The organism is Candidatus Enterococcus leclercqii (assembly GCF_009933135.1).
GTDB classification, from domain to species: Bacteria; Bacillota; Bacilli; order Lactobacillales; family Enterococcaceae; genus Enterococcus_C; species Enterococcus_C leclercqii.
In genome coordinates, this window is the sequence record NZ_MAEH01000013.1 from 1 (window position 1) to 40,991 (window position 40,991).

Here is a 40,991-nt window from a genome sequence, read left to right on the forward strand (position 1 = left end):
TAAGCGCTGATCAAGTTCTTCAATAAGTTCAAAGAAAAGCGTTGCGTTTTTTCTGCGGTAATGACAAAGAAGCAGCTGACACGTCTCATATGCTAATTTCAAGGTTTCATCATAAGATAAGAGCTCATCAATAATGGCTTTTTCTGTCATCGGACGCTTGAAAGAGCGCTCATAGTGGTAGTTAGCGCTATTCACGTTGAAGTCATTTTTCAAAAGAAGCTTCCAATATCGTTTTAAGCGTCGATAGTTCACCTTGTCAGTCCCTTTAAACTGTTTCATCGTCTTTATCCGTAATTGATTGAAGGTACGATTAATCTGTTGGACGATATGAAAACGATCCGTTACGATTTGAGCATTTGGAAAGACATGCTTAATCAGTTGGGCATAAGGTGCATTCATGTCCATGACTAGATACTTGACCTTACATCGTATATGATGTGGATAGCGTAAAAAATGAGCCTTCAAATAGGTAAGCCGACGGCTTTCCAAGATACTGATAAGCCGTTTAGTATGACCATCCATGCAGATGAAGCTCATTGCATTACTACAAGAGTTCATTGAGCGAAACTCATCAATGCAAAGAACTGACGGTAAATAGTTAAAATTGGTCCTGAAGCTTTGCACGCAGTCTCGCATAATACGCATAACTGTCGTGTCAGAGACAAAATATTCTTGAGCAATCTCCTTCCGGCTAATATTCTTTTTCAGATCTAAGGTGATCTTGAGTTGTAATTCGGTTGAAATATGGCATTTTTCTCTAACAAGTGCTGTTTGAGCGTTGAAGGTCGCTCCGCAGTCTTTACATAAAAAGCGTGACCGTTTCAGTTCTAATAAAGTCTTCTTTCCCCTGAAGGGGACTAATTGGGTTTTTGTCTGGTGCGTCCCGTTTTTGATGATTTGCCCCTCATTCTTAACGCCACATTTTGTACAGGCCAAAGGTGTATAGGATAGTTGCCCTTTAATGACCAGAATAGGAAGATCATTTTCCTGACGCTCTTCCAGCCAATTTGTATCAAAAAATAGGTTTTCATCTGTTAAACCAGTCAAAATTCTTGTAGAATAGTCCATGGAGATATCCCTTTCTTGGTGAGTGTGTTTTAGTCGACTTCATTCTATCAATTTGGGTATCTCTTTTTCTATACTTCGCATACAAAAAAAGTGTTGGAAGAAAATCGGAGATTTTCCACCAACACTAAATATTGTAGAACCAAAAAAGCGCCAAAACCCTTTATCTAAAAGGATTTTAACGCTTAGTCAAAAGTGGTAAAAACTACCAATGGAGCTGGCGGGAGTCGAACCCGCGTCCAAACATCTCGCTACCCAAAAGTCTACGCTCATAGTCAGTTCTACTTTAAGTTTTCGCGAGATCAACCGCCGAATGACAGGCTGCTGATTTTGCTAGTCTGATGATCTCTTCTGAAGCTTACAGACGGAAAGTTTCAGCGTATCCCACTAAATTTGAGACCCTGACCCGAGCACATGGGCGATGCCGGGAGGATCACGCTAAACTGTTATTAGGCAGCTAAAGCGTAAGTGTTTTCGTTTTTAGCAGTTATATTTAACTGTAACGTTTTAACGCAGACGTAACCTGCGAAGCGCAATTCAGGCTCGACAATGCCTGTCGAATCCGTAACAGCCCCCTTTTATAAAAGGGAGGTTCCGTGGTATTAGTGTACCACAACTGGGCTTTTTTGAAAAGGATCGCAAGCGATGTCTTAAAATTCCAAGCGAGGGCATTTCATCAAATCAATTGGAAGTGCTCTAAGGCATAGAGAATTCCGCCCTCAGTATTTTTTTTCGTTACAAAATCCGCCATTTGTTTTAACTCTTCACCGGCATTACCCATGGCGATTTTGTGGTCACAAGCCCCCAGTAAAGCAACGTCGTTGGGTCCATCACCGAAACCGTATGTCGGCAAATTTGTCAGGCCGGTTTTTTCCTGAAGAATCTTGACAGCAGCACCTTTGGAAATCCCCTTTTTGACGGTATCCATGGAGTAAGGAGTATTGCGATAAAAATCGAAGGCAGGAAAGTTTTCTTCATAGAAATCTCGATGCTCGCGACCAAGAACCAGCAGCATATTCACGGGTTTATTTTGGAAGCCTTGCGGATCAATGGGCGGGATTTTGGAATGAATAAAGGTATACGCACCGATCAAATCTTCCGAATGTCCGGTACACCAAATGGCACCTTCGTTATAGTAGGCCAACTGGTCTCCGTGATCCAGTACGGCGTGATACATTTTCTCAATTTGTGCTTTAGGGATAAGATCTGAATAGACTTCTTGTCCATCAACACGGATATAAGCACCGTTCATTACGATGTTGGAATCGATATGGGCGGCTTTGCGAATGTCCAGGATTTCAATCTCGGTTCGGCCAGTAGCGATGACCGGCAAGACCCCGTTGGCTTTCAAGCGGAGCATTCCGTCTGCGACCTCTGGTGTGATTTGGGAATTTTGATCCAGCAGGGTACCGTCCAGATCGAAAAAGGCAATGGCTTTGTAATTCAATGAAGACACCTCAAATTGTTTTGATTGGGTCCATCTGAATCGATGCACCGTGAACATCATATCAGAAAATAGAATAAAGAGGAAAGCTTATGGGAAGGTTTTATGAAGATAATGGAGAAAACGGGGCTTTTCGAGTATACTGAAGGTGATTCTTTCTGCATTAAATAAGTGCAAAAAGAGAATAAGACTTGGGGATAGGACGTGAGACGATGAATATTTTAATGATTGAAGACAATGAATCTGTATCTGAAATGATGCAAATGTTTTTTTTGAACGAAGGCTGGGATGCCACATTTAAATATGACGGCAAGGAAGGGCTAGATGCCTTCTTGGCAGAACCGGATAAGTGGGACATGATTACGTTGGATCTGAACTTGCCGGGGATGGACGGAATGAGTGTGGCGCGTGAGATTCGCAAAATTTCTGACACAGTTCCCATCATCATGTTGACTGCCAGAGACTCTGAAAGTGATCAAGTGATTGGCTTGGAGATGGGGGCAGATGACTATGTGACCAAGCCTTTTAGTCCATTGACGCTAATTGCCCGGATCAAGGCGCTTCATCGTCGCAGCGAGTTGGTTGAAAAAACGCCACAAGAAGACGAGGATACGAGTTCCTTTGATGTGAAGACTGCCCATTTTAAAATGAATACGAAAACAAGAGAGGCTTACTTGGACGATAAATTGATTCCAGGGCTGACACCTAAAGAATTCGATCTCTTGTTCACATTAGCTAAAAAGCCGCGCCAAGTCTTTTCCCGTGAGCAATTATTGGAATTGGTTTGGGATTACCAATACTTTGGTGATGAACGAACGGTGGATGCTCACATCAAAAAGCTGCGGCAAAAGATTGAAAAAGTAGGCCCGCAGGTGATTCAGACGGTCTGGGGCGTAGGGTATAAATTTGACGATTCCGGGGTGGCGTGATGCGCTACCTCTATCAACAACTGATGGCCTTTTTCGTGGTAATCGCCGTGGTTCTCTTGATTGCCGGGATATCCTTTACCCAGATGACACGGCGGACAATCGAGGAAAATAATTATGATCAGTTGACCAGTTATGCCAATATTGCAGTGGATCTGGCGCAGATTTCAGCCAATGAACAAGGGGTGGTAGCAAATCCTGAGCAAGCGCTGCGGGTTTCGCTTTTAGGGACCGAGCGCTTCTTGAAATATCAGGATATCAAACTTGTTTATATCAATGATCACCAGGAAGTCGTTTACCCGGTGGCAGATGAGGAAAGCAGCAAGCGAGTGAATTTCAGCATCAGTTCCAAGCAGTGGGCGGCGTTGAAGGAAGGTCAGGCATTGCGTTTTACTTCTGGTCGCAATATTTTCAGTGATTCGGAAACAACGGCCTACGTCATGTTGCCGCTGAAATTGAATGATCGTTTTGGGGCGTTGGTTTTGACGCAACCGGCGACTAACTTGGAAGAAAGTGCCAAGTCGTTGAATATGAACTTGTTCAAAGGCTTTATTATTTCAAGTATCGTCGCTTTAATTATCAGTTTCTTTTATGCCAGCATCCAAGTACGGCGCATCAACCGGATGAAAAAAGCGACTCGCGAGGTTGCCAGCGGGAATTTCGATGTGCGAATCCCCGTGAACCACCGAGATGAGTTTGACGAGTTGGCCGAAGATTTCAACAAGATGACCGTTTCCCTCCAAGAGTCTAATGAAGAGATTCAACGACAAGAAGAGCGCCGCAAGCAGTTTATGGCGGATGCTTCTCATGAGATGCGCACCCCTCTCACCACCATCAACGGCCTGTTGGAAGGATTGCAGTACAATGCGATTCCAGAGAGCCAAAAAGAAAATGCGCTGCGGCTGATGAAAAATGAAACCGAACGTTTGATTCGTCTAGTAAATGAAAACCTAGACTATGAAAAGATCCGTACCAATCAAATCTCGATTGTAGTGAAAAAATTCGACGCTACCGAGACATTGCGCAATCTTTTGATCCAGTTAGAGGGCAAAGCAGAAGCTGCTGGGGACCAACTCGTTCTCACCGCAGAGGAGCCGGTTACAGTATTTGCTGACTATGACCGCTTTGTGCAGATCATGGTGAACATCATCCAAAATGCGATTCAATTTACTAATGATGGCACGATTACGGTTGCCGTTACCAAAGGCTATTTGGAAACCATCATCGAAATCACTGATACCGGTATTGGTATGACCGAAGAACAGTTGAACAATATTTGGGAACGCTACTATAAAGCAGATCCTTCTCGTAAAAATCGTAAGTTTGGCGAATCTGGACTAGGCTTGCCGATTGTGCAGCAGCTTGTGCGGTTGCACAAAGGAAAGATTGATGTGGAAAGTGAAGTTGATCATGGGACTACTTTCAGAATCACATTCCCAGATGTCGAAATGGCTGATGACGGGCGTATCATTGATCCGACGCCAAAGGGAACCGAGGATGAATCGCTCACAGAAGAATAACTAAAAAAACAGCTTGGCACCAGTGGTAACTGTCTGATGCCAAGCTATTTTTGATTAGAGAAGTTCTGACAATGATAATGGTCTAGCATTTGAGCGAGCATCCGTGCTACAGACTTATCTGCTTAATCAGCGATAGTTACGCTCTTTAAATAGCTATTTTGATGTCTCTATATAAACAAAAAAACGCAGACAGTCGGCCTCATTGGCAGTCGATTGCCTGTTTTTTTGTAGGTAAATGATTTTTTCAGGTGCTTTTCTGCAGAATCATTTAATTATTCATTTGGGAAACCGCTTTGGCAAAGGAGGCGTCACTGGTGACAAAAAGAATCTCCAACTCTAATTGCCGTTTTAATAGAATCGCCAGGTACAAGAGTTCTTGATTTTCTTTGATAGTCAGCTGCAAGGTAACATCATCAAAGACCAAGGTCTTTGGTTGTCGCAGGAGTTGCTGTAATGTCTGCAACCGGATTTTTTCAAAGGCGGTGAGCTCTGATAGCGGGTGTTGTAAAATTTCTTCGTTGAGATCCAAAAGTTTCAAATAGTCGTTTAGACGGCGGGGGTCACGTTTGGAGCGAGTCAGGCCTAAAAAGAGATTTTCTTTTAAACTCAAGTAAGGAATGGTGTCCCAAGCACTATAGACCACCGCGAGACTAGGAACAGTCTGCTTATCCCCACAGATTTCAGTGAGGGTTTCCCTGGGAGAGAGGGTGTACAAAGCATGGATAGCTGCTTGTGAAAGACGTTCGGCAATCATTTAAATGACCTCCTTTTTGTTACGATAAACATCGCAAGTGGCAATGCGGTAATAAAGATACCTAGCATAATACCGGCTGTCGCCAAAATAGCCTGTAAAGTTACCACAAACCAGCGATTGTTATCAAGTGGCAATGACTGAATCAACAGTAAACCGTTAGAGGGCAATTGGACAGCAATCGGGTAGTCAGCGCCTGCTTTATCGACTGAGGCAGTCGTCATAGATGAAGCGGTTGTGTATTTTTCCAAAAGTTGCGACTGGACGTTTTGAACGAGGGTCTCAATAGTTGCTTGAAAAATTACCAATAGCATAAATAACACCAAAAGTGCCAACGTTGCAGGGATTAAAAATTCTAATAGAAACTGCGCTGCTAACCGAAACTTACTAACGCCTAATCGTTTGTAGGTGCTGAGTTCTGAACGACGTTTTCCGCAATAATGACAGCCTAAGATAAACACAAGAACTCCAAAAAGACCACAGCAGATTAGTAAGGAGAAATCATAGAAGGGCACTAGATTGCGCATGTCTGACAGTAAACTTTGCAACCATTTCTGGTCGACTTGCGGCATAGTGTCTTGTTTGAAAATCAGCTGTAGGTTCTCGCTGGACTGTTGAATACCTGAGCGCAGGGTATTCATGAAAAGAATCGGGGGTAAAAAAATCGCCAATAATAGTAGATAGCGATGCAAGAAATGGCGATGATATTTTAAACTGGCCCACGCACGGCTCATGATTGTCATGGTTGCTCACCTCACTTTTTGACGGGAAAAGGGTTGATACGCTGCGTTATTCGAACATGAAGAGGAGCTGCAAAGATTGTGAAGTAGAATTAGCTCGCTGGTCAGAAAAAACGTCGAGAAAAATTATGTATACTGTCTTTGAGAAAATTCCTATCATAGAAAGTATAGAATAGCTTTTTGAACAAAGTATGAATAAGCTGGGGGAAAAAGCCGAAAAAAGACCCCGTAAAAGCTTAAGCCTTTACGAGGTCTTTCAAAAGCGGAACGAGATTTACTTTTCAGAAGTAGAACTTTCAGCAGTTTTTCCGGTCGTTGTTTCGCCGTGCAATTCTTTATAGGTTTGTGTCTGATAGAGGTCCTCGGTACTTTGACCATCATGCTTAGACAAAACGCTCGTGGAGTCTTTGCCAGCTTCTTGGGCCGCTTGCTGCAATTGTTCTAAACCAGTCTTATAGTTGAACTCACTGTAATCAATTTCCTTCAACCCACTCTTGGTGTAAAAGCGGAAGAGGTCGCCGTTATTAATCTGATCGGAAGCAGACAACTGTTTGTTGACTTTTTCCTTCAGTGCGTCGACTTCTTTGGTTTGCTCCGCTGTTGGTGAGATGATCTCCTCACCGGTTGCTGTGTTGTACAAACTACCCTTATGATAAACATACTTTTGAGAAACGAAATCGCCGTTACGGAAAGCCACCAGTTGTTCATGTTTCGGTGACAATAAATCTTGTCCTAGTTGAATATAATTCGTTGTATCCACACCCAACAGGTGCAACAGTGTAGGCAATGCGTCCACTTGGCCGCCGTAGGTATGATTGATACCACCGTCGTGTTGACCCGGAATATGAATCATATAAGGAACTTTCTGCATTTGCGCATTGTCATAGCTGTTCCATTCATCGGCAGATTTACCTACCAGTTCAGCCAATGACTTGTTGCGGCTTTCTGAAATCCCGAAGTGGTCACCATACAAAACGATGACGGAGTTGTCATAGAGACCGCTAGCTTTCAAATAGTTGAAGAATTCTTCGACTGCTGTATCTAGATAGTTAGCTGTTGCAAAGTAGCCATTGATTGTTTCGTCATCAGTTTGTGCCATTGGGAAGCCGGACTCGTCATTTGTAAACTGTGAATACGGGAAATGGTTAGAGACTGCAATGAATTTCGTGTAAAAGGGTTGCTGCAACTGTTCCAGATATTTGACCGACTGCTGGAAGAAAGGCTTGTCATGCAGTCCGTATTGGAAGGAGTTGTCCTCGTTCACATCATAGTATTCTTTGCTGAAGAAATAATCATAACCCCAATGTTTGTAAGTTTCGTTACGATTCCAGAAGGTACCATCGTTTCCGTGGAAGACCGCTGAAGTATACCCTTGGGTTTGTTTTAAAATATCTGGTGCGGATTGGAAAGTATTCTTGCCACCCAGCTGTGTCATGAGTGCACCTTGATTAAGACCAAACAGCGAATTATCCATCAAGGTTTCTGCATCACTAGTCTTACCACCTTTCACTTGATGATAGAAATTGTCAAAAGAGAAGGTTTGATTGTCATGATAAAGGCTGTTAATAAAAGGCATGACTTCATGTTCCACACCGTTTTCATCTTTGAGTTTGTAATCAATCAGAAATTGTTGTGTGCTTTCCAAGTGAATATAAATCACGTTTTTTCCTTTAGCAATCCCGAAAAGATCGTCATTAGGGGCAGCGTAGTGGTCTTTTACGTAATCAGCGACGTCATCCATATCTGTTGCGGACGCTTCTGCCCGCACTTGACTGGCTTGATAAGTTTGAACCCCGTCATACGCAGTAAAGGCGTTGATTCCCAAGTATTTTACCAAGTAATCACGGGAAAAGGTTCGAGTCAATAATTCGGGGCGATCAACTTCGGCCATAAAGAGATTGCCAGAAAAAATCATAATCGACAACGTGGTGACAGCCAATGCCATCCGGGCACGAACTGGTCGCTGATCCATTTTGATCTTTTTACGAGCCAATAGCGCTACTAAAGCGATAATATCCACCCAATAAAGTACGTCATAAGGTCGAAACAGACGCATGGCTGTTTCACCGAGGCCACTGGAAACTTTACCGGCACCTAGCATCGTGTTGATAGTAATAAAGTCGGTAAACTCGCGATAGTAGACGATGTTTGAAAACAGCAACAGTGTCATCACGGAATAAATCACCAACATTGTAATGTAGGAAGCTTTTGGTCGCTTTACATACAAGGCAATCGACAGTAAAAACAGCGTCGTTGCAATAGGGTTAATGAAGAGGATGAAATACTGCCGCATGCTTTCAATCCCTAAGTTGAACTCAGTTAAGTAAGCTGCAATGTTTTTAATCCATAATAAGACAGCTAAGAGAGCAAAAAAGCCCATTCGTGTATTGATTAATTTCATATTTTTTAGTTTATTCACTGGCGTATCCTTCCTTTGCTTCGAATCAGTAGATGTTTTGAAAAGGATTTTCATAAATTTCATCATCTTACATTTTACTAGTCCCAAAATACAGTGTCAATTGAAAGCGGAGCCTTTGTGCATTATTTAGCAATTCTTTAATTTCGGTAGGGCGAGGACAAAAACTGTTATTTTTGATATACTCAAAAGGAGAATTGCAGTCGAAAAACAGTGGTTTAAACAGCAATTAGACTTCTATTTCGACAGAAAAATGGAGATAAATCGAATGAAAATCAGAGTCAAAAAAGCTGCAGAAAAAAAATTGCGCAGCGGTTACCCCTTAGTTCAAAGAGAAGACTTGGAAGAAGTACCAGTATCCAAAGAATGGCTGACTTTTATCGACAGTCGAGGTGAGTATCTGGCTAGTGGGTATTTAGGAGAACAAAATAAAGGCATCGGTTGGTTGCTCGACTGGCAAAAACGTCCAATCAATCAGAACTTTTTCGTTGAAACCTTTGCGCGGGCAAAAGCACACCGTCAATCCTACTATAATGATTCGGCTACGACGGCTTTTCGGCTTTTCAATGGTGAAGGAGACGGTATTGGCGGCGTGACCGTTGATCTGTATGGGGAGTATGCTGTATTTTCCTGGTACAATGAAACACTATTTGCCAAAAAGGAGGTCGTAGTAGCTGCCTTTCGCGCTGTTTTTCCGGAAGTCAAAGGTGCTTACGAAAAAATCCGCTTTTCTGCAGAGGGACTACCGGAAAGTCGTCTGCTCTATGGAGAATCGGCGCCGGAACCACTGCTTGTTCAAGAAAATTTTGTCAATTATGCGGTCTATTTGAATGAAGGGCTGATGACAGGGATTTTTCTCGATCAAAAAGAAGTACGAGGACGTTTAGCAGAAGGTTTAGCTGCGGGTAAGCGGGTCTTGAATATGTTCAGTTATACCGGTGCTTTTTCCGTTGCTGCGGCAATGGGTGGCGCCTTAGAGACCACCAGTGTTGATCTGGCAAAACGCAGCTTGCCCAAAACGCGGGAACAATTCGAGGTCAATGGTCTAAAGCCAGCGGACCAAAAGATCCACGTTATGGATGTTTTCAGCTATTTTGCTTATGCTCGTAAAAAGGAATTGACCTTTGATATGATCATTTTGGATCCGCCGAGTTTTGCTCGTAACAAAAAACAAGTCTTCAGTGTTCAAAAAAATTATGGCGAGCTGGTGGCGGATAGCTTGTCCATCATGAGTAAGCGGGGCGTGCTGATTGCTTCGACGAATGCCGCGAATCTTTCAGTGGAAAAGTTCAAAAAGAGTATTGAAGAGCAATTCAAAGAAGCTGGCGTGCAATGGCAGTTGCTAGAGGCCTATCGATTACCGGAAGATTTTTGTGTCTTACCGGCATTTTCAGAGGGCAACTATTTGAAGGTTTTTATCTATGAAATAGAAAAATAAGCGGCTGAGGGGTCTTAAGCTCTTTGCAGTGGGAGGGAAATTATGGAGTTTCAGATGAAAAATACAGTATTTGGCAGTGGGCGTCCCAAAATTTGTGTGCCTTTGACTGGAGGCAGTACCGATAGTGTTGTGCATCAAGCAGGAATGGCAGCTGATAGCCAATGTGAAGTAGTCGAATGGCGGGTCGATCTTTTTAATCAGGTAGCAGATACAGAAGTCGTAGTAGAAACACTCTCTCATCTCAAGACGATTTTGCGGGATAAGCTGCTATTAGTGACATTTCGGACAGAAAAAGAAGGCGGCAAGCCACAAGAATTTTCGCTAAAGCAATATCGGGAACTCTATACCAAAATTGCTGAAACCGGGTTGGTAGATCTTTTAGATATCGAATTGGAAGTGGCGGAATATCTTGGACGCAGTTTCATCCAACAGTTTAAGGAGCAAAAAATTGGCGTGATCTTGAGCCACCACAATTTTTCCAAGACACCAGCTGACGGTGAATTGGTACTTAAAATCAGCATCATGAAACAGTTTGACGCAGATATGGGAAAACTGGCAGTTATGCCGAATTCTTTGAAAGACGTTTTGCGTCTGATGAATGTTTCGGCTAAACTAAAAGGCTTGGTAGAACTGCCGTTGATTCTAATTTCGATGGGGGATTTAGGCAAAACCAGCCGAGTCAGCGGGGAATTAATTGAATCAGTCATGACTTTTGGGTCTTTGGCTGAGGCTTCCGCACCTGGACAGATTCCAGTGAACAAATTGGTCGAAATTTTGGATTTAATGCAGATTGATACAACGATGAAAGAACGTGACAAGGATGTCTAAGAAAAAGCTCGCGAAAACCAATGCGATTCGCTTGGTAGAACAAAAGAAAATTTCCTATCAGGAATACACTTATGAATGGACCGAAGATCATCTAGGGGTCGAAAACGTTGCAGATGAACTACAAAAAGATCAAAGTGAACTGTTCAAAACGTTAGTGGCTGTTGGCAACAAGACAGGGCCAGTTGTTGCTGTAATTCCTGGGAATCAAGAATTGGACTTAAAAAAGATTGCCAAAGCCAGTGGCAATAAAAAAGTGGAAATGCTCCACTTGCGGGATTTAGAAGATACAACGGGCTACATTCGAGGCGGCTGTTCACCAGTGGGGATGAAGAAGTTATTGCCAACTTTTATTGATAGCAGTGCTGCATCCAAAAAAGCAATTATTGTCTCAGCCGGACGCCGCGGATTACAGATGGAGTTATCCCCACAAGATTTAGTTCAGTTAGTGAAGGGAAAGTTTGTCGAGTTAACTCAAAAGGAAGAATAAAATGAGAGGATGACAAGCACCTGGTCACCCGTGATCAAAGAAAATAGTACCGAACGCTAGACGTCAGGCACAATAAAAAGCCAAGTCACCTCCATAGAATTAGTGGGAGTGACTTGGCTTTTTACTGTTAAAAATTTCAGTTGGGGCTTGTTCTGCAGACCTAGACTCAGAAGTTAACGAAACTGTTTTCCTGCCTACACTTTCTTGACTCTATTAAGGAAAAGGTCTTATCAAAAGTTACCAAAAGCCTGCCAGTTGGGCTGCATGTTGGCCGGCAACATGGCCGGTGCACAAAGCTGAAGTGATATTAAAACCCCCGGTATACCCGTTGACATCCAAAACTTCACCAGCAAAAAAAAGTCCAGGACAAAGCTTAGACTCCAGCGTTTTAGGATTGACTTCTTTGAGATTAACGCCACCCGCAGTTACGAAAGCTTTCTCCAGGCCAATCGTCCGGTTGACGTGGATAGGAAAACCTTTGATCAAAGCGACCAACTGCTGCAATTGATCGTCGTTTAATTGCTGGGGGAAAAGGTCGGCCAGTTGTAGTCTATCTAAGAAAAACTGTAACAGCCTTTCTGGTAACAAACCACTCAATGCGTTTTTGACCGTCTTTTTTGAATCTAATTGCTTTTTCATCTGGTTGGTCAATTGTGGTTCTGTCATATCAGGACAACTGTCCAATACCAATAAGACGGACTTGTCTGGTTGTTCTCGCAGTTGTTTGTTGACAAAATAAGCACACCGCAGCGCCGCTGGACCGGACAATCCAAAATGTGTGAATAAAAGATCCATCTGCTGGGTGATGACCGGTTTACCTTTTTTTCCGATGACCGATAATGCGACATCTTGCAGCGACAGACCTTGTAATGTCCCGTGTTTAATAAAGTCTTCTTCAGAAACGAGAGGAGCTTCAGTGGCAAAAAGCGGGGTCACCGTGTGTCCCAAAGTTTTTGCAAACTTGAAACCGTCACCGGTCGAGCCTGTCCCGGGATAAGTTATGCCACCGGTCGTCACAATCACAGCAGAAGCGGCAAAATCGCCTTGATCTGTTCGAACCCCTGCGATTTCTCCCTCGTTGCCAGTGATCAATTTGGTAACTGATGTTTTTAAGAGTAGCGTAACACCGGAGTCTTCGAGGGCATCTGTCAGTCCTTGGACAATAGTTTTTGAACGATCACTAACGGGAAACATACGCCCGTGATCTTCCTCTTTTAAAGGAATATTCCGCTCTGCAAAAAAGGCCATGATGTCCTGGTTGTTCCATTGAGAGAATGTCGAATGCAAAAAACGGCCGTTACCAGGAATATGCGTGATTAAGTCGGCAACCGGACGATTATTGGTGACATTGCAACGTCCACCTCCTGTCATCAAAAGTTTTTTCCCGGGTTTCTTGTTTTTTTCTAACAACAAGACGCGGGCCCCTTGTTCTCCGGCACTGATTGCACTCATTAAACCGGCAGGACCGGCGCCGACCACGATCACATCGTAATTTTTTTTCATTGTTCTACTCCTGTTCTTAATGTCTCTCAGTGTTTTTTTAAATTTAAAAGACGAAAAATTCTGGCAATTCCTCCACAGATCGTTTTGAATCTGCTAAAATAAGAAAGTAACTCGGGACTTAAAAGGAAATCAAAACGGGTATTGGAGGACGATTTATGACAGCACAAGACTATGTAAAACAGATCGGCCACGAGCTTCACGAGAAGGATGCGAACCAAGCAGAATTTTTACAAGCTGTGGATGAGTTTTTATCCACTGTGACGCCTTATCTGGAAAACCATCCGGAAATCGAAAAAAATAACCTGCTCTCCGTGATCACTGAACCAGAACGCTTCATCCAATTTCGTGTACCGTGGCAAGATGATGAAGGAAATTGGCGGGTGAATCGCGGATACCGCATTCAGTTTAACTCTGCATTAGGTCCGTATAAAGGTGGCTTGCGTTTCCACCCTAGTGTGAATCTGTCCATTTTGAAATTCTTAGCCTTTGAGCAGATCTTCAAAAATGCCCTCACCGGCTTGCCAATTGGTGGCGGAAAAGGGGGATCGGATTTTGATCCTAAAGGAAAATCCGATGGAGAGATCATGCGCTTTTGTCAAAGCTTCATGACCGAATTATCAAAACATATTGGACCAAATTTAGACGTACCCGCTGGTGATATCGGCGTGGGTGGTCGGGAAATCGGTTATCTTTACGGCCAATACAAACGGCTGCGGGAATATGATGCAGGTGTACTCACCGGCAAACCGCTAGAATTTTGGGGCAGCTTGGGCCGTACAGAAGCCACCGGTTATGGTTGTGTCTATTTCGTCAATCACCTGTTAGCATACAACAACGACAGCTTCAAAGGCAAACAAGTAATCGTCTCTGGTTCGGGAAATGTGGCCATCTATGGGATTGAAAAATTACAGCAATTAGGTGCCAATGCAATTTCTTGCTCAGATTCCAACGGCTGCATTATTGATCCGGAAGGGATTGATCTCGACTTGCTCAAAGAGATCAAAGAAGTCAAAAGAGAACGCTTGACTGCCTATAAAGAAGCAAAACCTTCAGCAACGTATGTGGAAGGCTCGTTGTGGGATCAAGATATCAAAGCAGACGTGGCCCTACCTTGCGCCACTCAAAACGAAATCAACGGGGCCCAAGCGAAACGACTGGTGGCAAATGGTGTGAAGGTGGTTGCGGAAGGTGCCAATATGCCGTCTACACTTGAAGCGGCCGAATATTTTATTGCAAATGGTGTCCACTATTGTCCAGGTAAAGCAGCGAATGCTGGGGGCGTTGCCGTATCAGCATTAGAAATGAGTCAAAATTCACAGCGACTGACTTGGACCAAAGAAGAGGTAGACGAGCGCTTGAATGCTATCATGAAGGATATTTATGAAACCTGCCGGGTTACTGCTAAAGAAAATGGCGCAGAAAACAACTATATGTTAGGCGCCAATATTGCCGGCTTTGCACGGGTTGCCAAAGCGATGCTCGCACAAGGCCTTGTCTAGTATAAAAAAACAAGTACTACAAAATGATTACAAATAGGCCAATGATCCTCCGCAACTTGTCTGAACTTGAAAGACAGGCTTGGGGAGGATCAGTTTTTACCAATACAGGTACCTATTTCACAACAGTTGATGCTTGAAAAAAAACCATGAAAAACGTAAAGTAGAAGATGGAAAGAAATGCTAAAGTTTCTATCAATAGGAGGAAAGAAAATGGCACACATTAAGTTTGACTATTCCAAAGTGGCACCGTTTGTTAATGAACCTGAGCTTGGCTATATGCAAAGTCAAGTAACAGCGGCCCACGATTTGCTGCGCAACGGCACAGGCGCCGGCAGTGATTACATCGGTTGGGTAGACCTACCGACTAATTATGATAAAGAAGAATTTGCCCGTATCAAAGAAGCGGCAGCAAAAATTCAATCCGATTCAGAAATCCTGGTAGTTATCGGTATCGGGGGCTCTTATTTGGGAGCACGTGCAGCCATTGATTTTTTGAATCACACTTTCTACAACTACATGAACCGAGATGAAAATAAAACGCAAATCTTCTTTGCCGGCAACTCAATTTCTTCTACTTATCTTGCAGACTTGATTGAAGTTATTGGCGATCGTGATTTCTCAGTAAACGTAATCTCTAAATCCGGAACAACCACAGAACCGGCGATTGCATTCCGTGTTTTCAAAGAAATGCTGATCAATAAATACGGTGTAGAAGAAGCCAACAAACGTATTTATGCAACTACGGATAAAGCTAAAGGTGCGGTCAAAGTCGAAGCAGATGCTGCCGGCTGGGAAACCTTTGTAATTCCTGATGATGTCGGTGGCCGTTATTCTGTACTGACAGCAGTTGGCCTTTTGCCAATTGCCGCTTCTGGTGCTGATATCGACGCATTGATGCAAGGAGCAGCTGATGCCTCAAAAGAATACTCCTCCGATAAATTGGAAGAAAATGAAGCTTATCAATATGCGGCAATGCGCAACATCTTGTACCGCAAAGGCAAAGTGACAGAACTGTTGATCAACTATGAACCAGGGATGCAGTATTTCTCTGAATGGTGGAAACAACTCTTCGGCGAGTCAGAAGGAAAAGACCAAAAAGGCATCTATCCTTCCAGTGCCAACTTCTCAACTGACTTGCATTCTCTTGGTCAATACATCCAAGAAGGCCGCCGTAACATTTTTGAAACGGTAGTGAAGGTAGAAAAACCTCGCAAAAACGTCACCATTCCAGTACAAGATACTGATCTGGATGGATTGGGCTACTTGCAAGGCAAAGAGGTCGATTTCGTCAACACTAAAGCCTATCAAGGCGTATTGTTGGCCCATACAGATGGAGACGTACCAAACTTGTTGGTGACAATCCCAGAAATGGACGCATACACTTTGGGTTATGTGATGTACTTCTTTGAAATTGCTTGCGGAATCTCTGGTTACTTAAACGGTGTCAATCCGTTTGACCAACCAGGTGTGGAAGCCTACAAAAAAAATATGTTTGCTCTTTTAGGTAAACCAGGTTTTGAAGAACTGTCAAAAGAATTGAACGAACGTCTGTAAGACATTAGCAGAGACACCGCTGATTTGGAAACTATGATCAGCGGTGTTTTTGTATGCAGTAATTAGCGGAAGTTTACGAAGAGAAAAACTTTAGAAGCGACGATGCTTTTCGAGAATTCTTTGCGATAAAACGAAGAGATAGTTTGAAGCTTACTCGTAGGATAGCAAATAAAGAACAGAATGTGACATGAGTAACTTCCAAATGCTAAACAGCGGATGTTTGACCACAATTAATAAAAAGTATACGGATAAGAAAAAATTGTGACCACCTTGATGTCTTAGTCCGAAGAGAGAGCATGACCATACGTGTCAAGAGAAGTGAATGATGCTGACTTGGCTTGATGAAATCAAGGAAAGTCTGTGTTTGAAATTTTTAGCAATGAAAAACCGACGATCTTCCAATGATTTTAATGGAAGATCGTCGGTTTTTGGGGTCTTACGTTGGTATTGTTCGGTTCACAGGACGGTGTCTCAACTATTGTCACAGCCCCAATGTCATTATTCCGGAGTCCCAATAACTTTGATATAGTCATCCACATTGACGATGGTCATATGTTTGACTAACAATTGGTCTCGCTTGTTCCGACGACCGGAAACGTGGATTGTATATTTGTCGTTAGGTAGACGGAATATATAAGAAGATAAGAAGCGGTCCCGAATCACACAGTCGATGGCGGTCTGATCATTTTTCAGACGCATAAGCGACAACATGATAGGCTTTTCTTGGAGCAATGCGGTTTTTACTAGAACGCCTTCGAATTCTTCCATGATTTCACACCTCTCATGGTTTTTACGGCAATGCCGTGACTCTATTATACAAGACGTGTCAAATTACTGCCATGTTCGAGATCTTTTTAGACAGTAAGCAAAGACCACTTCGTTAATAAAATTGAATTGGTCTCCGGTTAGAATACTTAATGCCAACCAGTAAGTATAGTTTATGTAAGTAGTACAGCTCTTTGTAGTTCAACTGAAAAAACAAGGTGGATAAGCGCTGGATAGCTCTTGAGAGTATGTAAAAGGTCGTCAATCAGTTTGGCAACTAATTGACGACCTTAATAAAATATCGCGTCTACGATCTTCACTTACTTTTAGGCTCCTTTTTGATTAAGCGCGCAAGTTACGTACAGCTTCTTCGATAGTGATACCATAAGCTACCCGTGTTTCATCATGGGCGTCAATCGCCATGAAACGGTTACTATCGGTATCAAAGACCACACGATAGGTCAATTCTGTTCCAGTATAAGTCATGAAATACACCTTCTTTCTTAGTTAATTTGCCAGTTTATTCACCAACAATTTTAATATATCACAGTGCATTAAAAAAAACAAAGAACACGTAACGTAAAATGAAAAGGAACAATAAAATCTTAACAATATTTTGTTAGGAAAGGGGTAACAATGCTTTCATTTCGCCAAAAAAACAATACAAGAAACAAACGGACTGTGTAAAACTGAAATATGTTTCTTTGACAAGGGAAATTTCTTATCTTTGAAGCTAATTTAAATAACGTGTTTTAGTTTCTTCATAAAACTGTAAAATTATTCAATCATAAGAGTACTAAGCCAAAATCTAATAAATTAACCTCGGATTTCCTATAAACATCAATACAATCACAAAAAAAATTAAAAAAAGTTGTGAAAAGCGTTTTCAGATTGACGTTTTTCTGTTATTATATGGACAAATAAAAAAACGAGGAGGGAATCCTATGGAACAAATTGAAATTGGGCGATCTTACATATGCAAACCGATCGGATTGGAAAACGAGGTTGTGGGAACTGTAGAACATACATATACCAACACAGTCGTGATCACCATTGAAGATTGTCAGCGAAGTGATCGAGCAAAGGTGATTGAGTATCAACACCGGATGTTAGTAAGATATGAAGATATCCAACAACAAGTGGGTATCGCATTGGTGGGTTGAGTAATCACCTGACTACTAAAGGATGAATCGCAGTAAAATCAAAAAGACTCAGCAGACCCGGGAAAAACAGGAATCCGGATCTGTTGAGTCTTTTTTATGCGGGAAATCGGGCTCTATTAGCCGATTCCGATAACAAAATTCAGTAGTTTATCAGAGTATGTGGTGTTTTCTTTATGCTCTTGGATGGCTGTGTCGAGATTTCTCATAGAGTCAGTAATAATACCGTCAACACCGTAAAACATCATGCGGCTGATGTCGTCTTCATCGTTAGGGGTCCAGACGAAGACCTTTTTGCCATCACTTTCTGCAGACTGGATGAAATTACGATTGATAGTACTGTATTCCATCGTCAAAAAATCAGCGTCAGTAACCGGTGGGCCAACGAGATTAAAGGGTAAAATGTAACCAACTTGAAGATTAGGGGCTTGTTTCTTCAAGGTTTCCACTATTGAAAAAGACAGACTTTGAACCAGACTGCCGCTTGCTTCCAAACGGTCTTGATACTGCGTGAGGAAGTGTTGACAGATGTCGGCGACTTCCTTTTTTTGAGTTTTAATCTCGACAATCAGTTTTTGGCCTAGCTTTTCAGCAGTCGCCAAGTAGTCGTCAAAGCTGGCGAGAGGGGCAGTCATTTTGTTTTCCTTAACAGTGAGAGCTGTAGCCTCAGCGAATGTCAGTTTTTCAGGAACCAGACGCTGGCCAGTGAGATTTTTAAGGTTGAAATCATGGATAACCACAAACTTGTGATCAGTAGTCATCTGAATATCCATCTCGATGTAATCTGGATGATACGTATCATGTGTTTTTTGCAAAGCAACAATACTATTTTGAACCCCATTATTGTCAGAGACCCCACGATGGGAAGCGGTAAGCGGGATCTTTTGGCTACTGTCTGTCAAATAGTCCATATTGTAAATACTGACCCCGATGCCGAAAAACAGTGCGACGATTGCCAGGAGCGTGTGTTTGATTCGAGCATGACTTTCGGCGTGGATGGGTTCGCGATAAAACCAAGTAGGTACCTCAGGTAAAAAGCCCTCATCGTTCATGAAATCAACAATAATGGCAAAAATCCCTACTGTTGAAAGCACTATATTTAGTAGGAAGAAAAATTGCAGAATCGTCATGGCAAATACCGCGGTATTCAAGGATTGTTCTGGCAAAAAGGTTTCTACCAAGGTCTGAAGGCCAATGACGATGCCAAAGCCCAGCGCTGTAATCGCTAGAACGCTGGCACCAATGAAGAGAAAACGGCCTACAATGGCAAAGAATTGGCGGCGAGTTACTTCCCAGCTTTCTTTCACCGCTTTTTTAAAGGCGCGGTCACGTAAAATCATCTCAGGCAATGCAAAAATTAGACGAATACCCAAGTAGAGCATCAGCAAATAGAACACGATAAAACCAGTGATGATCAAAAGTCGATTGGTGAAGATGAAGTCCATAATAAAAGCCGGTATTTTCACGCGACTCAAAAGGTCAGAGTTAAAGTTTAACCCTCCAAAAGGGAGTACCAGTAAAAAGTAAAAGATAAAGAATAAAACGACGGAAGGTCTGACTTTTCGCAGTTGGATAAGAGTCATTCGCAACAACTGCCTCAGGGATACGGGTTCTTTTTTTTCGATAAAGTAGACACTCAGTAAGAGAAATGTAAACTCGAAAAAGACGGCCAAAAGGATAAAAAGCAATGTTGCCACCAGCAGCACAGCAACCACGGGATGATCTATCAAAATTTCGCCAAGGTTATCATAGGAGAGGTAGGGAATATCCCCGCGGGCTAAAATAAACTTGGTGGATCCTGTTAAAAGCGGCAGTAGCACAAATAGCATAAATCCGTGCATCAACAAGACATCACGAAAATAAGCCTGGGTATTTCCCAAAAAATCAAGGGTATTGAAAAGTGTCTTTTTAAAATAATTCATAGTTATCACCTGCTTTTAGTTTACGGTATTTTGGATACAAGGGATACTGAGAAGCCCTGATAGCCAGAGGGTCTTGCGAGAAAGCAAAGGTTTTTTACCTCTTTGGCAAATTTTCTTAGATCCCTATCGGCTTCAGCCCTTGCTACTAGGGACTTAACTATATAAGAAGCCTATTTTCTAAGAAAGTGACAGCTGCTGGGTATGCTTAAGACAGGCAGCCCCAAACTTTATTTCAAGAAGCGGTCTTTGGTTAGAAATGAGTACCTTGCCTGTAAGTTCTTTCTGATTCTAGTGTCAAAGTCAAAAAATGGTGCAAAAAAAAACGCCTTTGACCCGCAGTCAAAAACGTCAAGTGTTAAAGGAGAGTACAGGATTTGAACCTGCGCGCCGGTTTTAGCCGGGTCGGCGGATTTCGAGTCCGCTGCATTACCACTCTGCCAACTCTCCAAAGTACATTTCCTATTCTCTCAAAAAAAAGTAATTTGTCAAGGGAAAAAGCCGGCATATTCAAGAGCTGCCGGCTTTTACATTTTAAGATTCGAAAACTTTTTCGGGTTCTTTGACATTCAGGATACCGTTGATTGCCCGCTGGATAAGTTCAACGATTTCTGCTTGTGAAGGCTGAATAATTCCAGAAGACATCAAAGAGGCAATACCGGTTACGGTGATCCAAGTGCCATCGTGGAGTGCTTTCAGATACTCATCGCTAAGATCAGCATATTTTGCATCTTTTTGTACGATGCTTTTAAAGAAATCAAACGAAACTTTATGCATCATTTGTCCGCCGCCGTATTCATCGACGTACAAAGCGACATATAAATTGCGATTTTCGCGAGCAAAATTGATATAATTAATCCCAAGATCGACGATTGCATCATCTGTATGGCGAATCGGAAAAACATTTTCTTGTAGGTCTTTCATGACAGACTCTACTAAAGTGTTTTTCAGGTCCTGCATATTTTTGAATTCTAAGTAGATGGGTTGGGTGGAGATCCCCATTTTCTTGGCAATATTACGAGCTGTGAATTTACTGAACCCTTCTTTTGATATCACATCATAGGCAGCTTTTAAGATTTGGTCTTTTGTATAAACTTTCCGACGCATAACGATACTCCCTTCATTATTATAACGACATCTATATCTGAGTTTATTATATATGGAAATGTTCTTTTTGGGAAATAATACACTCGTTTCGTTATGTTTAAAGACGTATTTACGTGTATAAAAATAACTGAGGTATTATTATTGTGTGGTTAGCAGTCGGGGTTTTAGCTATAAAAAAATCGTAACTTAGATAAATTATATTTGATTTTTTGAGTAAATAAGTTATTTCTTCGATAACGAAATGAAAGCTGGTGCAGTTATTGATTGTCTGAGATAATAACTGAGAAATTTAGAATGAATCACATTATTTAGGAAATGAGGGGACGCTTTGAGCCTTCGAAAAGAGATGATCTTGAAGACCTGTGCGCTAGCCGGAAAAATCATGATGGAAAACGGTTCTGAGGTCTATCGAGTGGAAGATACTATGATTCGGATTGCCAAAAATGCCGGGGAAATGGATTGTGTCAGCTATGTAACTGCCACTGGTATTTTTATGGGGTTTCGCAATGGACCCTATTGTCAGTTAGAAGAAGTCCATGAGCGAGCCATTAATTTAGAAAAAGTCGTCGCAGTCAATCAGCTTTCGCGAAAATTTGCTCAAGGAGAGTTGACGTTAGAAGAACTTTATCACGATTTGAAACAAGCACAAAAATACACCCCGAGTTTTCACTTTTGGACGCAGGTAGTGGCAGCCGGTATCGTCAGCTGTACCCTGATGTATGCCTTTGGAGGTAGTTGGCGAGATTTTCCGGCAACCTTTATAATTGGTTGTTTGGGACTGATGACGGCGATTGGTATCAAAAAATGGCTGCAAATGAGTTTTTTGGACATGTTTGCGGCCGCTGTGGTCATCGGAGTCAGTGCTGTTTTCTGTGTTGAACTCGGCATAGCAGAAAATGTCGACAATTTAATTATTGGCGCAGTTATGCCGTTAGTCCCGGGGGTAGCCATTACGAATTCCTTTCGAGATATCATGGCCGGTGATTTGATCAGTGGATCCGCACGGGGAATTGAAGCCGTCTTTACTGCGGCAGCCATTGGTATTGGGATTGCTTTTGTCTTGACGATTTTTGGAGGTGTCCTGTGAAAGAGTGGGTAATTCAAGGAAGCTTTGGTATTTTGAGCACAATTGCATTCGGTATTTTGACGAATATTCCCAGAAAAGCGTTGATTAGCACCGGTGTGACTGGCGGGGCTGGCTGGTTAGTGTACTGGGGTCTGCGGCAATGGGGCTGGGGCCTAGGAGCTGCAAATTTTGCCGCTGCTTTTTTGATTGGAATCATGAGTATTTGGTTTTCTCGTCATAAAAAAATGCCCATGATTATCTTTAATATTCCTAGTCTGGTTCCTTTAGTACCAGGTGGTCCAGCGTATAAAGCAGTTCGGGAGCTGGTGTTAGGAGATAATCAGGTAGCAATGGAAAATGCTGTGATTGTCCTAGTGACAGCCGGTGCTATCGCCGGTGCGTTTATGATTACCGGAGTAGTTGAAACATTGATGCAAAAATGGTTGTTGCGGGTCAAGCAGCGGCGAACCAGTTGATAGGAGTTGCTTGCTTAGAAGAATTTCCGACTTTGGTCTGATGAGGAAATGGAAAATTTCTTCTATACTGAAGGTGCATTTGAGAATCTTACAAAAATGTTTGTTAAATAAAAGGTAAAAATATCGAAAAGACTGACGGTTTCTTCTATAATGAGGATGAAAAGGAGATGAGTTCCATGAGTGTTGCTGCATCAAGAAAGCTGATCAATACGATCTCAATCATCGGTTTAGCAGTTTCTGTTGTTCTGACGATTTATTTTATCAACCTGGGTGTTTTTAAAGATATGAATGCGTTGCGAGGATTGGTGGGTGACAATATCATTTTGGGACCTGTCATTTTCATCCTTTTGCAAATCTTGCAGGTGGTGATTCCGATTATACCTGGTGGGATTTCAAGTGCGGCTGGTGTTTTGATTTTCGGCCCCATGATGGGCTTTGTCTACAATTATGTAGGAATTTGCGTTGGATCGCTTATTATTTTCTTGTTAGGCCGGCGCTACGGAAAACCTTTCATTTTGAGTATGGTATCTGATAAAACTTACAATCGCTATTCCGGTTGGTTGGAAAACCAGAGCCGGTTCGACAAACTTTTTGCACTGGCGATCTTTTTGCCGGTTGCCCCAGATGATGCACTTTGCCTGATGGCTGGTTTGACCAACATTTCTGTTAAAAAGTACACGGCGATCATTCTATTGGCAAAACCGTTGTCTATTTTTCTCTATAGCATGGCATTGATTTATGGTGGCGGGTTCTTGTCTGGATTATTAGGTGGCTAAAAACTGACTGTAAACGAGTTAAACCGAGGCAAGCTCGCCTCGGTTTTTTTGTGCCGTCTTTTTACTTTTTCTGTTAAAAAACTACCAATGCTCTGTTTGTCAATGCAATCTTTAGCGCAATGGTTCGTCACTAATTCCTACATCAGCGACAATCAGGTTTCCGCAGGCTTCCATACCGGGGGATACAGTAAATGCGATTTTTTTGAATTGAAAAGTAATCGTAGTTTCAGCTTGAAGATAAGCCCCTAATGACTCACCGGTGGAGGCATCAATGCCAGAGGGAATATCGACAGCTACGACCGGCAGCCGACTTTTGCCGATGCGTTCAATAATTTCTGCGGCGGGGCCTCTTAGCTGGCCGGTTACACCGATGCCAAGGTAAGCATCTACCAGCAATGTATAACCCATAAAGCTATCCAAGCGATGAAGACGGGGAATTTGATAATGGTCACAGATTTTTGCTTGTTGGGCGGTTTCTTTTGTGAAGGCAGTTGCTTCACCTACTTCCCATAGTCTCACTGAAATCCCCGCTAGATGCAGCAGCCGCGCAATGGCATAGCCGTCACCGCCATTATTGCCGGCGCCAACCACCACCAGAACTTGGGAAAGGTCGTATTTTTTTGTCTCTAAGATATGGCTTGTTACGGCCAGCGCTGCACGTTCCATCAAAACCATTGCAGGAATCCCGATTGTTTCAATTGTATAGTCGTCGCATTTCTTCATTTGGGTTGCATTAACCAAGAGCGTCATCATGGCTCCTCCTTATTGTTGTGGTTGTAGACTTTCAGCTATTTCCAGTATAACAAAGGAGCCAAGCCAAGGCGGTGTCAAGCCCTTGGCAGCTGGCCATTTTTTTGAAAGCTATCGAGCATACCAAAAAAGACCTTCGAAAATAGCTTGCGAAGGTCTTTTAGTGATGAAAATTAATCAGATTGCCAAATGTTTTTCCAAGTAGTCTGCTAAGCCGTCTTCATCATTGGTTTTTACGGTGACATCATTGGCCACATCTTTTGCCGCTTGTGAGCCGTTAGCCATCGCAACACCCCAACCAGCATAATCCAACAATTCGATATCGTTGTGTTCGTCACCAAATGCGATGACATTTTGTTGGTCAATCTGCAGGGAATCGGCAATGATTTTGACTCCTCGAGCCTTTTCGATTCCTTTGGCAACAATCTCAAGAATTGCTTTTGGTCCACCCCAAGTACGAACGTCCACGTAATCGGAGAACTGTTCGTTCAGCCGATCTGAGACGATTTGTGCCATTTCGTTATTGGTTTGCACCAACATCGAAGTAGGGTTAGTACGGAGATTTTTCAACAGATTGGCCTCTGTTGGTTTTTCATTGGAAAACAAATAAGCATCATCGAAATCGATGCGGTCTACAAAGAATGTTTCCCGATTCTCAGCAGCGACATATTCCAGCTGCAGTTCTTCTTTTTGTGCCAAAATCTCAAAAACGATATCCCGACTGAACAAAGTTTCGGATTCTTGGGCCCAATTTTGGTAAGGCAAGTGCACCAAGGCGCCATTGAAGTTTACCATTGGGCTTTTCAAAGCCAACTCCCGATAAAATTGTTCACTCATACGAAACGGACGCCCTGTTGCAATGCTGACGATGTGTCCAGCTTTTGTTGCCCGTTGCAAAACGTGTTTTGTTTTGGGAGAAATCAACGATTGACCATTCAAGGTGGTGCCGTCTAAGTCGATCGCAATTAATTTTTGTGTCATGAGATTTGCCCCCTTTCTCTAATTAGTATCTGTCACAGTGTACCATATTCTCGCGTTTTCATAAAGTTTTCAAAAGAATTTCTTTGTGGTTTAAGAAAAGCTTAGAGGTGAGTGGCATCAATATATTATTGCAAAAGGAGACAAAAAGAAATTTTTTTATAGCAAAAACGAATGACATTTGCCCAAAATAGGCGGATGCTGAAATGTTTCTTAGTAAAACACGAACGATAAGATCGTTTATGTTGGAAAAGATCATAGTTTTCTTGATAATTATTAAAATGATTTCTATAATCAACTTCGGTCGGGTAATTACTCGTATGCAATTATTACATCATATTAAGGAGAGACATTTTTTATGGAAAAGTTTTTCAAGTTAAAGGAAAACAACACGACGGTTTCAACTGAGGTTATGGCCGGGGTGACAACTTTCTTTGCAATGAGCTACATTTTGTTCGTAAATCCTTCCATTTTGTCCTTGTCGGGGATGCCGTTTCAGGCAGTCTTCTTGGCAACAATCATCGCTTCGGTGATTGGTACTTTGGTTATGGGGCTATTTGCAAATGTTCCTTATGCGCAAGCACCAGGCATGGGTCTGAATGCTTTCTTTACATTTACTGTTGTTTTTGGTTTAGGGTACTCTTGGCAAGAAGCTTTGGCGATGGTGTTTATCTGTGGGTTAATCAATATTTTTATCACGATTACTCGAATTCGAAAAATGATTATCCATGCAATTCCTGAAAGCCTGCAACATGCCATTGGTGGCGGTATTGGTATTTTTGTTGCCTATGTTGGGTTAAAGAATGCCAACTTGTTGAATTTTACTGTTGAAAAAGCCAATGTGCTAAGCGGTGATTCTGAAACAAGTTTAGTAGCCAATGGTGGTGTGGTGCCGGCTTTGGCGAATTTTGACAATGCTGGAGTCATTTTAGCCCTTATTGGTTTGGTGATTACTACTCTGCTGGTGGTAAAAAATGTTCGTGGCGGTATTTTAATTGGGATCGTGGCAACCACGATTATCGGTATTTTAATGGGTGTGGTAGATCTTTCAGCAATCGATATGAAGGCCAACTCTTTAGGCGCATCGATTAATGAATTGGGAACGACTTTTGGTGCAGCTTTTGGAAAAGACGGTATGCAGGCACTGTTTTCAGATGCATCTAAAATCCCCCAAGTGTTGATGACGATTATCGCTTTTAGCTTATCTGACACCTTTGATACAATTGGGACATTCATCGGGACGGGACGTCGTACGGGTATCTTTTCAAAAGAAGATGAAGATGCTTTGGAAGATAGCCGCGGGTTCAACACAAAGATGGACAAAGCACTGTTTGCTGATGCGATTGCAACTTCAGTCGGTGCGATTTTCGGAACGTCTAATACAACAACTTATGTAGAATCTGCTGCCGGGATTGGTGCCGGCGGACGTACCGGTCTGACTTCAGTCGTCGTCGCTGCCTTGTTTGCACTCTCTAGTTTGTTTTCACCATTGATCTCTGTGGTACCTGCTCAAGCAACAGCGCCAGCTTTGATTTTGGTGGGTGTCATGATGTTGGCTTCGTTTGCCGATATTAAATGGACAGACTTGGAAGAAGCGGTTCCTGCTTTCTTCGCTGCGATCTTCATGGGCTTTTGCTACAGCATCTCATACGGGATTGCAGCCGGTTTTATCTTCTACACTTTGGTGAAAGTTGTTAATGGCAAGTTTAAAGAAGTATCACCAATTATCTGGGTAGTCGATCTGCTCTTTATTGCGAACTTCGTGATTTTGGCAATTTTGTAAGCTATTCAAAACGCAACGAGAACAAACAGCTTTCCGAGGCGCAATGCTGCGGAGAGCTGTTTGTTTGTGTTTTGAAGTTGGAGAAAGACATGTCAGCATGTTTCTAAGATTTTGGATCAGTGATGTGAATTTCCCAGTGTCAGTACTTTTTTGAGACGTAGGAGTAGCAAACATGCTTAATGGTCAATTACCGGCAATGATGAGTGGTGTAGGATTGCTACAGGGGAATTTTGAGTGGACAGTTACGATTAACAGTCTAATAAGGTGGAGAGGCTTTGAGTAGTTTTCTAAAAGAGGCGTGATGTCCACAGCTCGGTTATTAACCGGCGACTAAACTGTAAGAAAACAGCATGCGGGTTTTCCCTTTTTCAAAAGTAAGGTATAGTAAAAAGGAAAGAAGGTTGTAGGATGAAAATCGATTGGCGGCGTAACTTACTGATTTCCTGGATTGGCTGTTTTTTTACCGGTGCAAGTTTCAGTTTAGTGATGCCTTTTATTCCGTTGTATATCGAACAATTGGGAACACCTAAAAGCCAGATAGAGCTCTTTTCAGGATTGGCAATTTCCGTGACCGCATTCGCTTCAGCAATTGTTGCACCGATTTGGGGAAATCTGGCTGATCGTAAAGGGAGAAGGCTGATGATGATCAGAGCAGCAGTGGGGATGACCTTTACGATGGGGTCATTGGCTTTTGTTCCTGATGTGTATTGGCTTTTAATCATGCGGTTTATGACGGGAATCTTGTCTGGATACATACCCAATGCAACGGCGCTGATTGCTTCACAAGCGCCTAAACAAAAGAGTGGCTGGGCATTGGGAACCTTGGCTACTGGTGCTATCGCAGGAAATTTGATTGGGCCTTCCATGGGTGGTGCCCTGGCACAGTGGTTTGGGATGGAAAATGTTTTTATCATCACCGGAACAGTCCTGTTGATCACGACAATATTGACGATTTTTCTGGTAAAAGAAGACTTCACACCGGTAGCCAAAACTGAAATGATGACCACACGGGAAATTTTGAGAAAAATTCCGAATCTGCAAGTATTGTTGGGGTTGTTTGTGACCTCGTTGATTTTGCAGATCGGCGTTACCAGCATCAGTCCGATTTTGACGTTATATATTCGACAGCTCAGCGGAGACAGCAGTAATGTCTTGTTTGTCAGTGGCTTAATCGTTTCAGTATCAGGAGTCTCGGCAATTTTGTCTTCACCTACTCTGGGTCGAATTGGTGACCGGGTGGGCAATCACAAAGTGCTGTTGTTTGGTCTGGTTTTATCACTTCTTTGCTTTATTCCGATGGGATTTGTGAGTTCACCATTTCAGCTAGGAGTCCTGCGCTTTTTGTTGGGCTTTTCTACAGGGGCGCTGATGCCTTCCATCAACACATTGATTTCTAAAATCACACCGACAGAAGGGGTCAGTCGAATCTACAGCTATAACCAAATGTTTTCTAATTTTGGTCAAGTGCTGGGACCGATGGTGGGGTCAACTGTTGCCCATAGTTTCGGTTATCGAGCAGTGTTCTGGGCCACTAGCGGGTTTGTGCTGTTGAATATCCTATTGTCACTGTTTAATTTCCGCAAAAATCTACAGGAATCCCTCTGATTTGAAATCACAAAAAAACCAGTTACAATAGAGTAACTGGTTTTTGCTATGAGATGTGACATTGGTTGGCTGAATCAGCCCACTTTTGATTCTTTCGGCGGTGCAACGGTGCCGATCAAGATGACGATCAAGCCGACAATCAATGACAAAACAGTAGACAACTGGAAATCGTAGGCTGCGCCGATCAATGCGCTTCCGAGATAACCAACGACTTGGCCCAAGATAAAGGCCCAAAACATAGTCATGATATATTTCATTTCTGGCACCTCTTTTCTAGATGAAAATCTGTCGTAAATAGTTTAACATAATTTCCTGATAAGTAAAGAAAACACAGTTTGGAAATTTTCTGGAGGTTTTTTCATGAGTTTTCCGCAATTAACAACGACAACCGCTTTTTCATTGCTTCAAAGTACTGTCAAAGTTGAAGAATATGTTACTGCCGGTCAAAAAGCAGGCTACAGCACACTGGGAATCTGCGACCGCAACGTTCTCACGGCAGCAGTGGAGTTTTACCAAAGCTGTCAAAAGCATGGTATTAAGCCGGTTATCGGGCTGCATCTGGATTATTACTCTCCGGTTCAACGGGAGGAAAACGAACTGTTGTTGTTTGCTGCTAGCCAGGCAGGCTACGAGACGTTAATTCGCTTGTCTTCTAAAAAAATGAGTGATGGACAGGTTGCATTAGAAGAGTTTCTTCCTGCAGAAGATGTGATTGCAATCTTGCCTGTTCGCAATGAACTTACCTATCTTCGTTATGGGCACCCAGAGCTGCTGGAAAAGCGCTTGGAGGAGCTGCAATTCTTATTGCCGAACTTGTACTACAGCGTAGAAGCAAGTAGTGAAAAAGACAACGCTGCTGGGGAGTGGTTTGATTCTGTGGGAATTCCACCTTTTGCAACTGCGACAGTTGTCAGTTTAAAAGCAGAAGAGTTGCAAGCTGTCAAAGTGATGACCCATTTGAAGGCAGGTACGCAGATCAATGAATTAGAAGAATTACAACTGACGGGTACGGGACAGCTGCTGTCTGAAAAGCAGGCGACGGAGTATTTTAATCAACTTGAGCCAAGAGGGTTAGCCAATGCTGAAGCTTTTGCGGATCGCTGTAACTGGCAGCTGCCTTTGCATCAGAAGCTCTTACCTGCTTATCCACTGGACAATCAATCTGCTGGGTCTTTTTTGGCAGAGCTTTGCCAGCGTCTTTTGCCTTTGCGAGTAGCAAATAATTCAGCAGATTATCAAAAACGCCTGGACTACGAGCTTTCAGTCATTCATCAGATGGGCTTTGACGATTACTTTCTAATTGTTTGGGATGTGATGGATTTCGCTCATCGTACCGGGATTGTAACCGGGGCTGGCCGAGGTTCTGCTGCAGGTTCTCTGGTGGCCTATGTGTTGTCAATTACCGACGTAGATCCAATCCGTTACGACCTGTTGTTTGAACGCTTTTTGAATCCTGAGCGTTACAGTATGCCGGATATTGACCTGGATATTCCTGACAATCGGCGCCAAGAAGTGCTGCGCTATGTACAAGAAAAATACGGACGATTAAAAATGGCCCAAATTGCAACTTTCGGTACCATGGCAGCTAAGATGGTGCTGAAGGATACGGCGCGGGTTTTCGGCTTGTCACAATCAGAAGCCAATCGTTGGTCAAAAGCGGTACCCACTTTAGGAAACGGCCGTAAAATTACATTAAAAGAAGCCTACGATCAATCGGTAGCATTACGAGATTTAGTGAGCCAAAGTCCCAAAAACCAGACATTGTTTGAAGTGGCTTTAATTTTGGAGGGCCTGCCTCGCCATGTTTCCACCCATGCAGCGGGTGTGGTAATCAGCGATAGGGACTTGTTGGAGCTCGTTCCATTACAGGCTGGATCAGATGACATCTTGCTGACTCAGTTTACTATGAATGATGTCGAAACTGTCGGCTTGTTGAAGATGGATTTTCTCGGACTGCGAAATTTGTCAATCATTGATGATACCTTGCGGGGAATCAAAAAGGTCACCGGTCAAACTCTGTCACAAAAAGACATCGCATTGGATGATCCTGAGACACTGGCTCTATTTCAACGAGGGGATACTGCGGGAATCTTTCAATTTGAATCTGCTGGAATCCGCAATGTGCTGCGCCGCTTGGAGCCGGAGAATATCGAAGAAATCGCCGCTGTCAATGCCTTGTATCGTCCTGGCCCTGCACAAAACATTGATCACTTTATTCAGCGGAAAAAAGGTCGTGAGAAAGTTACCTATCTGGATGAAAGCCTGCGCCCAATTCTGAAAAATACTTATGGGATTATGGTTTATCAGGAGCAAGTTATGCAGGTGGCCAATAAGATGGCGGGTTTTTCTTTAGGACAAGCGGATCTTTTGCGCCGCGCAATGGGAAAGAAAAAGAAAGAAATCCTAGACGAACAGCGGCAAAATTTTGTTACCGGTGCTGTCGCTCAAGGGCATTCTCGAGAAAAAGCAGAGGAGGTCTATGGCTACATTGAGCGTTTTGCCGGCTACGGCTTTAATCGTTCCCACGCATTTGCCTATTCGTTTGTTGGGTTTCAAATGGGGTACTTGAAAGTCCATTACCCGGGACCGTTTTTTGCGGCACTCCTTCAATCTGTCCGGGGCAATACTGGTAAAATCAAGGAGTATCTGGCAGAAGCCAAAAAAAGAAGCATTCGAATCATGCCGCCCACCATCAACAAAAGTAGTTTTGGCTTTTATCTGGAGGATTTGAAAACGATTCGCTTCGGCTTGGGTGCCGTCAAAGGCTTACGACGAGACTTTATCGCTGACGTGGTGGCAGAGCGCAAGCGCAACGGGCCTTATACTTCCCTGGATAATTTTTTATACCGCATCGATAATAAATGGCGTAAAACCGATATCTTAGAACCGTTGATCCAAGTTGGAGTATTCGATGAGATTGAAGAAAATCGTCGCCAACTCATGAGTGAATTGGAAGGGAAAATTCAAAATATCCAATACAGTGGCGGTAGTATGGATTTGTTAGATTTGATGACTCTGAAGGTAACTGATGTACGGGAATACTCATTGGAAGAAAAGTTGGATTTAGAAGAAGCGTATCTGGGGGTCTATCTGTCAGGTCATCCGGTAGAAAAGTATGGCCTGCTGCAAGAACGAGCACACATTCACCATATCACAGAACTTGTGGCAGGTGAAAAAGCAAAAGTCTTGTTATATTTGCGGAATATTCGCGAGATCCGTACTAAAAAAGGCGATCAGATGGCCTTTTTAGAAGGTAATGATCCTACAGGTGAACTGAGTGTGACGATTTTTCCTGACTTATACCGACAAGTGCGACAGACCTTTGAAGTGGGGGATGTCATTTATATTGAAGGAAAAGGGGAAGTCAGCAAGTACAATCAAGAGCTGCAGCTGATTGCGGAGCGGTTGCTGCCCGCAGAAAAAGCGCAAGAACAATTAAGCCAGACGACCTGCTATTTACGCATTCTGCCAGAAAAGGAAACCGCGGCTGATTTGAATCAGCTTTTACACCTGATTCGCAGTCATCCCGGGGATGTGCCGGTGATATTGGTCTATGCAGCTTCCGGTGTGAAAAAGATTCTCTCTCATGAAAATCAAATCGAAAATTCGGCGGCGGTAAGCAGTGAACTAGCAGGCTTACTGGGTTCAGAGAATGTTGTATTTAAATAGCTTACATGTGCTTTTCAGTAAATAATACCTTCCGTTTTCATTTTTTTCAAATTGTTGTAGGATAATCAAGACATTTCAAGGATTTAATGGTAAAATGTTACTCGTGGTTAATGCCTAACAGGTATTATTTGTATCAAACCGAACAAAACAACATTTAATGAGGTGAATGGTTAATGAAACGCATCGGAATCTTGACCAGTGGCGGTGACGCTCCTGGGATGAACGCGGCGATTCGCGCCGTTGTCCGCAAAGGGATCTACGACGGTTTAGAAGTCTACGGGATTAACTATGGCTTTGCCGGTCTGGTAGCAGGTGATATCCGTCGTTTGGATGTTGCCGACGTAGGCGATAAGATCCAACGAGGCGGTACATTCTTATACTCTGCTCGTTATCCTGAATTTGCTACTCAAGAAGGGCAACTAAAAGGGATCGAGCAATTGAAAAAATTCGGTATCGAAGGTCTGGTAGTTATCGGCGGTGATGGTTCTTATCATGGCGCGATGGCACTGACACGTCACGGCTTCCCGGCAGTTGGTATTCCAGGAACGATTGACAACGATATTCCAGGAACTGATTTTACAGTTGGTTTCGACACAGCAATCAACACCGTTTTAGAATCCCTTGACCGGATTCGTGATACGGCGACTTCTCACGTTCGGACATTTGTCATCGAAGTAATGGGCCGGGGTGCTGGTGATATTGCTTTGTGGTCTGGTGTAGCCGGCGGTGCAGATGAAATCATCATTCCTGAGCACGACTTTGATATGGCAGCTGTTGCTAAGCGTATCCAAGAAGGCCGCGATCGTGGTAAAAAACATTGCTTGATCGTCTTGGCTGAAGGTGTGATGGGCGGCAACGAGTTTGCGGATAAACTCTCTGAATATGGGGACTACCATACCCGTGTTTCTATTTTGGGTCACGTTGTTCGTGGCGGTTCTCCAAGTGCCCGCGACCGTGTCTTGGCTTCTAAATTCGGTGCATATGCAGTTGAACTTTTGGAACAAGGCAAAGGCGGATTGTGCATCGGGATGTTAGACAACCAAGTCGTTGCAGCGGATATCATCGATACTTTGGAAAATCACAAACACAAACCTGATCTTTCATTGTATGACTTGAACAAACAATTGTCCTTCTGATTTTCTGCGACAAGATCAAGGGCAGCATGAAACTTGAAAAAAGAGCTTAAAGCAGCTTTTTTAAATAAAGGAATAGGAGCGTTCAGTAATGAAAAAAACAAAAATCGTTAGTACTTTAGGACCAGCAAGTAATAACGTGGAGATTATCTCCCAACTCATCGAATCAGGCGCCAATGTTTTCCGTTTCAACTTCTCTCACGGGGATCACGAAGAACAATTGGGACGGATGAACCTGGTTCGTGAAGCTATTGCGAAAACTGGTAAAGACGTAGCGATCTTGCTTGATACAAAAGGTCCGGAAATCCGTACTACTGTTCAAGGTACTGAAACTGGTAAAATTCCGTTTGAAATCGGCGACAAAACTCGTATTTCCATGGATGGCGAATTGGAAGGCAGCAAAGAAAAAATCGCTGTAACTTACCCAGGCCTGTATGACGACGTTCATGTTGGCGGCCACATCATGTTTGACGATGGCTTGATTGACATGAAGATTTTGGAAAAAGACGAAGCCAACAAAGAATTGGTTGTTGAAGTTCAAAATGCTGGTATCTTAGGCTCTCGTAAAGGTGTCAATGCACCTGGCGTTTCTATCAGCTTGCCAGGTATCACTGAAAAAGACGCTGGCGACATCCGTTTCGGTTTGGACAACGAAATCGACTACATCGCAGCTTCTTTCGTTCGTAAAGCCCAAGACGTTCTGGATATTCGCGAAATCTTAGAAGAAAAGAACATGACTCACGTTCAAATCATCTCTAAGATCGAATCTCAAGAAGGTATCGACAATATCGATGAAATCATCAAAGTTTCTGATGGTATCATGGTTGCTCGTGGGGACATGGGTGTTGAAATTCCAGCTGAAGAAGTACCAATGGTTCAAAAGATGATCATCAAAAAATGTAACGCTGCCGGTAAAGTAGTTGTTACTGCAACACAAATGTTGGAATCTATGCAACAAAACCCTCGTCCAACTCGCGCGGAAGCTTCTGACGTTGCCAATGCTGTCTTTGACGGAACTGACGCAACCATGTTGTCTGGCGAATCTGCAAACGGCGACTACCCAGTAAAAGCTGTTGCTACAATGGCTCGTATTGACATGGAAGCTGAAAAAGCCCTGCAAGAATTGGGCACATTCCAAATCAACGAATTCGACAAAACTGATGTAACTGAAACAATCGGTATTGCTGTAGCTCGGGCTGCGAAAAACTTGGGCGTTAAAACAATCGTTGCCGCTACTGAATCTGGCCATACTGCACGTATGATTTCTAAATACCGTCCAGATGCAGATATCTTGGCTGTAACTTTTGACGAACGCACAAAACGTGGCTTGATGTTAAACTGGGGTGTTTATCCGACAGTTGCTGAAAAACCTTCAACAACTGATGAAATGTTTGACTTGGCAACTAAAAAAGCCGTTGATCTTGGCTTTGCTAAAGAAGGCGATTTGATCTTGATCACTGCAGGTGTTCCTGTCGGTGAACGGGGAACGACAAACGTTATGAAGATTCAATTGATCGGTTCAAAATTGTTGGAAGCACAAGGCGTCGGTGAAAAGACAGTCGTTGCGAACGCAGTCGTTGCTAAATCAGCTGAGGAAGCAATCGCTAAAGCAAAAGATGGTATGGTTCTGGTTGTTCCAACAACTGACAAAGAATATATGCCAGCTTTCGAAAAAGCGGCAGCTGTAATCGTTGAAGAAGGTGGCTTGACATCTCACGCTGCGGTTGTAGGTATCGCTAAAGACATCCCGGTTATCGTGGGTGCCAAAGATGCTACAACAACAATTGAAGACGGTGAATTGGTAACTGTTGACCCTCGTCGTGGGATTGTTTACCGCGGAGAAACAACAGCCATCTAATTGACAGTTCGATCCATTGATTATTGCAGCCACTGTCACCGGCAGTGGCTGTTTTTCTATCATGAAAAGGTGTCAAGAAAATTTCATTGACAAGCTAAAATACAGCCTGTATAATAGCTTTTGTTGCTTAGAGGTGATAATTATGAAGTGGTCTTTACAGGAATTGCGCAAGTTTCGGGAAACCGGAGCAGCGTTTCAAGAAGTCCTGGATGTCAAAACAGCATTATTGAAACGCGATGATCAGATTCTCGCTGCTGAGCCTGCTGAAGTTGCAGGAACAGTGACTATCGACGATCACGGCTACTTGTTAAACTATCGTGTGCAGGTTACGTTGACCGTTCCTTCTTCAAGAAGCTTGGAACCGGTGGAATTGCCGCTAGATTTTTCAGTAACTGAACAGTTCATGACACCAGAGCAGTTTCAAACTCGTTCCGATGTAGTGCCCGAACACGAAATTTTGATTTTAGAAGGTCAGACGTTGGACACTGTCGAGTCGGTTTTGGACAATATCTTATTGGAGATTCCCATGCAGATTTTGACCGAAGCTGAAAAAGCATCGCATGCTTTACCAAAGGGTCAGGACTGGGAAGTTATCTCAGAGGCTGACTATCTGCAGCAGAAAGAACAGGCTGCACCAACTATCGATCCTCGTCTTGCCAAATTATCTCAGTTGTTGGATGTTTCCGACGATGAAGATAACGAGTAAGATTGGAATAAATCGCGCGGATTTTTCGCGTTTTCAAATACAAGGAGGTGTATTGAGAAATGGCAGTACCAGCTAGAAAAACTTCTAAAGCGAAGAAAAACAAACGTCGCACTCATTACAAATTGACCATCAACGGTTTGAACGAATGTCCAAACTGTGGTGAATTGAAAAAGAGCCACCACGTATGTGCCAACTGCGGCTACTACGACGGTAAAGACGTGACAACCAAAGCAGAAGCATAAGTCGTTTTAAACTGAAAATGACCGTTAACCCTCGAGACTAACCATGGAGTCTCGGGGGTTGTTTGTTTTTGTTCAAGGAAAAGCCAGGGGTGATTAAACAGAAACTCTACGTTCGTCCAAACATGATTACTCAATCAAGCTACGAAAGCACCAAGTCCTCTTTTTTGGAAATGGCGAGAAATCATCTTGAACCCCGCCTCTGCATGGACTTATGAACCGCAAAGATAGCGCGGATTTTACAACTTTATATTGTTGTGTCAGTCTGAGGGACTAAAACAAGGTGAAATTTACGAACCCTCGTAAACCAGCGCTGACTTTTGTGGTCTGTCTGGCTTTGCCAGTGGCTTATTTTGGGCTATAATAGGTAAGATCAATTGAGTATTTCACACTATTGGAGGAATGAACATGACAAAACAGCAAATTGGTGTCGTGGGAATGGCGGTCATGGGTAAAAACCTGGCTTTAAATATCGAAAGCCGCGGGTATTCCGTCGCATTATATAATCGGACAGGAGCGAAGACGGAAGAAGTCGTAAAAGAACATCCAGATAAAAATTTCTTACCGACTTATTCGATTGAAGAGTTTGTGGCAGCAATCGAAAAGCCGCGACGGATTCTTTTAATGGTTAAAGCCGGCGGGCCGACTGATGCGACGATTAAAGAGTTGCTGCCTCATCTGGATAAAGGAGACATCCTGATTGATGGCGGGAATACCTTCTTTAAAGATACGATTCGGCGAAATGAAGAATTAGCCAATTCCGGAATCAATTTCATCGGAACTGGGGTTTCCGGCGGCGAAGAAGGGGCACTGAAAGGACCTTCCATCATGCCTGGGGGGCAAAAAGAAGCCTATGAGCTGGTTGCTCCAATTTTAGAACAGATTTCTGCTAAGGCAGAAGACGGCGCGCCTTGTGTGACCTATATTGGGCCAAATGGTGCAGGCCATTACGTTAAAATGGTCCATAACGGGATCGAATACGGAGATATGCAGCTGATTGCTGAGTCTTATGATTTGATGAAGAATATTTTAGGATTGTCTGTTGAAGAAATGGCTGACATCTTCAAAGAGTGGAACGAAGGCGAATTGGATAGCTATTTGATTGAAATCACTGCCGATATCCTGACGCGAAAAGATGATCTTGGGACTGGACAGCCAATCGTTGATGTCATTTTGGATGCTGCCGGTAACAAAGGAACTGGGAAATGGACGTCTCAAAGTGCCCTGGACTTGGGTGTACCATTACCACTGATCACTGAATCAGTTTTCGCCCGTTATATTTCAGCATATAAAGCAGAACGGATCAACGCCAGCAAGATTCTCCCTGAACCTGCAGCTTTTACTTTTGACGGGGACAAAAAAGAATTAGTAGAAAAAATCCGTGAAGCGTTGTATTTCAGTAAAATCATGAGTTATGCGCAAGGATTCGCGCAATTACGAACGGCTTCGAAGGAATTTGATTGGGATCTGCCTTTTGGAGAAATTGCTAAAATCTGGCGAGCAGGTTGTATTATTCGGGCGCGCTTCTTGCAAAAAATCACTGATGCGTATGAAAAGACACCGGATTTGGAAAACCTCTTACTGGACGATTACTTTGTTGAAATTACTAAAAAATATCAACAGGCGGTTCGGGAGGTAGTCGCTATCGCCGTTCAAGCAGGGGTACCGGTTCCGACCTTCTCTTCTGCGATTGCTTACTTTGATTCTTATCGTTCTGAACGGTTACCTGCGAATATCATTCAAGCACAGCGGGACTATTTTGGCGCCCACACCTACGAACGTACAGATCGTGAAGGCATTTTCCACTACAGTTGGTATCACGAAGAATAAATTGCTTACGACCCGGTCGCAAAGATCGGGTCTTTTTTTGACTCAATGAAATCAAAAATGATCACTGAAGAAAAGTGTTGTTTTGAAAAATGAAGACTGTTTTTATAAAAGCTTATAAAAACTCATATCTTTATTACATAGCTCTTTTTAATTTGGCGCTTTCATGATAAACTGGCTATAGTATTTTAATAAGAAAACAAAAGTTCACCTAAAAGAATACATGTGGAGAGAAGGACTGTTAGATCGATGAGTAATATCTTGATTATTGAAGACGAGAAGAATCTCGCTCGTTTTGTAGAGTTGGAGTTAACCCACGAAGGCTACAACACAGAGGTGCATTACAATGGCAGAACTGGATTGGAAGCTGCGTTAAATAACGAATGGGATGCAATCCTTTTAGATTTGATGCTGCCAGAACTAAACGGGTTGGAAGTTTGTCGTCGAATTCGTCAGGCCAAGAATACCCCGATTATTATGATGACTGCGCGGGATTCAGTTATTGACCGGGTCTCTGGCTTGGATCACGGTGCCGACGATTACATCGTAAAACCTTTTGCCATTGAAGAGCTTTTGGCGCGTTTACGAGCACTTTTACGGCGGATTGATATCGAAGGGGATAAGAATGTTGCCAAACAAACGACAATCACTTATCGAGACTTGACCATTGAAAAGGAAAACCGTGTCGTGCGTCGCGGCAGCGATGTCATCGAATTGACCAAACGGGAATATGAATTGCTGCTGACTTTGATGGAAAATGTCAATGTGGTGCTTGCACGGGATGTATTGCTTAACAAAGTATGGGGCTACGAAACCGAAGTTGAAACGAATGTTGTGGATGTTTATATTCGGTACTTACGGAATAAAATCGACGTACCTGGTGAAGAAAGCTATATTCAGACTGTTCGCGGCACCGGCTATGTGATGCGCTCGTAAACACATGGATAAAACCACGAAAAAAACGATAGTAGAGGACAAAAGAGAACTCAAAGGCCCATCTTTGACTGCAAAGTGGGCTTTTGCCAGTTCTTTCTTTATCTTTGTTGTCTTTACTATTTTTGCTGTAATCACCTATAAGTCTTCCGTGAATTTGATCGTAGCCAATGAGCGGAAGAATATCGAGCAAACCATGTCGGAAATTACTTCCCGCTTAGCCGATGCCGACGAAGAACTTACGTCGGAGCAGGCATATCATTATCTGACAGGATCAGCGCTAACTAAGCAAGGCGTTAACGATACTCGAATTGGCCAGGTACCCGATCTGGAGGGGAACCTTCTTACTATTGACCCGTATATTTCCTTTATCGGCCAAGAAGTCATGCACTTTTATGCTTATAATTTGGATAAGCAGGTAGTGTTGCAGACGATTGATCAAGACATGCCCTTGAGTCAGATGCAACGAAAAGATCCTACCATCACCACTGTAGGCGAACGAACCGGTTTTATCTCGGTGGAACCCATCTATTCGAAGAAGACGCGGGAAAAAATTGGCTATATTCAGAGCTTTTACGAGTTATCTGCCTTCTATGATATTCGCAGCCGACTGTTGGTTACACTGATTGTTTTGGAAGTTGTTTCTTTGATACTAAGCAGTGTTCTAGGGTTCTTTCTTTCAACGTATTTCTTGAAGCCGCTGAAAGTTCTGCGAGACACGATGGATACGATCAGAGAAGATCCTTTGTCTGACGTCCAGATGCCGGAGATTGGAACAAATGACGAATTGACTGATTTAGCAGAAATTTTCAATGATATGTTGGATCGGATGCGGATTTATATGGACCAACAGAAGCAATTTGTAGAAGACGTCTCACATGAACTGCGCACCCCTGTGGCAATTATGGAGGGGCACTTGAGCATGTTGCAGCGTTGGGGGAAAAAAGACCCTGAAATTTTGGATGAGGCATTGGCAGCGAGTATTCAAGAGTTAAGTCGTATGAAAACTTTGGTTCAGGAAATGTTGGATCTTTCCCGTGCCGAACAAGTCGAGATGCATTATGGAAATGAAGTAACCAGTGCGAAAGAAGTCACTCATCAGGTCTTTAACAACTTTGTTATGCTCTACCCGGAATTTACATTTACGCTAGACGATGATTTGCACGATGAGGTTCAGTTAAAAATCTATCGCAACCATTTTGAACAACTGATTATTATCATTTTAGACAATGCCGTCAAATATTCTACTGATCGCAAGGAAATCAATATGAGCATCCGAATAGTCGGTCGGGAATTTGAAGTTGCCATCCAAGATTTCGGCGAGGGGATTTCTGCTGAAGACTTGGAGAAAATCTTCCATCGCTTTTATCGCGTGGATAAAGCCCGGGCTCGTACCAAAGGAGGCAATGGCTTAGGTCTTTCAATCGCTAAGCAGTTAGCTGAAAGCTATAAGGGCCGTATTGCCGCTGACAGTGTATTGGGACAAGGAACGATTTTCAAAATTTATTTACCTATCAAAGAGGATGCAGAGAATTTGATTGAAAATTAAAAGTAGCGGGGCCGTTTGTCACTTGAAAACGACCCCGCTATTTTTTATAACTTACTTTCTTGCAAGAAAGAATCCGAAAGAACACGTTGACTGAAGCAGTTTTTTGGGTGATTTAGGTCATTTTTATGAATGATTGAATGGAATTGAACAGCAACATTCGTATTTCTGAAAAAGCCGTAGTTACTTGTGTTTTAGTGTTGCTTTTTGGTTTAAGAATTGCTATATTATTACTTGTCCGATTGAGGGAAAAGATCTTTTCAACAAAGTAAAAAAAGACTTGACCCGTTACAAACGGCATGATATTATAACGGAGTTGCTGAGATAGAGGCGTCAATATCCGCTATGAAACGCAAAGAAAGTTGTTGACAAATAACAATCTATGCGATATCATAAACGAGTTGCTTCTGCTCCTTGGATTTGGTAAAGCGAAAAAAACTTTTGAAAAAATGTTGACAAGCGGTTGCTCGTCTGATATGATTTAAAAGTTGCTGAAACAATTAGCAACAACAACTTAGACCTTT

At 42.9% G+C, this 40,991-nt stretch carries 34 protein-coding genes, 1 tRNA gene and 1 other RNA gene; 21 read left to right on the plus strand and 15 right to left on the minus strand.

Going from position 1 to position 40,991, the window contains the following annotated elements; translation table 11 throughout:
* The 3 genes from BAU14_RS06315 to BAU14_RS06325 form a co-directional block, all read right to left on the minus strand.
* Window positions 1–1,068, minus strand: a 1,068-nt coding sequence (locus BAU14_RS06315) for an ISL3 family transposase (protein WP_161899251.1), incomplete at its 3' end; no start/stop codon positions are given.
* A gap of 206 nt (window positions 1,069–1,274) precedes the next feature.
* Window positions 1,275–1,640, minus strand: a transfer-messenger RNA (tmRNA) gene (gene ssrA, locus BAU14_RS06320).
* Window positions 1,641–1,741: 101 nt separating this feature from the next.
* Window positions 1,742–2,512, minus strand: a complete 771-nt coding sequence (locus tag BAU14_RS06325) for a Cof-type HAD-IIB family hydrolase (RefSeq protein WP_161899252.1) — start codon at window positions 2,510–2,512, stop codon at window positions 1,742–1,744.
* A gap of 209 nt (window positions 2,513–2,721) precedes the next feature.
* Here BAU14_RS06325 and BAU14_RS06330 point away from each other — a divergent pair, with 209 nt between their 5' ends.
* Both BAU14_RS06330 and BAU14_RS06335 read left to right on the plus strand, forming a co-directional pair.
* A complete protein-coding gene (locus BAU14_RS06330; RefSeq protein WP_161899253.1) occupies window positions 2,722–3,438 on the plus strand; it encodes a response regulator transcription factor in 717 nt (238 codons plus the stop codon).
* Window positions 3,438–4,955 (plus strand): sensor histidine kinase, encoded by a 1,518-nt coding sequence (locus tag BAU14_RS06335; protein WP_161899254.1) that lies wholly within the window; start codon window positions 3,438–3,440, stop codon window positions 4,953–4,955. Before BAU14_RS06330 ends, BAU14_RS06335 begins: the two co-directional genes overlap by 1 nt.
* A gap of 268 nt (window positions 4,956–5,223) precedes the next feature.
* Here BAU14_RS06335 and BAU14_RS06340 read toward each other — a convergent pair whose 3' ends face one another.
* From BAU14_RS06340 to BAU14_RS06350, 3 genes are all read right to left on the minus strand, one after another.
* Window positions 5,224–5,709 (minus strand): hypothetical protein, encoded by a 486-nt coding sequence (locus BAU14_RS06340; protein WP_161899255.1) that lies wholly within the window; start codon window positions 5,707–5,709, stop codon window positions 5,224–5,226.
* Window positions 5,706–6,449, minus strand: coding sequence for a hypothetical protein (locus BAU14_RS06345; protein WP_161899256.1), 744 nt, complete (start codon window positions 6,447–6,449; stop codon window positions 5,706–5,708). The genes BAU14_RS06340 and BAU14_RS06345 overlap by 4 nt, the downstream gene beginning before the upstream one ends.
* Before the next feature lie 271 nt (window positions 6,450–6,720).
* Window positions 6,721–8,847 carry an LTA synthase family protein gene (locus BAU14_RS06350; protein WP_161899281.1) on the minus strand — a complete coding sequence of 709 codons (2,127 nt, stop codon included), beginning with the start codon at window positions 8,845–8,847 and terminating at the stop codon, window positions 6,721–6,723.
* A gap of 283 nt (window positions 8,848–9,130) precedes the next feature.
* Between BAU14_RS06350 and BAU14_RS06355 the strand changes: the two genes are divergently transcribed.
* From BAU14_RS06355 to ybaK, 3 genes are read left to right on the plus strand one after another with little or no spacing between them, the layout of a single operon-like run.
* Entirely contained in the window at window positions 9,131–10,300 is a 1,170-nt protein-coding gene (locus BAU14_RS06355; RefSeq protein WP_161899257.1) for a class I SAM-dependent rRNA methyltransferase, read from the plus strand.
* Window positions 10,301–10,342: 42 nt separating this feature from the next.
* Complete coding sequence (gene aroD / locus BAU14_RS06360) at window positions 10,343–11,128, plus strand: type I 3-dehydroquinate dehydratase (RefSeq protein ID WP_161899258.1); 786 nt, start codon at window positions 10,343–10,345, stop codon at window positions 11,126–11,128.
* Window positions 11,121–11,615, plus strand: coding sequence for a Cys-tRNA(Pro) deacylase (gene ybaK, locus BAU14_RS06365; protein WP_161899259.1), 495 nt, complete (start codon window positions 11,121–11,123; stop codon window positions 11,613–11,615). The genes aroD and ybaK overlap by 8 nt, the downstream gene beginning before the upstream one ends.
* A gap of 237 nt (window positions 11,616–11,852) precedes the next feature.
* Here the strand turns inward: ybaK and BAU14_RS06370 are convergent, their stop codons facing one another.
* Complete coding sequence (locus BAU14_RS06370; protein WP_161899260.1) at window positions 11,853–13,118, minus strand: NAD(P)/FAD-dependent oxidoreductase; 1,266 nt, start codon at window positions 13,116–13,118, stop codon at window positions 11,853–11,855.
* 155 nt (window positions 13,119–13,273) lie between these two features.
* Between BAU14_RS06370 and gdhA the strand changes: the two genes are divergently transcribed.
* Together gdhA and BAU14_RS06380 are read left to right on the plus strand one after the other, a co-directional pair.
* A complete protein-coding gene (gene gdhA / locus BAU14_RS06375) occupies window positions 13,274–14,617 on the plus strand; it encodes an NADP-specific glutamate dehydrogenase (RefSeq protein WP_161899261.1) in 1,344 nt (447 codons plus the stop codon).
* Between the two features lie 210 nt (window positions 14,618–14,827).
* Window positions 14,828–16,171, plus strand: coding sequence for a glucose-6-phosphate isomerase (locus BAU14_RS06380; protein ID WP_161899262.1), 1,344 nt, complete (start codon window positions 14,828–14,830; stop codon window positions 16,169–16,171).
* A 498-nt stretch (window positions 16,172–16,669) separates the two neighbouring features.
* On the opposite strand, the gene BAU14_RS06385 is transcribed toward BAU14_RS06380, so the two are convergent.
* Both BAU14_RS06385 and BAU14_RS14225 read right to left on the minus strand, forming a co-directional pair.
* Window positions 16,670–16,939, minus strand: a complete 270-nt coding sequence (locus BAU14_RS06385) for a hypothetical protein (protein ID WP_161899263.1) — start codon at window positions 16,937–16,939, stop codon at window positions 16,670–16,672.
* A 339-nt stretch (window positions 16,940–17,278) separates the two neighbouring features.
* Window positions 17,279–17,422, minus strand: a complete 144-nt coding sequence (locus BAU14_RS14225; protein WP_202622176.1) for a hypothetical protein — start codon at window positions 17,420–17,422, stop codon at window positions 17,279–17,281.
* Window positions 17,423–17,880: 458 nt separating this feature from the next.
* On the opposite strand from BAU14_RS14225, the gene BAU14_RS06390 reads away from it, so the two are divergent.
* A complete protein-coding gene (locus BAU14_RS06390) occupies window positions 17,881–18,099 on the plus strand; it encodes a hypothetical protein (RefSeq protein WP_161899264.1) in 219 nt (72 codons plus the stop codon).
* Window positions 18,100–18,215: 116 nt separating this feature from the next.
* Here the strand turns inward: BAU14_RS06390 and BAU14_RS06395 are convergent, their stop codons facing one another.
* From BAU14_RS06395 to BAU14_RS06405, 3 genes are all read right to left on the minus strand, one after another.
* The gene (locus BAU14_RS06395; protein ID WP_161899265.1) at window positions 18,216–20,018 is read right to left on the minus strand and encodes a glycerophosphoryl diester phosphodiesterase membrane domain-containing protein; all 1,803 of its coding nucleotides are present in this window, start codon (window positions 20,016–20,018) and stop codon (window positions 18,216–18,218) included.
* Between the two features lie 359 nt (window positions 20,019–20,377).
* Window positions 20,378–20,465: transfer RNA gene (locus tag BAU14_RS06400), tRNA-Ser, on the minus strand.
* An 84-nt stretch (window positions 20,466–20,549) separates the two neighbouring features.
* Window positions 20,550–21,122, minus strand: coding sequence for a TetR/AcrR family transcriptional regulator (locus tag BAU14_RS06405; protein ID WP_161899266.1), 573 nt, complete (start codon window positions 21,120–21,122; stop codon window positions 20,550–20,552).
* Window positions 21,123–21,468: 346 nt separating this feature from the next.
* On the opposite strand from BAU14_RS06405, the gene BAU14_RS06410 reads away from it, so the two are divergent.
* From BAU14_RS06410 to BAU14_RS06420, 3 genes are all read left to right on the plus strand, one after another.
* Window positions 21,469–22,209 carry a threonine/serine exporter family protein gene (locus BAU14_RS06410; protein WP_420022079.1) on the plus strand — a complete coding sequence of 247 codons (741 nt, stop codon included), beginning with the start codon at window positions 21,469–21,471 and terminating at the stop codon, window positions 22,207–22,209.
* Entirely contained in the window at window positions 22,206–22,664 is a 459-nt protein-coding gene (locus BAU14_RS06415; protein ID WP_161899268.1) for a threonine/serine exporter family protein, read from the plus strand. The genes BAU14_RS06410 and BAU14_RS06415 overlap by 4 nt, the downstream gene beginning before the upstream one ends.
* A 176-nt stretch (window positions 22,665–22,840) precedes the next feature.
* Complete coding sequence (locus BAU14_RS06420; RefSeq protein WP_161899282.1) at window positions 22,841–23,440, plus strand: TVP38/TMEM64 family protein; 600 nt, start codon at window positions 22,841–22,843, stop codon at window positions 23,438–23,440.
* A 111-nt stretch (window positions 23,441–23,551) separates the two neighbouring features.
* Here the strand turns inward: BAU14_RS06420 and BAU14_RS06425 are convergent, their stop codons facing one another.
* Window positions 23,552–24,190 carry an NAD(P)H-hydrate epimerase gene (locus BAU14_RS06425; protein WP_161899269.1) on the minus strand — a complete coding sequence of 213 codons (639 nt, stop codon included), beginning with the start codon at window positions 24,188–24,190 and terminating at the stop codon, window positions 23,552–23,554.
* Window positions 24,191–24,367: 177 nt separating this feature from the next.
* A complete protein-coding gene (locus BAU14_RS06430; RefSeq protein ID WP_161899270.1) occupies window positions 24,368–25,171 on the minus strand; it encodes a Cof-type HAD-IIB family hydrolase in 804 nt (267 codons plus the stop codon).
* Between the two features lie 436 nt (window positions 25,172–25,607).
* Between BAU14_RS06430 and BAU14_RS06435 the strand changes: the two genes are divergently transcribed.
* Both BAU14_RS06435 and BAU14_RS06440 read left to right on the plus strand, forming a co-directional pair.
* Window positions 25,608–26,951: an NCS2 family permease gene (locus BAU14_RS06435; protein WP_420022080.1), complete on the plus strand. Its 1,344-nt coding sequence runs from the start codon at window positions 25,608–25,610 to the stop codon at window positions 26,949–26,951.
* A gap of 408 nt (window positions 26,952–27,359) precedes the next feature.
* Window positions 27,360–28,556: a multidrug efflux MFS transporter gene (locus BAU14_RS06440; protein WP_161899272.1), complete on the plus strand. Its 1,197-nt coding sequence runs from the start codon at window positions 27,360–27,362 to the stop codon at window positions 28,554–28,556.
* A gap of 74 nt (window positions 28,557–28,630) precedes the next feature.
* On the opposite strand, the gene BAU14_RS06445 is transcribed toward BAU14_RS06440, so the two are convergent.
* Window positions 28,631–28,813 carry a YjzD family protein gene (locus BAU14_RS06445; protein ID WP_161899273.1) on the minus strand — a complete coding sequence of 61 codons (183 nt, stop codon included), beginning with the start codon at window positions 28,811–28,813 and terminating at the stop codon, window positions 28,631–28,633.
* A 103-nt stretch (window positions 28,814–28,916) separates the two neighbouring features.
* Here BAU14_RS06445 and dnaE point away from each other — a divergent pair, with 103 nt between their 5' ends.
* The 8 genes from dnaE (at window position 28,917) to BAU14_RS06485 (ending at window position 40,470) form a co-directional block, all read left to right on the plus strand.
* On the plus strand, window positions 28,917–32,225 hold the full coding sequence (gene dnaE, locus BAU14_RS06450) for a DNA polymerase III subunit alpha (protein ID WP_161899274.1): 3,309 nt from the start codon (window positions 28,917–28,919) through the stop codon (window positions 32,223–32,225).
* A gap of 173 nt (window positions 32,226–32,398) precedes the next feature.
* Window positions 32,399–33,361: a 6-phosphofructokinase gene (pfkA, locus tag BAU14_RS06455; RefSeq protein WP_161899275.1), complete on the plus strand. Its 963-nt coding sequence runs from the start codon at window positions 32,399–32,401 to the stop codon at window positions 33,359–33,361.
* A gap of 88 nt (window positions 33,362–33,449) precedes the next feature.
* On the plus strand, window positions 33,450–35,216 hold the full coding sequence (pyk, locus tag BAU14_RS06460) for a pyruvate kinase (RefSeq protein WP_161899276.1): 1,767 nt from the start codon (window positions 33,450–33,452) through the stop codon (window positions 35,214–35,216).
* A gap of 142 nt (window positions 35,217–35,358) precedes the next feature.
* A complete protein-coding gene (locus tag BAU14_RS06465; RefSeq protein WP_161899277.1) occupies window positions 35,359–35,922 on the plus strand; it encodes a YceD family protein in 564 nt (187 codons plus the stop codon).
* Between the two features lie 59 nt (window positions 35,923–35,981).
* Window positions 35,982–36,164 carry a 50S ribosomal protein L32 gene (rpmF, locus tag BAU14_RS06470; protein WP_161869984.1) on the plus strand — a complete coding sequence of 61 codons (183 nt, stop codon included), beginning with the start codon at window positions 35,982–35,984 and terminating at the stop codon, window positions 36,162–36,164.
* 405 nt (window positions 36,165–36,569) lie between these two features.
* The gene (gene gndA / locus BAU14_RS06475; RefSeq protein WP_161899278.1) at window positions 36,570–37,991 is read left to right on the plus strand and encodes an NADP-dependent phosphogluconate dehydrogenase; all 1,422 of its coding nucleotides are present in this window, start codon (window positions 36,570–36,572) and stop codon (window positions 37,989–37,991) included.
* A gap of 246 nt (window positions 37,992–38,237) precedes the next feature.
* Window positions 38,238–38,924 carry a response regulator transcription factor gene (locus BAU14_RS06480; protein ID WP_161899279.1) on the plus strand — a complete coding sequence of 229 codons (687 nt, stop codon included), beginning with the start codon at window positions 38,238–38,240 and terminating at the stop codon, window positions 38,922–38,924.
* A 4-nt stretch (window positions 38,925–38,928) separates the two neighbouring features.
* Entirely contained in the window at window positions 38,929–40,470 is a 1,542-nt protein-coding gene (locus BAU14_RS06485; RefSeq protein ID WP_161899280.1) for a HAMP domain-containing sensor histidine kinase, read from the plus strand.
* Window positions 40,471–40,991 lie beyond the last annotated feature (521 nt).

Bases quoted from the DNA above. Each gene is read 5' to 3' on its own strand.
- BAU14_RS06445 (WP_161899273.1), bottom strand. From the start codon at position 28,813: ATGAAATATATCATGACTATGTTTTGGGCCTTTATCTTGGGCCAAGTC.
- BAU14_RS06425 (WP_161899269.1), bottom strand. From the start codon at position 24,190: ATGACGCTCTTGGTTAATGCAACCCAAATGAAGAAATGCGACGACTAT.
- BAU14_RS06420 (WP_161899282.1), top strand. From the start codon at position 22,841: ATGAGTGTTGCTGCATCAAGAAAGCTGATCAATACGATCTCAATCATC.
- aroD (WP_161899258.1), top strand. From the start codon at position 10,343: ATGGAGTTTCAGATGAAAAATACAGTATTTGGCAGTGGGCGTCCCAAA.
- BAU14_RS06345 (WP_161899256.1), bottom strand. From the start codon at position 6,449: ATGACAATCATGAGCCGTGCGTGGGCCAGTTTAAAATATCATCGCCAT.
- BAU14_RS06390 (WP_161899264.1), top strand. From the start codon at position 17,881: ATGGAACAAATTGAAATTGGGCGATCTTACATATGCAAACCGATCGGA.
- ybaK (WP_161899259.1), top strand. From the start codon at position 11,121: ATGTCTAAGAAAAAGCTCGCGAAAACCAATGCGATTCGCTTGGTAGAA.
- BAU14_RS06430 (WP_161899270.1), bottom strand. From the start codon at position 25,171: ATGACACAAAAATTAATTGCGATCGACTTAGACGGCACCACCTTGAAT.
- gndA (WP_161899278.1), top strand. From the start codon at position 36,570: ATGACAAAACAGCAAATTGGTGTCGTGGGAATGGCGGTCATGGGTAAA.
- BAU14_RS06395 (WP_161899265.1), bottom strand. From the start codon at position 20,018: ATGAATTATTTTAAAAAGACACTTTTCAATACCCTTGATTTTTTGGGA.
- BAU14_RS06405 (WP_161899266.1), bottom strand. From the start codon at position 21,122: ATGCGTCGGAAAGTTTATACAAAAGACCAAATCTTAAAAGCTGCCTAT.
- BAU14_RS06370 (WP_161899260.1), bottom strand. From the start codon at position 13,118: ATGAAAAAAAATTACGATGTGATCGTGGTCGGCGCCGGTCCTGCCGGT.
- BAU14_RS06440 (WP_161899272.1), top strand. From the start codon at position 27,360: ATGAAAATCGATTGGCGGCGTAACTTACTGATTTCCTGGATTGGCTGT.
- BAU14_RS06480 (WP_161899279.1), top strand. From the start codon at position 38,238: ATGAGTAATATCTTGATTATTGAAGACGAGAAGAATCTCGCTCGTTTT.
- pyk (WP_161899276.1), top strand. From the start codon at position 33,450: ATGAAAAAAACAAAAATCGTTAGTACTTTAGGACCAGCAAGTAATAAC.
- BAU14_RS06435 (WP_420022080.1), top strand. From the start codon at position 25,608: ATGAGCTACATTTTGTTCGTAAATCCTTCCATTTTGTCCTTGTCGGGG.
- gdhA (WP_161899261.1), top strand. From the start codon at position 13,274: ATGACAGCACAAGACTATGTAAAACAGATCGGCCACGAGCTTCACGAG.
- BAU14_RS14225 (WP_202622176.1), bottom strand. From the start codon at position 17,422: ATGACTTATACTGGAACAGAATTGACCTATCGTGTGGTCTTTGATACC.
- BAU14_RS06380 (WP_161899262.1), top strand. From the start codon at position 14,828: ATGGCACACATTAAGTTTGACTATTCCAAAGTGGCACCGTTTGTTAAT.
- dnaE (WP_161899274.1), top strand. From the start codon at position 28,917: ATGAGTTTTCCGCAATTAACAACGACAACCGCTTTTTCATTGCTTCAA.
- BAU14_RS06485 (WP_161899280.1), top strand. From the start codon at position 38,929: ATGGATAAAACCACGAAAAAAACGATAGTAGAGGACAAAAGAGAACTC.
- BAU14_RS06335 (WP_161899254.1), top strand. From the start codon at position 3,438: ATGCGCTACCTCTATCAACAACTGATGGCCTTTTTCGTGGTAATCGCC.
- rpmF (WP_161869984.1), top strand. From the start codon at position 35,982: ATGGCAGTACCAGCTAGAAAAACTTCTAAAGCGAAGAAAAACAAACGT.
- BAU14_RS06350 (WP_161899281.1), bottom strand. From the start codon at position 8,847: ATGAAATTAATCAATACACGAATGGGCTTTTTTGCTCTCTTAGCTGTC.
- BAU14_RS06385 (WP_161899263.1), bottom strand. From the start codon at position 16,939: ATGGAAGAATTCGAAGGCGTTCTAGTAAAAACCGCATTGCTCCAAGAA.
- BAU14_RS06340 (WP_161899255.1), bottom strand. From the start codon at position 5,709: ATGATTGCCGAACGTCTTTCACAAGCAGCTATCCATGCTTTGTACACC.
- BAU14_RS06355 (WP_161899257.1), top strand. From the start codon at position 9,131: ATGAAAATCAGAGTCAAAAAAGCTGCAGAAAAAAAATTGCGCAGCGGT.
- BAU14_RS06330 (WP_161899253.1), top strand. From the start codon at position 2,722: ATGAATATTTTAATGATTGAAGACAATGAATCTGTATCTGAAATGATG.
- BAU14_RS06410 (WP_420022079.1), top strand. From the start codon at position 21,469: ATGATCTTGAAGACCTGTGCGCTAGCCGGAAAAATCATGATGGAAAAC.
- pfkA (WP_161899275.1), top strand. From the start codon at position 32,399: ATGAAACGCATCGGAATCTTGACCAGTGGCGGTGACGCTCCTGGGATG.
- BAU14_RS06465 (WP_161899277.1), top strand. From the start codon at position 35,359: ATGAAGTGGTCTTTACAGGAATTGCGCAAGTTTCGGGAAACCGGAGCA.